Genomic DNA, 57,671 nt, shown 5'->3' on the forward strand with positions numbered 1-57,671 from the left:
CTTACCTCCGTGTTGGTGAAGTAAGATCATAATTGGGGACTGAGGCTATTAGAATGCGGTGTTTATGGGGCGCTTACCGTTCTATGCACCACAACAAAAGGTCAGCCATCGGCTGACTTTTTGTTGTATCTCGCTAAGGTAGCAGAGATTAGAAAATGTATACCTAATCACCATTAACAGACTGTGAATGAGTTTCAGCACTAACGCACAATGGGGCAAAAATAATTCACGAAACAGGTTGTTTCGCAATTGTGCAAGAGGTTCTTGCACAATTGAGTCCGAGAGTTTGTCCAACAGGCTGTTGGACAAATTGGGCAACAGCTTGTTGCCCAAATAGATCTCATGATGGTTTCATGTGTTCTAAACATGTCTTGGGGCAGGTGCTTTCTCACCAGCCCTTTCTTAATCGATGGTGTTCAAGTGATACTCAAACACAGACTGGCTGCTGTCGTTTTCAGAACCATTGATTTTATGGCCAGCCGGCATATTCGCTTCTCCTGAGTTATGCAATTGCACATCCATTACGCTTATTGAACCTAAGTTTGATTTTTCTAGTTGAATCGTTGCTAGCGCATTACGCTCACCTACAGAGGATAGGTGGTAATCAAGCACGCTGTTAGCCAAGACTGGTGTAGACAGAAACAAAGCGCTGATGATAACGAAAGCTGTTTTTTTCATAATTAACCTCTATGTGTACTATCAGTAATCTCGATCGTATCTGTTATACGATCCCCCCAAATATCGGCTGCACCTGGACTCAATACACCATGAAGTGAATTCAAGCCCCCCCACTCAATATCGTTTGTCGCGACAGTTTTTGAAGAGCCTTCAGCAGCAAATATTGGGGGGGCAATGAGTGTTGTTATTAATGCTAAAGTTGATCTTTTCATTAAAATTTTCATATTGATTTATCGGTTATATATGCTTAGTGATTAGTCTAAGAAGTATGCTTAACTCGATAAACAGGCAAATTATCAATACACTTTCGTTAAAACAGGGATAATAGAGCTCAAATGACGATGTCATCGGAGGTGAGGTACATACAGTAATGCGCATGCACACTAGCAGTGTTCTGTTACCAAATCTATGAGTACTAAAACGTTTGGAGCAGAAACGTCTTTGAACATGTCGGCCTGACTAGGGGGGAGATCTAAACTATGCTTTTTGCTGTGTCAGGTAACGAATAATAGCTGTAAAGTATTTGTATAGGGAGCCAGAATGAACCGTCTACTTTTGACACTATTGCTTACTGTTGTGTCTAGTTTACCTGCAGCGATGGCACAAAATGTGGAAATCGCACAAAAGCACCAACTAGATGGTTTTTTGAGTAGCTATTGCTTAGATATGGTTGGACAGGGCGAAAATGCTACCATTGATAAACCACTACAGTCTCATACGTGTTATAGCTACCGTGGTGATTTAGGCATTGATCAAGTATTTGACTCAACGAAAATCGCACAAAACCAGTTTTACCTCCCCCATTTTGATCTCTGCGCAGAATTCAGTGAGCTTTCAATCGGCGCTCAAGTAAATTTAAATAATTGTAATGAAAGTGAGCTACAGCAGATTGAGTTAACGAACGAGGGTTTAATTCGCCCAATAACGAATCGTAATTTATGCCTATCCTCGGGGCTCACTACTAAGCTGGGCCGAGGTGGCACATCCGATCACCAAATAAAAACGTTAACCTTACAACAATGCAGTGCTGAAAGAGCCCACTTTCAAGAATGGTATGGTCGTAAAAATGAATAACACAACAAGGAATGGGGCAATTCTGCGTTAACAACCATCAGCGAACTACTTTCTTAAATGCGATGACACTTTATGGGACTGTAAAACTGTTACTTATAAAGACCACATAAAGGCTCGGGCAATGGTAGAACCTCGCCTAGCAGCTCAAATTGGGTTATACCAACCTACATAAATATTTGATCAGTCTTGCTGGTTAGAATCGCTGTTCTCTGCATTAGATATTTTGTAATTAGAGCCACTAGTTACTGCAATATCTGCCTTGATAACAACGATTTTTCCAGTGCAAATACTTGATCAACTACTTATCCAGATTGGTATTAATGAGAGAGCTGGGTGCTAGATTTGAGGAAGCGAGGGGAGATGTAAACGCCATATTAAAGAGGCCTATTCATCAGCAATTCAACATGGATTTATCCGTATTGATTGTGAAAAGAGCCATACGCCACAAACAGTAGCTATATAATCAAAATGATGACAAAAGGCATTGGTCGCCTTAGCACATAAATTACCGTAATACGGTATGAACATGTTAAACTCCCCTCCCCTTATAGCCCTATACTAGAATCGAGTGCTTCTATGGAAGCCTTTGTTGTATGGAGCGAAGTACATTTATATCTAAAACTGGGGCATATGAGTGCAAGTGATGCCCATTGAATATAACGGGCCTTGGGACCAATAGTTAGAGCAAGGCACTTTGCATATAGACATGTCCCCTATATGCCCCCTTTTAGACGTAGTTTAATGTAAGAGCATGAATTTAAATAAAATTAACGAATATCCAAAGTACTGGGCAGAATGCTACGGTACTGCACCGTTCCTACCGACTAGCCGTGCTGAAATGGACGCGCTGGGCTGGGATAGCTGTGACATTATTATCGTTACCGGTGATGCCTACGTTGACCACCCGAGCTTTGGTATGGCTGTCATCGGGCGCTTGCTTGAAGCGCAAGGTTTCCGTGTTGGCATCATCGCGCAACCGGAATGGAACAACAAAGATGCCTTCATGGCGCTCGGTCAACCTAATCTGTTTTTCGGCATCACTGCCGGCAACATGGACTCGATGATCAACCGCTATACCGCTGATCGTAAATTGCGTCATGATGATGCCTACACACCAAATAACGAAGGGGGCAAGCGCCCTGACCGTGCGGTATTGGTGTACTCCCAACGCTGTCGTGAAGCGTACAAAGAAACCCCTATCGTACTGGGTGGTATTGAGGCCAGCCTGCGACGCCTTGCCCACTACGATTACTGGTCAGATAAAGTGCGCCGTTCGGTACTGCAAGATGCCAAAGGCGATATCTTGCTCTTTGGTAACGCCGAGCGTGCCTTGGTGGAAGTTGCCCACCGTCTTGCGAATGGTCAACATATTTCCGAGCTGACGAACATCGCGGGCACGGCTGTGATGATGCGCGAATGCCCAGAGCATTATAGAGAAATTGACTCTAGCCGCATTGAAAAACCGGGCAAGGCAATGCCAATGCTCAACCCGTATGCAACAGAAGAAACCTGTGCCACCAATAAAGATGAAAAAGCACAAGAGCCTGTTGCACAACCAGTTCAAATCCAGCCATCTCGTCATGACCCTGAAACGACCGTTATTCGTTTACCTTCTTTCGAAAAGCTGCGTAACGACCGTATTCTGTATGCCCACGCCAGCCGTGTCATGCACCTTGAGACCAACCCGTACTCAGCCCGCGCCTTGGTCCAGAAGCACGGTGATCGCGAGTTGTGGATAAACCGCCCGCCTATCCCTCTCACCACAGAAGAGATGGATTTTGTGTTCGGTTTGCCTTATGCCCGCGTACCACATCCAACTTATGGCAAAGCTAAAATTCCTGCTTATGACATGATCAAGACCAGTGTCAATATCATGCGTGGTTGTTTTGGTGGCTGCTCTTTCTGCTCCATCACCGAACATGAAGGCCGTATCATTCAAAACCGTTCACAAGAGTCAATCCTTAGTGAGCTAGAAGAGATCCGTGACAAGGTACCAGGCTTTACCGGGACAATTTCTGACTTGGGCGGCCCAACAGCTAACATGTACCGATTGGGGTGCTCTGATCCTCGTGCCGAGAAGAACTGCCGTCGTCCGTCATGTATCTTCCCTGAGATCTGTAAGAAGCTAGATACCGATCATAAACACACCATCGATCTCTACCGCAAAGCGCGAAATGTTGATGGTATCAAGAAGATCATGATCGCCTCCGGTGTACGTTACGATCTCGCGGTTGAATCACCAGAGTACGTCAAAGAGCTGGTAACTCATCACGTGGGTGGTTATCTGAAGATTGCCCCTGAACACACAGAGAAAGGCACGCTGGATCTGATGATGAAGCCGGGCATGGGTACTTATGACCGCTTTAAAGATATGTTCGAAAAGTACAGCAAGGAAGCGGGTAAGAAACAATACCTGATCCCTTACTTCATCTCGGCACACCCGGGTTCAACGGATGATGACATGCTGAACTTGGCATTGTGGCTGAAGAAAAACGAATTCGAGTGTGATCAGGTTCAGAACTTCTATCCATCACCGATGTGTAACGCCACAGCGATGTATCACTCTGAAACTAACCCGCTAAAGCGTGTTAAATACAAAAAGCGTGAAGATCTGTTTGTAGCCAAAGGTGAACGTCAACGTCGCTTGCACAAAGCACTGCTACGCTACCACGACCCTTTGAACTGGCCACTGATCCGCGAAGCCCTGATCAATATGGGTAAGAAGCACTTGATCGGTGACAGAGCCAGTTGTTTGGTGCCTGAAGAAGGCAGCGAAGCAGAAATGACACCAGCGCAGCGTCGCGGCTCGGGTCGCCACGGTGCCAAACGCTTTGCGACCAAGCACCCCAACCAGCCTGATATCCGTAAGGATGGCAAGCGTGGTGGTCAACGTGGTGATAGTCAGCGTAAGAATGGTAGCCAAACAGGTGGTAACACCAACGGCGGCAAAAATAATGGCTCTGCTTCCTCGTCACGTAACGGTAAAAATACCAAAGGGTCAACAAACGGATCCAAGCCACAGACGAGACAAGGCGGTAGTGGTAGCGGCAAAGGGCCTCGTAATGGTAAGCCTACCCGTTCCCGAGTAAGATAAATATAAGTACCGAAAGTATCAACAGTGCCAGCTTTTTGCTGGCACTGTTGTTATCAACTCAGGTTAAAAGAGCCCTTTAAGGTTGGTATATAGCGCTTGGTATGTCTCTCGCTTTGCCCTATAAAATCGTTGCTTCTCTGAGTTTGGAATATGACGCTGAACTAATTCCGGTACCGGGCATACCTGTGCGATATCCACTTCAGACTCAGTAGCCAAAATTGCCAATCTTGCCGCACCGAGTGCCGGACCAACATCCCCTCCTTTGCGAAAAACCAACGGCAAGCCAACAATATCAGCTAGCATCTGACGCCAATACTCACTTCGCGCGCCCCCACCAATCAAAGACACTTCCTCTGGGATCATCTTTGTCACATGCAATGCATCGAAGCCATCGGCAAACGCAAAGCCAACACCTTCCATGACAGCCTGAGCAAGCTCGAGCTTAGTCGTTGAATGTGTCATACCAAAAAACACGCCTTTTGCATTAGGATCATTATAAGGCGTTCGCTCACCTGATAAGTAAGGCAGGAATACGACGGTCGAATTGCGATCAGCACCTTGTTCAACTTGTACAATCATATCGCCAACATCGTCAAAGCCTGTCAGAGCAGCAACCCAGCTTAAGCAAGATGCGGCACTCAATATGACTGACATCGTATGCCATGTATTAGGAAGTGCATGACAAAAACTATGCAGTGCCGACTCCGGGTTGGAAATAAACCCATCGCTTACGGCAAAGTAAACGCCTGAAGTGCCGAGCGACAGCATGGCTTGTCCTGCCTGGGTTATCCCAACACCAACCGCACCAGCTGCGTTATCACCACCACCAGCAACCACAGGAACCTTTGCCATTCCCCAACGCTGTGCAATTTCCTCTTTCAAATAGCCTGTGACTTCGCTTCCTTCATATAGAGTAGGCATATTAGCCCGTGTCAGCCCTGTGGCTGCTAACAAGTCATCATTCCAGTCGCGTTTGCTGACATCTAGCCAACACGTCCCTGCTGAATCTGACATATCAGAAGCAAAATCACCGGTCATTTTGTAGCGCAGATAGTCTTTCGGCAACAAAACCTTATCAACCATTGCAAAGATCTCTGGCTCATAATTTGCGACCCATTTTAGCTTCGGTGCCGTAAAACCAGGCATCATGATGTTGCCTGTAATATCACGACTGTTGATCACCTCAGCTTCTAGCTGCTGACATTCAGCCTCACAGCGGCCATCATTCCACAATATTGCAGGGCGAAGAATGTCGCCACCTTTACCCAGTAAAGTCGCGCCATGCATTTGTCCCGACAAACCAATCGCTTTCACTTGACGCAAGTCGGTGAGCTCCCCCACCCCTGATATAGCCTGGCAGGTTGCCTCCCACCAATCTTCTGGAGATTGCTCTGACCACAAAGGGGCTGGCCGAGAAACATCAAGTGCTACGGACTTAGAAGCAACAATGTCGCCCGTTTTCGATAATACGATGGCTTTTACACCTGACGTGCCGAGATCAATTCCGATATACATAGGGCATCCTTTTACTGGACATGAAAAATGTTTGCACGGTGTGGAGTAACCGTCCTTGAATATGTTTACATGCCAGTATCAATGACCTGAAAGTGCCTGACAATTACGATATTTAACACTGAATTTAACGGATTTAACGACTGAGGGGGCGATCACACCCTGCGAGAAAATCTACTGATAGAATTACCACTATATATAACATGATAAGTAGGTATAGATGGATCAACGATTTCGAATCACTTTGTTATTTAATGCAAATAAAGTCTATGACCGAGAAGTGATTGAAGGCATCGGTGAATATTTACAAGCTTCTCAGTGTGAATGGGATATTTATTTAGAAGAAGACTTCACTACACACTTAGACAATTTTAAATCGTGGCAAGGAGACGGCGTTATTGCCGACTTTGATAATCCGCAAATAAAGGGACTACTAAACAATTCCCAGATCCCTGTCGTCGGTGTCGGTGGCTCTTATGAACATGATGACGATTATCCGTCCATCCCATATGTGGCAACAGATAACGAAGCACTGATTGATTTAGCCTATCAACACCTACGCGAGAAAGGACTCGAGAACTTCGCTTTTTACGGTATCAAAAATGACCATACTAATCGTTGGGCACATGAACGTGAAAAAGCCTTCAGACGGATTATTGAACGCGAGGGTTATTCAAGTTCAGTATATCTAGGCAACCAAACAAACCCGAATACATGGCAATACGACATGAACCGCCTTGCAGACTGGTTGCAACGGTTACCCACTCCTACCGGTATCATTGCGGTGACCGACTCCCGAGCACGACATCTTCTGCAAATGTGTGAACAGCTCAATATTATGGTGCCCGACAAAGTCGCTGTGATTGGTATCGACAATGAAGAGATAGCCCGCTACCTCACCCGGGTATCACTCAGCTCTGTCGGTCAAGGCTGCAAAGAAATGGGATACCGAGCAGCAAAAATATTACACAAACACATCCAGGCCAAACAACTCACCCCGCAATCTCCCCCTCGTCAGTCACCAACGCCACCCCGCATCCTTGTCGCACCAACAAAAGTGCACGAACGCCAAAGTACGGATTTTCAAGCCCTGAAAGATCCTTACGTAATTCAGGCGATGCACTTTATCCGCCACAATGCCTGCAAGGGAATAAAGGTTGAACAAGTACTCAGTTATGTGAATATCTCACGCTCAAACATGGAAGCACGGTTTAAAGACGAACAGGGCCACTCGATCCATCAAGAAATACACAACTCCAAACTCAAGCGGGCATCTAATTTACTGCAAACAACATCATTACCCATTGCCGAAATCTCCGACTTGTGTGGCTACCCTTCATTGCAATATATGTACAACGTCTTCAAAAAAAACCTTGGTCATACACCCAAAGAACATCGAAACAGTTGTGCTAAATGTGAAATCTAAAATAACAGCTCCGCCTTGGTAGCGGAGCTGTTCAATATCTAGTCTTGACCGCTATTTAACGGCTTTTCTTGGTGGCACTATCCATCCATACCGCCAATAGCAAGATCCCGCCTTTAACAACATACTGCCAAAAAGTCGGTACATCCATCATACTCATTCCGTTATCAAGCGAGGCCATGATAAAGGCACCAATCACTGCACCAATCACCGTACCGACCCCACCAGCCATGCTAGCACCGCCGATCACACAAGCTGCAATCGCATCAAGCTCAGCGATATTACCAGCCGAAGGTGAGCCAGCCCCAAGCCGACTTGACAGGATCAAAGCAGCAATTGCGACAAGAAAACCGTTCATCCCGTATACTGCTAGCTTGGTTTTCTCAACATTAATCCCTGACAACCGGCTCGCTTCAATGTTGCCGCCAATAGCGTAAATGCGCCGGCCAAATTGTGTTTTGGTCGCAATAAAAGTGCCCAAAATTAATAATGTCGCTAACAACAACACCGGAGTTGGAACCCCACGGTAGTCGTTTAGGATGAGAATAATAGACATTACCGCAATACCCAAACCGGCATGCCTATATATTTCACCTTTCGCTGGAGGCATGGATAACTGATATTGCTGTCTCATTGCCCTGCGTTTCTGTTGCCATCCAAAATAGACAACCAGACCACCAAGGCCAATAACCATACCCAGTAAATTGGGTAGGTAGCTCTGGCCGATAATCCCCATCGCCTGCGAAGTCGGGGCCACCGTGGTCCCATCGGTAATACCAATAAGAATCCCTCTGAAGGCGAGCATTCCCGCCAACGTCACAATAAATGAAGGCACTTTACGGTAGGCGACCCACCAACCGTTCCACAACCCAAGTAATAGGCCTGCGGCAAGGGTAAAAATAATGGTCAGAGGTAATGGTAGACCGAACCACACGTCTAAAATGGCCGCCGCACCACCGAGTAGTCCCATCATTGACCCGACCGACAAGTCAATTTCTCCACTAACAATGACAAATACCATGCCAATGGCAAGAATGCCGGTAATTGCGGTCTGCCTAAATAGGTTTGAGATATTTCGAGGCGATAGATAAGACCAATCAGTCATCACACTAAAGAACAGCATGATCAAAACGATTGCCGCCGCCATAACAATAAGCTGGAGTTTCGCTCCTTGAAACCAATCCTTAATATTTGTATTTCTTGAATTTGATGCTGCCTGTTTGACTTGTTCCATGACGCTATACCCCTTCCGCCACTTTCTCTGAAAGTGCACAATCCATGATTTGTTCTTGTGTGAGATTGTCGTTCACCAAATTTCCCTTAATTTCCCCTTCGTGCATGATCAAAACACGATCACTGATCCCCAATACTTCGGGTAACTCAGAAGAAACCATGATGACACTGATCCCTTGTTTGACTAAGGTGAAAATAAGCTTATAAATTTCGTACTTAGCCCCAACATCAATACCTCTTGTGGGTTCATCGAGGATCAGAATTTTCGGCCCTGTAAGAAGAAAACGGGCCAAAATGGCTTTTTGCTGATTACCGCCCGATAAGTTACGGATTGGCAGCTCTGCATTCGGTGTTTTTACGGTCAATGACAAAATAGATTTTTCAATTTCAGAGGCTTCTTGAACATCATTAAGTATCCCCGAGCGAGAAAATTGCTCCAACCCAGCTAAAGTAATGTTCTGACCTACTCCCATGATTGGAACAATACCGTGGCGCTTACGATCCTCGGGTACCATTGAAATACCGTGATGAAGCGCATCCTGGCTACTTTTAATATTCACCTTATCGTCATCAAGAAAGATCTCGCCGGTATGTTGGCCTTGATAGCAACCATAAATACACTCCATCAACTCCGTTCGTCCTGCCCCCACGAGACCCGAGATGCCGAGAATTTCACCTTTTCTTAATTCGAAGCTGGCACCGCGTACCTTAGCAATGGCTGAATTGGCTTTGTCCCACGCCCAAATATTGTTAGCCCGAAATACCACCTCACCAATGTCATGAGGTTCGCGTGGAAAAAGTTGCTTCATCTCCCGCCCAACCATCATAGTGATGATATCGTCAGTATTCATGGTCGCAGCGGTTCGAGTACCAATGTGTAATCCATCGCGGATAACACAGATATGATCAGAGATCGCTTTCACTTCATTGAGTTTATGGGATATGTAAATACAGCTGACACCACCACTTCGTAACCCCTTAACCAATTCAAGCAACGTTTCAGTCTCGGATTCGGTCAGTGGCGCCGTCGGCTCATCCAATACTAACAACTTTGCATTTTTCGATAGCGCTTTGGCTATTTCAATCAACTGTTGCTGCCCCACTCCCAGGTCACCAACTATAGTTAACGGTGAGACATTCAACTTAACCTTTTCTAACATCTTGACCGACTCTGCATACATCCGATCAAAATCTAAAACACCGAACGTATGGATTTCTGCACCAAGAAATAGGTTTTCCAGTACCGACAGTTCTTTTACTAGCGTTAATTCTTGGTGAATAATGGCAATACCCAGTGCTTCAGTATCTGCAATCCCTTTTGCTATTACAGGGCTACCCTCAAATAGTATCTCACCCTCAAATTGGCCATCAGGATAAATACCACATAACACTTTCACTAATGTCGATTTACCCGAGCCATTTTCACCACATAAAGAAAGGATCTCACCCCGACCAAGTTGAATGCTCACACCATCAAGGGCTTTTACCAATCCAAATCGCTTCACGATATTGCGCATTTCTAGCAACGGAAACATTAATCACTCCTTTACAACATACCCGTTATGCGTGGGCTAAACACAGCTAGCCCACGCTTGATGGCGTTGTTATTAACGATAAATGTCTTTTTCAGAATGGAAATTATCGGCAACTAATGTTTGCTTGATGTTGGTATTGTTTACTGTAATTGGCTCTAGCAACCAAGATGGAACATCTTTAGTACCGTTGTTTAGCTTAGCGTTAGACTGTGGAGTCTTGTCATTACCAAGTTCCACTGCAATTTCTGCCGCACGGGAAGCAAGTGTATTAATTGGCTTATACACCGTCATGGTTTGTGTACCTTCAACAATACGACGTATTGCCGCTAAGTCTGCATCTTGACCCGAAATAGCCACCTTACCTGCAAGTCCCTGCGCCTCTAGCGCTTGAATAGCCCCACCGGCCGTTGCATCATTTGAGGCTACAACAACATCAATATTGTTATCGTTGGCAGTCAGGGCATTTTCCATAATTTTCAGTGCGTTTTCTGCTAACCAAGAATCAACCCACTGATCACCCACAACGTTAATTTCGCCAGCATCAATTTTAGGTTTTAATACATTCATCTGGCCCTGGCGGAACAATTTCGCATTATTATCCGTTGGCGCTCCTCCCATAAGGAAGTAATTGCCCTTAGGTTGCGCATCTAGCATCGCCTTCGCTTGCATTTCTCCAACTTTTTCATTGTCAAATGATAAGTAAAAGTCAATATCAGCGTTGTTAATTAAACGGTCATAAGCCAATACTTGAATACCGTCACGTTTTGCTTCTGCAATAACGTTACTCAACACTTCACCGTTATAAGGGATAATAACGAGGACATCCACACCACGGGAAATCATATTTTCAATCTGAGAAATTTGTGTTTGCTCATTACCATTAGAAGACTGTACATAGACCTTTGCCCCTAACGATTCAGCACGATCCACAAAGATATCTCTGTCCTTTTGCCAACGTTCAAGCCTCAGGTCATCAATAGCCATGCCAATTCTGATATCTTTTGCCATTGCCGATACCGAGCACACACTTACCGCAAACGCACAAAGAAGGGATATTATTTTTTTCATTATTTCGTCCTTAATTTCACTTTATTGGTCATCCAACAACTGCCGGATTATTATTAATTTATATTGAGACCGCGATGACTTCTTTTAACATATTTGAACGTGCCCTTATGTTTTTTCGTTTTTATCTCAGTATGTGACCGCGGTATAATTTTAAATTATCCCCCAGTACAAAAAGATAGGTTCATGACATATATGGTAACACCCAGTTACATAAGGGGTAATTTGCATAAATTACATGAAGATACCTATTAATAAGATTGCATTTATTAAAATCAGGTAATACCCATTAACTGAGATTTAGATCACATTTAAAAAATAGATGAAAATTAGAATTAAAAAACATAATTGATGAGATGAGTAAAAACATTGAATATAAATAATGGATAAGGTTCACAACAAAAATAATTAGGATTTAGGCTATGAGCGAAATTTTCAAAAACATCAGTGAAATTAAGTTTGAAGGTACAGAATCAACTAATCCTTTAGCATTCCGCCATTACGACGCCGACCGTATGGTACTAGGCAAATCAATGAAAGAACACTTACGTTTTGCTGCATGTTATTGGCATAATTTCTGCTGGCAAGGCTCAGATGTATTTGGTCAAGGTACATTTGAGCATGAGTGGTTTAAAGCATCAGATCCTATGGAAAATGCGCGTGTGAAAGCCGATGCTGCCTTTGAGTTTTTCTCAAAGCTTGGTGTGCCCTATTACTGCTTTCATGACATTGATGTGGCTCCTGAAGGGAAATCGATCAAAGAATATGTCAATAACTTTCAGTCCATGGTTGATGTGTTAGAGCAAAAACAAGAACAAACCGGTGTTAAATTGCTTTGGGGGACGGCTAACGCCTTTTCGAACCCACGCTACATGTCAGGTGCGGGCTCCAACCCAGATCCTAAAGTATTTGCTTATGCAGCAACCCAAATTTTCAATGCTATGGGGGCAACTAAGCGCCTAGGCGGAGAAAACTATGTGCTTTGGGGGGGACGTGAAGGTTATGAGACGCTGCTTAACACCGATCTTCGTCAAGAGCGGGAACAACTTGGTCGCTTAATGCAGATGGTCGTTGAGCACAAACATAAAATCGGCTTTAACGGTACCATTCTCATCGAACCTAAACCACAAGAGCCTACTAAACATCAATACGACTACGATACAGCCACTGTCTACGGGTTCCTAAAACAGTTTGGCCTTGAAAACGAGATTAAGGTTAATATTGAAGCTAATCACGCAACGCTTGCAGGCCACAGCTTCCACCATGAAGTGGCAACGGCAACGTCACTAGGCATTTTCGGCTCGATAGATGCTAACCGCGGAGATGCACAGCTAGGCTGGGATACTGATCAGTTCCCTAATAGCGTAGAAGAGAACACTCTTGTCGTTTACGAAATCCTAAAAGCCGGTGGTTTCACAACAGGTGGCTTCAACTTTGATGCTCGTCTTCGTCGTCCATCCATTGATAGCACCGATCTTTTCTATGGTCATATCGGGGGAATGGATACCATGGCACTAGCGCTTCAGCGCGCAGCAGACATGATTGAAAATGATGTATTATCGAAAAAAATTGCTGAACGCTATGCTGGGTGGAATGACTCACTGGGTAAAAATATCCTTGCTGGTGATCATTCTTTAGAATCACTGGCTAAATATGTCACCGATAATAACCTTTCCCCAGAAAGAATATCGGGGCGTCAGGAGTACTTAGAAAATATCGTCAATGGCTTTATTTACAAATAGGTAAATAGCTTACTGACCATTGTTCCAATTTGTACCCAAGCCAACAAGGTTGGCTTGGGTCATAGGATTAGCGTATCAGCTCTGATACCATCAGCCCAATAACGGCGAGTGCTATCAGCACGCCTAAACCAATCAAAATTTTCTGTTGCGATTTTTCATCAAGATACTTAGTTACTAGCGCTCCTAGCAACAAAAGTATGATGATTACAACAAGCTTAAGCATCTCAATACCACAATATAAATTGGCTAATAAATGTACCTTATCAGGCGAATGGAACATGATCTGTCTTACCAATCATGTTTTCACTATTCGGCTCAGACTGTTTGTAACATACTGTTTAAGCAATAAATGGCAACCTACGCCACAATGACCACTTTACTCATCAGATAATAATAAGCTAAGGATATAAACACCCATACAATATGACCAAAGCTTGTGGCCATAATTTTATATTTCAAACATTTGATAATCTTTCAATTCAGGGATCACCTGCTGCAATTCTTGCTCTTCTTCGGCAAGACCTTCAATAGACTCGCAGATAGTCCCGGCTTGCTCAGCCACCTCGCCAGAGCGTTGACGGATCGTTTCTTGTAAACGCTGTTTTAATTGCGACAACTCACTTTGGAAGTCCGAAAAACTCAATTCACCGCTTTTCATTTCAGCAGACAATGACGCGATTATCCCAGAAATAGATTCCATACTGATATGTTTCAGTGCTTCTTCGAATTCCTGCTTCCAGTTTGTATCCATAGATTCGAAAACATCAGCAGGCATCACGAACTCGCCGTCAGGATAGAACTTTTGCTTGGCTTTCTCGCTATATTCATCAACCAGTTGCTCAGCACCAGAGAAAGCATCCCCCCCACCAAAATGGATAGACAACTCATCAATGATATCCTGCGCGATGCTGGCCCCTTCATCAGCTAAATTCGCCATTTGAGGCAGGTAGGATTTCACATGCTCACTGTATGACTGTAATGCGAGTGTTTGCGGTTCAGAGAGCGCAACTTGTTTGTCTTCAATAAAAAGCTGATTTTCACTGTCAATCAACAACTTGGCTTGCCCGTCCTGATAGACTGATACTTCGTTGCCAGCAATGTGAATATCATTAGGCACATTCACCGGGCAACTTTGAGCAAAGCTACTTGTTGAGCAAGTAAGAAGAGACAATGCAATAATTGTTTTTTTCATAGCTAACTTCGTCTTATCAATATCTGGCACTACTATATACCCAAATAACGGCAAATTGCACAGATCAAGCCTCATCGATGGGTACAGTTAAAAAAATAGCATGCCATAGAATAACTAGCCGCCAATATCCTGAAGGCTAAGCAATTAATACCAGTTGAAGCATGCATATTACGATTGCTTAAGGTTATACTACCCCTTGGCCCAACCAATGAAGAGATATCGTGGATAAAGTCGCTATTTTTGTCGATGTGCAAAACATCTATTACACCGTCAAAGACACCTATGCCTGTAACTTTGATTATAATGCCTTTTGGGCTGAAGCAACCCAAGGCAGAGAGGTTGTGGCGGCTTATGCGTATGCGATTCACCGCGGTGATGAGAAACAACGTCAGTTCCAGAATATCCTTCGTGGGATAGGTTTTGACGTCAAACTCAAACCATTCATTCAACGCAGCGACGGCTCTGCCAAGGGTGATTGGGATGTCGGTATCACGCTTGATGTGATGGAGCATGCGCCAGATGTTGATCGCGTTATCCTGCTATCCGGTGATGGGGACTTTGATCTCTTGGTTGACAAGGTCCAAAGCAAATTTGGTGTTGATGTCGAAATCTACGGTGTGCCGGGGTTGACCGCAGCCTCTCTCATGAATACAGCCCACTTCTTCCGTGAAATAGAAGAAACACTGCTGCTAAAACGTTAAAGAGCCACACCCTAAAAGGTAGGAGCCAAGCTCCTACCTGAAAATATCTTGCTCACTCTCACAACCCACCACCGATCAATCGTCCACAGTATGAAGATTAACGCAAGCCAATGAGTGCTTTATAATCATTACTACCTCGCAACTCCTTTAGCGCACCCAGCATCATCGTCAACGGTACGATCACAAAGTACACCGATGCCACCACAACCATTACTGGGTCGGCATACACAGAATAAGCTTCTAGACCGATATGCTTCATCACCGAAGCTAAAATAAACCCCACCAGCACAGCACCACTGATCACTGTGTCCATCATCCACTGCTTGGATTCTGCCACTACGAGGTTAGAACCCGATTCTTCTCCGTACTTCTTCATCACTAGATAAGTTGCTAAACAACCCGCCACGTTAATCACACCAAAAATCAGTGCCAAACCAGCATCAATATCACGACCGCCATCCCGTATTGCCAAAATAGCTGAGCTAAATGAAATACAACACATCATGGTGATCACCAACCCTTTAAAGGCGATAACTATAGGTTCAATTTTTTGGGTACTTTCAGCACCTTTACGTGATGGCGAACGGATGTATGCTGCTGCGACAAGAGACAATACAGTTAATGCCAAACTAACCAGAGAATACGCTCCGTCGAAAATAATAACGAGTGACCCCATCCAAAGCCCGAAGCCGATCCCTAATAGGGCAAACAACAGTGCAGAAAAAGTTGATAGTTGTAAAAGCTTACGTTCCAGTACCACATTGCATTGCATCATTACCTCAGTGCAAGACCTGAAGCCCCGCTTGTATTCGTATTGTGTTCTTAACCATGATCATACCTAGGAGATAAAAAATACGATAATCACTGACCGTCAATTTTTTTGGCGCTGATACTGATTTTTATCGTTGGATACTGGATAATGAAAAAATATCTCTGTCGAGGCTCCCCATGAAGCTCAGTCAATTAACGCTTTTCCTTGAAACCTGTGAATCCGGTTCGATCACTGAGGCAGCAAAAAAGTGTGGTAAAAACCGTACGACTGTCAGCTCTGCACTGAGTTCGTTGGAAGATGAACTAGGCGTTTCACTACTTCAACGCAGCGGTAACCAGGTACAACTAACAGAGATTGGTAAGTCGATAAAAAGCGACGCCGAGCGGATCATCATGATTGCCAATGATATCCATGCCAAATGTCACCAACATCTCGAAGGTGTTGAGGCTGCCCTACGGATCGCCAGAGATGATGCATTACCAGAGTCATTCTGGCGCCAGCTGGTTCACGATTTGAGCATCAACTACCCCAACAGTAGTATCTCTATCTATGTCGCACCGCCTCCTGAGCTCGATGAAATGGTTGAGCTGAACATGGTGGATATGGCTTTTTGCCTGTTACCAACAACGGGGAACCTGCCTAAAAACCAATATACCCAACTAGGACAAATCCGCATGATGTCGGTAGCCCGTGCTGATCACCCTCTTAACCAACTCAGTGATGTGGTCAGCGACGATTTAGCCCACGCTACGGAATTCGTCTTGGCAGCAATCAAAGATCAGAGCCTGACGGCCGTTTCGCCGACCTCAAGCAACTATATCGCTCTTACCTTTTACGAACACCTGCGCAATGCAGTGCTAGATGGGAATGGCTGGTCAACCGTACCATCGGTACTGATCAACAGCTACTTGAGAGACGGTACATTGAAAGTACTCAACCATTATCAGTCAATGCGTTGGCAACCTTATGGGGTGATCTACGGCAAGCACATCCAACTAGGCCGAATATCCAGATGGCTATCAACGCAACTAGAAGCTTATATCGATATAGAAGCTCACTAGGCGCAGCAAACAATACTAAAACGGAAGTTTCAACCGATAAAGTTGCTTGATAATGCGCCGCTATGGCCCATTAGTGTCACTGTTGAGCCAGTATCTTAATGCAGATCCCCTATACTCAATGAAGTTTTGTGACTCTTCAGAGGCAGGCCTAAATGATAAAAAAATTAGTGGCCGAGTTTATCGGTACGTTCTGGTTAGTACTTGGCGGGTGTGGCAGTGCAGTGCTGGCTGCTGCTTTTCCTGATGTGGGTATTGGTTTACTTGGGGTCTCGCTGGCCTTTGGTTTGACCGTTGTCACTATGGCTTATGCCATTGGGCATATTTCGGGGTGCCACCTCAACCCTGCGGTTACCGTTGGCCTCTGGTCTGGTGGGCGATTCCCTACCAGCGAAGTGATCCCTTATATTGTCTTTCAGGTCCTTGGGGCGATAGCTGGTGCATTTGTGCTCTATCTCATTGCCAGCGGACAAGCCGGATTCAGCCTAGCAGGAGGGCTCGCTTCCAACGGTTATGGCGACCATTCTCCCGGTAATTACACCATGGTGTCAGGATTCATTACTGAATTTGTTATGACTTTCATGTTTCTGTTCGTGATCCTTGGAGTTACCCACAAGCTTGCATCACCGGCAATGGCTGGGCTTGCTATTGGATTAGCGCTAACGCTTATTCACCTGATCAGTATTCCGGTGACCAATACCTCGGTCAACCCTGCCCGCAGTACGGGTCCAGCCATTATGGTCGGTGATTGGGCAATGAGCCAACTATGGTTGTTCTGGCTAGCGCCACTACTCGGAGCGCTGATTGCCGGCCTAGTTTACCGTTGGCTCTCTCCAGATGAATAATACCAACCTACATAATATTTGATCAGTCTTGCTGGTTAAAATCGCTGTTCTCTGCATTAGATATTTTGTAATTAGAGCCACTAGTTACTGCAATATCGGCCTTGATAACAACGATTTTTTCCAGTGCAAATACTTGATCAACTACTTATCCAGATTGGTATAATTAACGCTCTAAATAAACAATGCGGCTTTCTGCCGCATTGTTTATTTAGTAATGGAAATATTGAATGGCCTCACCGACTGCTCAAAATTCGCAACAAGATCTGTACCGGATGTTTCATTTTAATATGCTCTAAGCGCTTGGCCTGGCTACGACAGGAATAACCGGTTGCCATACATCGCTCGACATCCAAATTGGCAAGATTAGGCTGCCAACTCAAAGCATAAACCCCCTTTGATATCTCTAGCTTGTCTTTTTCATGGCCGAATGTGCCAGCCATACCACAGCAGCCTACAGAGACAGGGATCAGGTTCGCACCAAAGTGATGGAAAATAGTCTCCCACTCTTTTTCAGCATTGGGCAACTTTGTCTTTTCGGTACAGTGCGCGAACAAGTACCAGTCATCGCCTTCAATTTTTGACGATGCCGGCTTATCGTTCAGTAAAGGTAGCAGCCATTCATGGGCTACCAGAACCTTGAAATCACCGCGTTTATTCCCCAACACTTCATCGTATTCATCACGATAGCAAAGCACGAGTGCCGGATCGACTCCCACCATGGGTATACCAAGCTGTGCCAGCTGATTGAGAAATTCTGCGGTGCTCTTGGCTGTTTTGGCAAACTGACGCAAAAAGCCTTTCACGTGCTGAGCTTTACCATTGGGCTTGAATGGCACCAACATCGGTTTCTTACCTAACCTTTCAGCCAGGAAAACCAAATCACGGATCACTTCAGCATCGTAATAACTGGTAAATGGGTCTTGCACGATCAACACATAATCCTGCCGCTCCCGCTCTGATAGGGCCTGTAACCACTGCAAGTCAAAACGGGTGGCATGATGGCCATCCAAACTTTCAAACAGTGTTGGTACAGACAACGCAGGCATATCCACATAGCCAATCGCTTTTGCCGTTAAGCTCTTCGACCACTTCGGGCGCATCATCGCATTAAAGGTCGCAGGGGCTTTGGCCATGATAGGCAAATAATTTTCGACATAAGCGACAAGGTAATCTTTCGCCGGGCGTTGGTAGCGACTGTAATACATATTCATAAAACGCGAACGGAAGCTAGGTACATCGACCTTGATCGGGCATTGGCTAGCACAGGCTTTACACGCCAGACAACCATTCATGGCCTCCATGACTTCATGGGAAAAGTCATACTCATTGCGTTTGGCACCAAAGGTGTTTCTGAAACGGTCGATAATTTGCTTCACTGATGGCGAGCTATCCATCAGGGTTTTCTCTAGCACAACAGGATCAATCCCTTGCTCGGACAATAAGCGCAACCATTCACGCACCAAGCCTGCACGCCCTTTCGGTGAGTGACGCCGATCTGCACTTATCTTCATCGACGGACACATCGGTGAGCTGGTGTCGTAGTTAAAGCATAGGCCGTTACCGTTACACTCCATCGCCTGCTTGAAACTATCCCTTACCTTCACCGGGATCTGCCGGTCATAATAACCCCGCTTCACCCCATCAACCTTCACCAGCACATCATCATTTTCGAGCGGTGTGCAAATTTTTCCGGGGTTCATTCTATTGTCAGGGTCAAACGCGGCCTTAATCCTACGCAGCTCGGTATACAGCTCATCACCAAAGAACGCAGGTCCATATTCAGAGCGATAACCTTTACCGTGCTCACCCCACATCAGACCGCCATATTTCGCCACCAAGGTGACAACCTGATCGGAAATCTGCTTCATCAAGCGCTCTTGCTCAGGATCGCACATGTCTAGTGCGGGTCTGACATGAAGTACACCCGCGTCAACGTGGCCGAACATACCGTAGTCTAGCTGGTACTCATCTAACAACTGACGGAACTCAGCAATAAAATCAGCCAAGTTCTCAGGCGGAACGCAGGTATCTTCAGCAAAAGGAACCGGCTTCTTACTGCCTTTGGCCGCGCCCAGCAGTCCCACCGCCTTTTTGCGCATTGTATAAATTTTCTGGATATCCGTGAGCTCATTACACACCTGATAGCCAATAATGCCGTGTTGTTTTTGCGCTAACATTTCATCAAGTTGTTGGCACAATGCGGTAACATGCTGCTGGTTATCTTGGGGATCATTACTGGCATATTCGACAATATTGATCCCTAACATTTCTTGGTTAGGCACATCGGTAATCAAGTCACTAACCGTATGCCAGACAATATCTTGCTTGGCCAAATTCAATACCCGGGAGTCCACCGTCTCCACGGATAAGGCCTTCGCCTCGACCATCATAGGGGCATTACGCAGCGCTGAGTCGAAACTATCGTACTTGATATTGACCAAGGTGCGGGATTTCGGAATGGGAGTCAGGTTAAGCTTAGCCTCGGTAATAAAAGCCAATGAGCCTTCCGAGCCACAGAGCAGACGGGTGATATCAAACTGCCTTAGCTTGTCGTCGAACACATTCTTTAGATCGTAACCGGTGAGGAAACGGTTTAGCGGTGGGAATTTATCGACAATTTGCTGTCGCTTGTCTCGACAAACGTGCTCTGAGATTTTCAGCGCCCGAGTTGCCAGTCCACCGGTGTCGGCCAATGACTGAATATCTTCACTCTGCTGTGGCTCGGTATCCAGTACCGATCCATCGACCAACACAGCCTTAAGCCCCAACACATGATCAGATGTCTTGCCGTACTTAAGCGAGCCCTGACCTGACGCATCGGTGTTGATCATACCACCGATCGTTGCCCTGTTACTGGTCGATAAATCCGGCGAGAAAAAGAAACCATGAGGACGCAACGCATCATTGAGCTGATCTTTGACGACCCCAGATTGAACCCGAGCCCACCCCTCATCAGCATTAATCTCTAGTACCTTGTTCATATGGCGAGATAAATCAACCACGATCCCCGGTGTTAGCGACTGGCCATTGGTTCCCGTTCCCCCGCCCCGAGCAGAGAAAGTAATCATCTTATAGGCATCAGATTGGGCCAGTTGGCCGAGTACAATCAAATCTTGATTTTGGGTAGGGAATACAACAGCCTGAGGCAACTGCTGGTAGACGCTATTATCCGTTGCCACCGCAAGGCGACTGGCATACGTGCTTTCTATGTCCCCACAAAAACCTGATTTCTCGAGCTCTTGCAGAAACGACAGTACGACATCTTCAGTACCGTTTTGGTGTGTCAGTGCAGGTAACATTGCTCTCCTTTTCCAGTATCACGCCGTATCCTACGACGACTGGCCTCTTTATGTGTAATAATTTGGTTATCGTCACACTTTACCCTACCGCTATCGGGAAAAAAAGCGCCTGATTCAAACCACTATCATCACTAACAGTATCCCCCCAAGTGATGCTAGTAATACGTCATGGTCGTACTAACGGCTTAACAAAGCCCTTACCCAAGCAGAACCATTATCAGGTCGTTGCTCTGCCACAGCATTTAAACCCAATAACGATAATATAAGGTATCCTAGATATAGGAAGATTGGATTTGTTTTCACCAAATAGCCAACTTATGTATCAAAGGGAGGGAGTAAAAACCAAGTCTACCCATAATAGAGATAAGCCATTGAAACAAAAAGATGATATGTTTCAAGTCTTGGTTATTAGCTTTCCTTAATACGGGCATTGCATAATGACAACCTTGATACCAATAACCCATAATTTGATATGACTAAACAAACCGAATTACCAGAGACTTATTATCGAGATAATTTCCTTTGCTTGATTAATACTGTCAATAATTTATACGGCGATCTACTGAGTCGACAGGAAAAGAACTGGTATGACTCCTTCCATGATCTCAGTAAAGCCTCACAATGTCTGTATATCCGCCTCCTCACCCGTAAAGGGCCTTATTTTCGCAGCGATAAAATCCATTATCCTGAAATTGGCCCACTTTCTGCTGCTTTCATAGAATTAGAGCAAGCTAAAATGATTCGCCTTGCACCAACAGATCTTAGCTATGATGCCTTTTGTGCGCTCTACACCAAACCTGAGCTGATTCAGTTATTTGATTTTCTTGCCCGTTATAAACAAGCCAAGAAACCCGATATTGTCGTCCAAGTAATCAACCACCAGCCAAACATCAGCACACACTCGACGCAGTTAATCGAGGTTTACCATAATCACCATCTCGACGTATTTTTCTTGTTGTTTTTTGGCAATAGCCATCAAGATCTCAGCCAATTTGTTTTGGCTGATCTTGGTCTTCAACAGTTTGAGGACTACCCGATAGATCCAAATTACAGGCTATTCCAACACCGGCAGGATATCGAACAATGGCTCAAACTATCAGCCCTTAACGATCAATATTGGCAATACAAAGAGGCTAAAGATATCGCGGCTATTACGGCTATGGTTGAGTCTTTACCCACTCGTTTTGTCTGGCATCCACTAGAGCGAAAAAGGCAACAACTTATCAATCACGTTAGCCGTGATATTGAAAGACTGGGCAGCAAATACCCAGAAAGACTGGAGCAGGCTCGCATACTCTATCAGCAAAGTGAACGGCCACCATCAAGAGAAAGGCAAGTCAGGATCCTCGACAAGCAGGGCTGTATTCAGCCATCACTGACATTAGCCAAAATGATGCTGGCTTCTCCCTATAATGAAGAAGAAGCGGATGTCGCAGCAGTCCTCACCCACCGCTTACTCAACAAGCTTGGTGATAAACAACCACCACGAAGAAAACCCAAATTCGATAGCGAAACACTCCAGCTTGTCCAACAACACGCCAGTGTTGAACTGGATGTTTGTGCTTACTATCAGCAGCAAGGCTGGCAAGCTTATTTCCTTGAAAATACTCTACTCTGTGGCTTATTCGGCCTAGCAATGTGGGACATTATCTTCTCACCTCAACACGGCGCTTTCCTCAATCCGTTTCAACGTTCACCAAAAGATATGTTTACCCAAACGTTTTATCTAAACCGCCAGCGACAGATCGATCAACGCTTGGCAGCCTTGGAAGCAGGAGAATGGCAGCACTGGCTAGAGATGTATCGTACCAAGCAAGGAATCAGTAATGACTGGGTACATTGGGGACTGATATCTGATGATATCATCACACAGGCTGTATCCTGCATTCCGGCAACAGTGTTAACCGCTATTTTCAAACGGATACTGTTTGATCCAAAGAGCAACCGCAGCGGCTTTCCCGATTTAATCTTGCTCAAAGATGAACAATACTGTTTTGCTGAAGTGAAAGGCCCCGGAGACACATTGCAAAATAACCAAATACGTTGGTTAAAAATGTTCCAGCAGCACCAAATCCCCGCTAAAGTCGTGTATGTGGAATGGGTATAGGCTCACCTTTTTGAAGGAAGATCACAGTGTAAAGAGAGGTTCAAACCATGGCTCATCAATAGAAATAAAGCTAATCAAACTATTTTGTAATAATTTATTATTTCCCGACACTTAAATCGTATAAAACACCAACAAAACAAAGTAATAATACGCAATCAAATAACAAGTTAAGAACAGTACAAATAATTATATTAAAGTGAAATTCAATAAGTTATGTGATTAAAAATAAAGCCGAACACTGGGGATAATAACAAGTGAAAGCAATGAAATACAAACAATAAGCATAACGGCTGATTACTGCTAACTCTTAATCACTCAAGAATAAAAACACAAAATAACAATCAGTTAAAAGGCTACCCGATGTTGGTTTATTTCCAGAACAATCAATTATAGAGTATTTACTTTATTATTTAAATCATAAATCATCTAATAACCAATTATATTGATTCTAACGGAACCTTCCCGAGTGCATTTAATAATTCCAACACCTTTATAACAAATAATGAATCACTGGTCAGATTTGTTATATTTATACTCCCATCTAGAATTCCCACGAATTTATGCACATGCATTAATAAATCTAATTACATAAATACAAAAGAATTCTATATGTTCAAGAAGCGTTTGTTATCCGGTGCAGTTCTTACTGCACTTTCTCTTGCGTCTGCGCAAAGCATGGCAGCAGGTTTCCAACTTAATAGTCAATCTGCAACTGGCCTTGGCCGTGCCTTTGCTGGTGATGCTGTTATTGCCGATAATGCATCTTCAATGGCTCGTAATCCGGCGACCATGGCAATGTTCAAAGAAACCAGCATGTCACTGGGTTTTACTGTTATTGCAACCGACGTACGTATTAAAGACGGTACCTATAACCAAATGAAGCTCCTTGAAGGCCTGCCAATTGGCACCAATGAGTTTGATATTTCAGGTACTGACGATCTAGGCGGTACATCTGTTGTGCCAAACTTCTTCTTAGTTGTACCGGTAAACGATCAATGGTCATGGGGTGTCTCCGCTTATTCTAACTTTGGTACTGGTACTGAGTTTAAAGATGACTTTGCCGCTTCTGTATTTGGCGGTACAACCGACATTAAGAGCATGAATTTAGGTGCAAGTGTTTCTTACCGTCTGAATGACCAGTGGAGTTTCGGTGCCGGCCTGGATCTTATCTACGGTATGGGTAAGCTTAAGCGCGATATTGATTTTGAATACTGTCAAAATGTAAGTAGTGGTTTGATTCCGAACATTCAATGTAGCGATCAAAAATTCAACGCTCTTGATGTCGATGCATCTGGCTTTGCGGTTGGTGGTAATGTCGGTGTTGTTTATGAGCTAAACGACAATCACCGATTTGGTCTATCCTACCGCTATAGCCCTACCGTAACAGCCAAAGGCGATGTCGATACAGTTGCAGGAAGCACTGATAAGTTGGATATGCCACTACCAGACATGGCTGAGTTCTCTGGCTACCACCGCCTTCATAACAAATTTGCAGCCCACTATAGTGTGCAATGGGTACAATGGAGTGCCTTTGATACATTGCAAATGGCCGGAATTGAAAAAGAATATGCATGGAAAGATGCAGGCCACATCTCAGTCGGTGGTACTTATTACCTAAATAACGACTGGACATTACGCGCCGGTTACATGTATGACGTTGCTGCCACGGACAAAGTTAAATCAATTTCGATCCCAGATTCAGATCGTCAGTGGCTCTCTGCTGGTTTCACCTACCACATTGACTCACGCTCGAATATCGACTTTGGTGCCACCTACCTCATCGGTAAAGATACCCAAGTCGATGAGTTCATGGGGATTGAAACACCAGCAGGTGACATCGGCACCAGTGTCTCTGCCACGACCCGTTCAGATGCGATCCTTGTTGGTCTACAATACAGCCGCACATTCTAATTGCTAGATGAGAACATAAAAGCGGAAACCATGTTGGTTTCCGTTTTTTTATATTTCAATTATCTCAATGTTTTTGTTTTTTTTTCATAAATTAGCATGGTGAAGCAACTGTCTTGCGTCTAAGATTTATTGTATCAATTTCATGATTGCAGCATGTTCTTAGACTTGGCTTTTTGGTTTGATTTCATGCTCATCGCCGCATCACGATCTTGGTTAACACCATGAAAAAAACAAGAACCGTACATAAAATTCGCTTTGGCACAAAGTGTGGTATCCAGACCACTTTTATCAAGCCGTCAGAACTTGAAGAACTCAACCCGTTTGTACAATGGGATCATTTCACGGCTAAAGCATTGCTTCATGCTAAGCGACTCGACTACCAAAGCCATTCGGGTATCGATACTGTCTGCTACCCCGTTATAGGTAAGATCAGCCGCCATGACTCTACCGGTAACCATGTTACGCTTGCCAGCGGCGATGTACACATCATGACATCAGGCGACGGTGTCATTCACAAAGAAGTCATGACCCCACAAAATGGTCAAGTGGAATCCTTCAGCCTTGGTACGCTACTGCCAGCAGGAAAAGCCGAAATGGCACCAGCTAGCTGCGTTAACTTGCAAGCGCTTCAGATGCCATTGATTGAGGAGCACGACTCCACCACAAAAGTGATTATCGGTCGTTACAAAGGCGCAGCCAGCCCTGCTAAGTATAGTATTCCAATGACTTTCCTCGATATTATGATCGCTCCTTATGGCTGTTGGTCTTTTGAAACCGATCCAGAGCAACGTGTCGGCTTTGTTTATTTACGCTCGGGGAGCGTGTACATCAGCGGCAGTCAACTTCACCACCAACAAATGGCAACATTGGTCCCATCATCTTTACCGATAGAAATAAGAACGAGCAAACTCGGTGCCAGAATTTTTATCGCTACTGGAAAACCCCAACAACAACCTCTTTTTTCAAACCAACATTCAGTGCACTCGTCACCACAAAACATGACAAAAGCGACACAAAACATCGACCAGTTATTCACAGCAAGAAAGTGATTCTGCTCTTCAGCATCACCATTACGTGATCACTATCGCAAAATATCATACTCAATTTTTTGACGCTTTCGGACAACTATCAGCTTCACCCCCTACAATTTTGGGGTACTTTTAACCCATAAAGGTCACAATTCAATCCGCAAATGGTAAAGATCTCTGTATGTGAGACGTTGTGACAATTTCCTAGCTCCTTATATTCCAAAGACCAATAGTGCTCATCGCCACACCTAGCGAAACATCCCTATAAGCAATAAAACCAATCAAGTAAAAATCAACATAAAAATTCAAATTTAAAGGTTTTATTTTATTATCTCACTACCTCACCCCACCTCTTATTGACAGGTCGCTATATTATGCCAGTACCCTTTTCACAGTTAGACTTGTTAATGTTGATCCGCAGAAGTGGAGCTCGCATAGAGCAAACGGTATTTCTCAAAGCAAGTTGGGGGCTCCAATAATGCTTCGTCGATGGTGCCCAACTTTACTTTCCACATTCGCTTGCTTGGCTCTGCCATTAAGCTGGGCTGCACAAGCAAAAAACCAGCACAGCCAGAGCTTTTCTGAACACGATATTAAGGCTGTTTATGTCTACCGTCTGGCAAGCTTTATTCGCTGGCCTGAAGGAAAAAAGAACAACATAAAATATTGCACCCTAGGTCAAGATGAGACGACCCGCAGTTTAGACGCGTTGTTTTCAAAGCCGGGCTCAAGAGGGAAGCTTAATGCAACGCCTTCACTAACAGATGCAGCATTGCATTGTGACCTTCTTTTTATTACCCATGATGCCATTCAACCTATTACGCCCCTACCACAATACAAGGGCCTACTCACTATTAGTGATTCACCCAATATGCTCTCCGAGGGGGGAATGATTGAATTACGAACACTGAATTATCAAATTAAACCAGCTCTTCACCGCGACAATATACACCTTGGTCAGCTAACAGTGAGTTCACTGCTATTACGTATTGCCTTACTGACCGAAGATTCCCATGAAGAAAGCGGGGGTAACCATGAATAAGTGGCTCAAAAACCTCACCCTCAACCAACGCTTGTCTTTTCCTATTATGAGTTTTAACTTGCTGGTATTGATCGGATTTCAATTTATCAGCTACCAAAGCTACCTGACTATCGAGCGCGAAAACCTTGTATCGAGAACCCAGGTACTTGCCAAAGGCGTCGGAAGCAACTTATCGGCTCCCGTTTTGTTCCATGATACTTTTGCCGCCAAAGAAATCCTGTCAGCCTTGAAAGTTGACAGTTTAATCGCAAGAGCTCGCCTCGAATTGCCGGATCACTCACTGTTTGTAGAATTCGAAAACAAACAACTGCCTTATGTGATTCCGAATGGAGTACAGCAACAAAACATCCGTCAAAATGGATACCATTTTGGTAAGGACAACCTCTACCTCATCGTTCCTGTCACCATTGACAATGAAGAAATTGCTCATATCCACCTTGCCGTTTCATTACATAAAATCAATGAGATCCTAATAACCCGCCTAAAAGTCAGCCTGTTTCTGTTTCTTATATTAATCATTACTAGTATGTATTTTATCAACCGGATCCAGCATTGGGTGGTTACGCCGATCACCGAAATCAACAAAGGCATTCGTCGGTTGATCAAAGGGGACACACACCGACCTATACCCCACAGCCAGTTGATCAATAACGAGCTTAAGGAATTAACTCTTGGGTTCAACAACATGGTAAACACTATTAACCAGCGTAATGTAGAGCTTCGAAATGCCATGCAAAAGCTCGCGATAGAAAAAGCATTTGCCGATGAGGTGATCGAAACGGTGCAGCACGCCCTGATTGTTGTCGACAGCAAAGGGGTGATCACACTGGCTAATGAAGCCTGTCAAAGCATGTTCGAATTATCGTCCTTTCAGATTTTCAATAAACCGCTGATCGATATTCTGCAACCCACTGAACGAGACGCCTTCCAACGGTTACTGAATAACAGTCTCGATAAGCACAAAATCATTGAGCACTTGGTCATTGAAAGCCGTGCCCACTCTCATGAAATTCAAGTATTTCAGCTGGTAAGCCGACCTCTTAGGAATAAGCAGCAGGCACTGTTTGCCATTGAAGACGTGACTGAGCGCCAACGTGCCGATAGACAGCAAAAGCTCGTCACCAAAGTGTTCGACAACAGCCAGGATGCCATTTTATTGTTTGACCGTAACGCTAGGATCACTATGGTCAATACGACGTTTGTTCGTCTGTCAGGTTTCAGCGAGGGCGACATTTTGGGCCAGCATTATCATTGTATTATCGATAAGGATAAATTGGCTCCCATAGTCCCTTTGATAAAAGAAGCGCTGGCCACCCAAACGCAATGGCATGGTGAAATCAACCTCCTGACCCACGATGGCCAGGAACTTCCCCTCTACATTAGGATCAGCGAAATCAACGAACCCAATAGCCAGGATCAGCAAACCGTCGTAATTGGCTCAGATTTACGCTCTATGAAAAAAATGAAGCAACTTGAATATCAGGCCAACCATGACTTACTGACAAACTTGCCAAATCGCGGCAAATTATATCAAACCCTTTACGACAAGCTTCGTGAACAACAACTGTCAGGGCATTCCTTCTGCGTGCTGTTTCTTGATTTGGACGGGTTTAAAAGCGTCAACGACAACTTTGGTCATGGCATAGGCGATCAAGTACTGATCACTATTGCCAATCGTCTCACCCAAGCCGTCAACGACCATGATGTTGTCGCCCGCATAGCCGGTGATGAATTCGTCATTGTTTTATCTGAAGACCAAGGCCCTTCAACAATACAGAACACCTGCCAACAAATCATGCAGTCTATTTCTGTACCGATAAAGATTGAAAATTATCACCTGAACATCGGAGCGAGTATTGGTAGCTACCTCGTTCAGAGTAATGAGTATCAGAATATCAATGATATTTTGAGGCGGGCAGATAAGGCGATGTATAAAGCAAAATTAAAAGGAAAAGGCCAGCTCATTCACTACCTGCCTTCTCATCACCTAGAGAAAGAGCCAGTAGCAAATAATGATTGAGTATATACCCAAATGACTTCAAGCTACTTGGGTATACAGTCACAGCGGTGGTGCGTTTCATGATTAAATCAGTGGGATCGGCTTAAGCCTATCGATTCGCCAAACGGAAGGTTCCCTTAGAGCTAAACCAAACAACGTGTGTTTTTTTACGGCCTAGCAGCATAGGGCCATCATCAAAAAACAAAAAGTTTTTCCAATTGCGCTTGAACACGCCCCACTTGGTTTCGATTACATTATATTTTTCGTAGCAAAAGTACACTGTGGTGTTATCTTCCCAATCCAGAAAAGCCAGCATTTCTTCCGGTAACTCAGGTTCATCGCTATCCCAGGCAGCTTGCCAGTCAATGTCTTCCGACCAAATTTTGTCATTGTGTGCCCAATCACCTTTCTCGAAATGATCGGCATCAGGACTTTGACGGCTAACATGCTCGCCCCAAATCTGAGAAGATCGAGCCTGAGTATATGGCTTGATTAACGCCAAATCTGATTCGGCTACAGGCATGGAGGCGTGGGTAAAAATCCACTTTCGGGAATAGTTATCTAACTCTACGTAGTTCATGGGACGACCTAACAATTTAAGACGGGAGAAATGTACCTGAGTCGTCCCCTTTGTACCAGAAAATATCCGAATTAAAGACTAATTACTGTACTCTCCACATTTATCGAGCGGTGACATACCGCTCGATGAGCCTCTAATTTATCAAGCTATTTTTCCTGATCCCACAGGTTACTGACCCAGCCACCAGCCGAATCATCGTAATGGCAGTCGGTGTAGTGCTTATCGACTATCGTGGGCTCTTGGTTGTTAGATTCAATCATCCGAGATATGTGGCATGCCATTGGGTCACCACCTATCGTCAATCGGCGACGAGTCGCAACTTCTTTGATGATTTTTAAGCGGTAAGCCGAGTTCATTTTCTTCATCTTTACACACCTCTATTGATTGAGCCCAAATAAAAATAGGATGCGTTAAGAAAATCGTCAAATATCGGACTTATAAAGTTCACAAACAACCACTATGTGCGTTTTATTATATCATTACATTTCAAAGACTTATTATCACATTCAAATTAACACACCTCTGACCATCAACATTGAATTTATAACCAATTGAATGTAAAGAAATAATAGCATCAAGAAAAATTAACACTAATGACAAAAAAGATTCATTTTTAAAGGATTAATCAATACCGACAAGCTTATCTATATTTTTAGACACCACATAGGATGAAAGTAGCTCGCCCTTTTTGAACTCATCAAGACACTCATTTCTGAGTCACATACCTTTGGAAACTGGACACCTTGATGTAGCTCTGAATCCTGCAAATTGAAGCCATTTGGGTATAGCTGTTACCTCAGTGACGGCTTACAATAAAAACAAATACCTACAAGAAATTTGAATATGTACAATTTAGCCACCAACCTTGAGCGCAACGCCGAATTCCGTGGAAACGACACTGCACTGATATTCAACGATGAAAAGATCAACTACAGGATACTGGATCAAATGGTTAATGCCATTGCTAGCCACTTGTATAAAATCGGCATCAAACCTGACGACAAAGTCGCTATCTCTTGTCCCAATATGCCAGCCTTTGTCATAGGCTATTATGCAATTCAAAAAGTCGGTGCCGTTACTGTCCCACTGAATATTATGCTCAAAGGACCAGAGGTGGCTTACCACCTGAATGACTCCGATGCCGTTGCCATCATCAGTTTCCAAGGCAACAGCGTTTTACCCAGTGGTGAATATTGCTACGAAGGGTTTAGCCAAACACCAAACTGCCAGCACTTTATTTCCATTGAGTCAGGAAGTGGTGACCCGCTTCCTGACGGCGCCCATAGCTTTAATCAATGGCTTGAGTCAGGCAGCCAACAATTTGAAGCCGTTTACCGTCGGGCAGAAGATACCTGTGTAATCCTCTACACCTCAGGTACCACTGGACGAGCCAAAGGTGCCGAACTGAGCCAGAGCAACATGCTGTGTAATGCTCAAGCCTGCCAAGCACTGACTAACCAGAAAGGCTCAGATGTCAGTATTGCTATATTGCCGCTATTCCATACCTTCGGCCAATCGCTGATCATGAACACGTCAATTCTTGCCGGTAGTACACTCGTTCTGATCCCGCGCTTTGTACCGAAGCACGTTCTCCAGCAAATGCATCGCCATAAAGTCACCCACATGGCAGGCGTACCGACCATGTTTATGGGCTTGCTCGCCTTTGCCGAAAAACATGGCAGTGATGATATTGACGAGATCGCAGCTAAGCTGAAAGTCGCTATCTCAGGAGGTGCTTCGATGCCCGTCGAGCTCCTCAAGCAATTCGAAAAAAAGCTAAAGGTGCCTGTCATTGAAGGCTATGGCTTGTCGGAGTCATCACCGGTTGCTGCTTTCAACCATTTGGAGTACAAACGCAAACCAGGCAGTATTGGCCAACCTTTGCCAGGCGTGACAATGAAAGTGGTCGATGACAAAGGCCAAGAGCAAGCTCGTGGCCAAAAAGGGGAGCTGCTGATCCGTGGTCATAATGTCATGAAGGGGTATTACAAAAAACCTGAAGAAACGGCGAAAACGATTGTGGATGGATGGCTGCACACCGGTGATATCGTCCGGATGGATGATGATGGCTACGTGTATGTTGTCGACCGTTTGAAAGAAGTCATTATCCGAGGCGGGTTTAATATTTACCCGCGGGATATTGAAGAAACGTTTATGACCCATCCTAATGTTCAAATGGTTGCGGTTATTGGGGTTCCTCATAAAACCTATGGTGAAGAAACAAAAGCATTTGTGATCTTGAAGGAAGATGCTTCGACAACCAACAAAGAATTGGTTGCATGGGGTAAAGAGCGCTTGGCCGATTACAAATACCCCCGCCTGATTGAGGTTGTCGAAAGCCTGCCAATGACAGCGACAGGTAAAATCCTCAAACGCTTCCTAAAATAGTACGTTACCCTCGCTTCGAATAAACCCTATTGGTCTGTTGGTGAGACAGGCCAATTTGGCATATTACCGCTAGCCCTGCTAATTTAATTACATAGTCCAACGTCTCGTTTCTTGAAGGTGTCAGTGTGCAGGTTAACCATTTTTTGCTTTTACTGGCTTACCTTGCCACCTTCGCTTCACCCCAAACACATGCAGAGCCGGCTCCAGTTTTTCATCAGTGCACAAAAACACTCAACTACCAGCTTTTTTTCAATAATTTAAGAATTGGCCAGATGACCAGAGTGTTACGCTGGCAGGACAAACAAGTCCAAATAAACGCCTACAGTAATATCGAAGTACTGGCGACAAAAACCCGATTCAACCAACAAAGCCAAGTCTTCTGGTCAGAAGAGCAACAGAGCTTTCTCTCAAAAGGCTTCCGGCGCGAAGTCAAAGGCTTATTGGGTGGTAAAACCGAGGTCTCATTTAACGGTAACGGAACGTCATCCAAAGTCACTGTTGATGGGAAAGTGTCATCTTTTTCCAGTGATGCCCTCCCCCTGCTTGATGCCGATGCAATAGGCACTCAACTGAGGCTGGGGTTGATCGAAGGAAAAACACAGTTTGAATATAACCTGCAAGACACAGACGACGTTAACCGTTACTACTTTCAGGTCAAAGGAAGAGAGAGGATCAACTCAAACTTCGGTAGTATCAATACTATCAGAGTTGAGCAAGTAAGGAAAAGCGACAGGCAGTTTGTCATGTGGTTCTCGCCGGACGTGGATTACCAACTGGTCCGTGCCACTTATAAGCGCAAGATATTAGATCTAAAAGCCGTCTTACTTAGCCATAAAAAAAACTGTCCCCCGACAAGTCAATTATCAATGAACGCAACACCGACGACTCCCTAACCCCAATCCATTATTTCGCCTTGGCTATCGGGCTACTTCATCGTGACTTTGCCACCGATCATTTTCAAGGCCGGTGCACCGCGTATCAGAGTGTCTCTGGCAAAGGCGTGTTCACAGTTGGGACATATGCCTTCCTGCTGAGTAAAGTCTTTGACTATTCGCTCCTTGAAACACTTCACCAATGCCCCCTTGCCTCCTTTGCGGTATTTATACAGCTGGGTTTTACAGCCTGCGCAATAAATATCGACAGTTTTAGTTGGGCCTTTCTTGTTAGGTTTTGCCATGTTGATGCTTTGTTCTTACCTGTTCGAGAAGTTGATCGATCCGCACTAAATGATCATCCCGGACACCCGCATGATTACCATATTTCGGTTCGTGGCGATCATTTTCCAAAGGATGATGCCAGCCTTGGGTGGTATCGACAAATGTTTTGGCAAAAGAGCTCGATATTGAGAAGCACCCTGCGAGTACAGTATCGACATACGTTTGCATGATCGGCTGGATATGACAGGGAGGCTCATGATCCGCCTTGGTATACACCCACACCGGTAAATGGCCCTCTATCGGCTGGTAACTCTCTAGCTGAGTAGGATCCAGCTCTATTCGACGGTAACCTTTTTCACGACGGTCAAACTGCTGCAACGCCTTTTCATCCACCCTGACCAGAACACCATTACAGACCCCTTCGCCGGGCGCTGCTACAAGCGGTGAAATATGGTAAGTGCTATCGACTTTTCCCCAATAGCGTTGCAAACCATGAACAGTAACGGGTTGTGCTTCTTTCGCCTGCCCGGTTAACAACCGAGAAGCGTGGTTAATCAAACTTCCGTAACCAAAGATATACATAAACCTGCAAATACCTCTCTAATCTTTCACTCAAAGGAATAAACCAAAAAAGCGTGAAAACTGCAGCCATTGGTCAGTAACCTCGTCCAATGTAGCACGTTTGAACACCACTTCGGTACCCGGCCTTGCTTGAGCCAACCGAGGCAAATCAATACGAGCGACGCAGCCCAGCTTGGGATACCCTCCCAAGGTTTGCCTGTCATTAAGCAAAACAATGGGCTGTCCATTTGGAGGGATCTGAATCGCGCCAAGTGCAATACCTTCTGAAACAATGCCTTCAATTTCTGCATAAATCGGCTCACCGGATAACCGGCAACCCATACGATCGGTTTCCTGGCTAACAGTATAGCGCCCAGCATAAAAGCGCTGCATTTCACCTTCGGGGAAGCTTTGGTACTGGTATGACTCAATCACTCGGAGCTCAATCGGCTTATTGTAATCGGGAATGAATCGGGCTGAGGTTTGCCTGTTGACAGCTTGCTCATTTAGACTTTTTAGCCCCCCCATCGAAACCTGCTTAGCAAGTAACATATCGCCTTTTTTAAGCCCCTTCCCTTGGTGAAATCCACCTAGTTGGTTACGAGGTACTGCTGAGGCACTTCCCATAATCAAGGGCACATCAAAACCACCTTGTATTGCCAAATATGCCCGTAAGCCTGAACGGGCAAAACCAAAAACAAGGCGCTGCCCTTTTTTTACCGCAACGCTTTGCCACATAGGTAAAGTACAACCGTTTATGGTCGGTTGCATATCAGCGCCAGTGACAGCAATTTGGCCGTCTTGTAAAACCTGAAATTCAGCCTGACCTAGGGTAATTTCTAACGTTGCGCTATTTGGCTTATTGGCTAACAAATAATTGGCCCAGCAATAGGCATGCAAATCAACCGCTCCACCTTGGCTAAGCCCCTGCCCCCCAGCACCATAGCGCCCGGTGTCTTGAATAAGGGTTAGCATTCCCGGGCGGATCACTTCCATTGCGGCCATATTTGCCCTCCTTGCTGTATAAACGCTTCTTTGGTGATAGGGGTAAATTTCACCTGATCACCGACCTGAAAAGGGGCCATCGGTGATTGGTCGGGGTGGAACAAGGTTTGCGGACAGTTGCCGATAATCTGCCAGCCCCCAGGGGATTCATTGGGGTAAACTGCAGTCTGCTGGTTGGCAATACCAACACTGCCGGATGGGATCCATTTCCTGGGTTCAACGTGGCGAGGGGTTGCAATGGTGTCGTCAACGGGAGCGAGGAAGGCAAACCCCGGTGCAAAGCCGATAGCACAAACCGTATAGGTACGCTCAGAGTGGAGGTGAATAACCTGCTCGATGCTAAAGCCTTTTTCATCCGCTATCGTAGCTAAATCAGGGGCAACCTCTGACCCATAGTACACCGGCAATGTAATTAGTTTGGCTTGATAGCTTCCTTCCATCTCAAGAGCTTCAACCGACCCTCCCTCAAACTGGGCCAGATAGTCCACGAGCAAGCTATATAGCTGTTCATAGCTCAGCACACCGGGGCGATATTGAATGAGCACCGAGGTATATGAAGGGATAACCTCTACAACGGCAGGATGAGCCAAAGACTGAAGGTGAGCCACGAACACGCTGATCTTAGGAGTAAGCATGAGATCAATTTGATCGCCGAAGTACACAATAGCATTGCACTCCGATACGGCTTCAATTCTTAACATGGCTAAGATCCTCGGCGAGTTGTCGAACAACCGCTATGGATTCATCATTGTCACCGTGAACACAGACCGTATCAACATGTAACACCAGCGTTTTTCCATCAATGGTGGTAACTTTGCCCTTGGCAAGTTCTGCAACTTGTTGGCGGATACGACGGCTGTCATGGTATACCGAACCAGCCTGAGTTCTCGCCACCAACAATCCATCATGACTATATGCCCTATCTGCAAAGCCTTCGAAAAGTAATTCGACGCCCAGTTGTGCCGCGAGTTCAGTATATTGATGGTTATCACGGCGGGCCAAAATCATGAGTTTCAGCGGTGAGGTGCGGTATCGATTCAAATCAGCAACCGCATTAATAATCGCGGTGAAGACCACTTCATCTGCCATCATGTCGTTATATAGCGCACCATGAGGCTTCACATAACTCACCTCACCGCCATATAACTGGCATAGCGCATCCAACGCACCGATTTGATACGCAACCAAACGGGTGATTGCCTCTGCACTATGGGGGATTGAACGACGCCCAAAACCACTTTTGTCGTCATAACCTGGGTGGGCACCAATCTCGACATTATCCTCAACGGCCAGTTGAATGGTCTTGGCCATATGATCCGGATCAGAGGCGTGAAAGCCACAGGCAATATTAGCCATGTCGATGTATGGCATCACGTCGGCGTCCTTGCCCATCGTCCAACTGCCAAAGCTCTCGCCCATATCACAATTGAGTTTCATCTTTGCTCCCTGCTTCATACCAAACTAAGTGATTGATATTAAATCGACTCAAGTAAGTATAACAAGTGGGGTAACAAATGGGATAAGGAGCGAGCAGAAAGATAATACCAATCTGGATAAGTCGTTGATCAAATATTTATGTAGGTTGGTATAACGTAAGCGGAAGGAGAGACTGAAACAAAAAAGCCCCAGCATTTCTGCTAGGGCTTTTCTATGTATGGAGAGACGTGGCCGACTAGGTACACGAGGTTCCTCGTGTTAGCACATCTTCCTGAAATTTGGAGCGACACACGAGGTTCGAACTCGTGACCTCAACCTTGGCAAGGTTGCGCTCTACCAGCTGAGCTAGTGTCGCAAATGGAGGCGCGTCCCGGAGTCGAACCGAGGTCCACGGATTTGCAATCCGCTGCATAGCCACTCTGCCAACGCGCCTTCGATACCTACGAGGTGTACCCCGATGTGGTATGAGGTGCATTCTACGCATTGGAGCAATTGAGTCAACAAGAAATTAATCTAAACACCATCAACTGGTCACTTTGCATTCAAGCACTACATCAACGATGGTATTTTCACCACATCCAATGGATTGCGCTAGCCCGCCTCGGCAAAATAAACGCTAATAAGTCCCAAACACTGTCATACTAGAACGCCTGTAAATCAACCCTGCATTTTGGGAAGTAGTGTGCTTTTCACATTCGATTGATAGGCTAGCAAAGAAGGGGGAAACAATAAAATCGCCTTACCGTGTTGTTTGAGTATTTTATAAAATCAATCACCTTTATGAACATATTCCAAACCAATATGATAGCTCTATTTTGCTACATCCGAGTGAAAATGTAATATATGAAAGAAAATATCACTCTGTAATATAATCTTACAATTGCGCAATGCAAACACGCTAACATAACCATTTGTATTTAAAATATAAAAAAACATTCCTTGAATTACATCAATATAATAAAAATGAATGATACTAACAGTGTAAGTATATATCATTAAAATACATGGCTGTTTTTCAGCAATACAACATAATTATGAAAATAAGACTGATTTTACTTTTTACTGTTAATTTATTGGCGTTTGGCGTAATTTTTATTGCGAATAGCATATCACTCAACCAAATTAATGACAAAGCAAGTGAGCTATATAAAGATAGAGTTATCCCTATGGGGCAACTAAAGGTGATTAATGATACCTTCGCAGTCAATATTATTGACGCATTCAACAAACACCACCTTGGAATACTATCACAACAAGAAATGCGCTCCTCTATTCAATCTGGATTAGTTGCTGTTGACGAACAATGGTCTGCCTACATGAATACGTATTTAACAGTGGAAGAACAAGCTATTGCTTCTCGCTTTGAGCGACAAAAAAATGTCGTTGAGCGCTACTTAGATCGTGTTATGCAGTCCCCGATGCCTGCTTCGGTTATTGGTGAATTATATCAACACGTCGATAGGCTCTCTGAAATAGGTGTTGAACTGACCGTTATTCAAGAGTCTATCGCCCAAGCACTATACCAAGACAGCCTCTCTGAGGCTCAGTCTGCGAAGCAACTTATTTCTATCGTTATGTTGCTGTGCTTAGCCTCATCGCTATACATTATTTTTATCATCTACCAATTTACTGACAACTATGTCGGTGGCGAACCCCAGACGATTTCTGAGAAAATAGTGTTGATTAGCAAAGGTGATCTGACAACACACCCTCAAGGCGAAGAAAAAGGGATTTACCGAGACGTATTAACCATGTCTGCAAACCTCAATGCCTCCTTTAGCGAGATGTCGAAAATTGCCAATAATGTTGCTTCTGCATCGGAAGAGCTCGCGGTTGTTATGCAGCAAGCTCAGCAAAATGCCAACTCTGAGCTGGCTCAGGTCGAGAGCGTATCAGCGGCAGTAGAACAATTAACAAGCTCTGCTCAAGAAGTCACTACGCAGGCAAATCAAGCCCACTCCATTACTTCTGCGGTTATTAGTAATGTTTCTATTGGTGATGAGTCTCTTCGCCAAACAGAATCGCTGAACAATCAGATTGAGCAATCGGTCTCCGATTCTGTCACTGTTGTGAAACAACTGAAACTCTTTTCCAATGACATTGGCGATGTTGTTGAAGTGATCAACGCGATTTCAGAGCAAACCAATCTACTTGCGCTGAACGCTGCAATTGAAGCCGCTCGTGCGGGATCACAAGGTCGCGGATTTGCCGTCGTGGCCGATGAGGTCAGAGCATTGGCAGTGAAAACACAGCAATCGACATTAAGCATTAAAGAAATGATCGATAAACTCCAATCCCATACACAAACCACTTTCCTCTATATGGAAAACAATGCTGACTTATTAATACAATCCAAAGCATTATCAAAGGCGTTAAGCGAAGCATTTAGCAATATTTCCAACTCAGTTGATGAGATGAATCAAGTCAGTGCGCTCGTTTCTCAAAACGCTGAAGAACAGGCTCAGGTCGCTTTATCTATTTCAGAGAATGTGACGGCTACCGTGAATACCATTCATCAAAATGTCGCGGGCATATCACAATCTACAGCAGCAAGTGAAGAGCTTTCTCAACTTGCCACAGACCAGAAAAAACTGCTGACACCGTTCAAATTGTCATAAAAAAACCGCCCAGTACAGCGTACTGGGCGGTTTTTTTGTTAAGCCTAAAGCCCAACAAAATCACATTAGGAGACTGACCACTGCGACAACGAACGCTTGAAATCATCATAGCCGAACTCGTTCAGCATTTGAATGTCACCATTGCTGCGCTCGCAGTAAATTGATGGCATCTTCAAACCATTGAACCAATTTAGTTTCACCATGGTATAACCAGCACTATCCAGGATATGGAGCTTCTGTCCAATTTTTAGTGGCTGGTCAAAATTAGCCACACAGAACTGATCACCGGCTAAACATGAACATGATCCGATCACGTATTCGTGTTCACCGTTGTCATTAGCTTCCAGTACAGAAGCTGGTTCGTCGTAAATAAGTGTGTCTAGACGATGTGCTTCTGTCGCTGAGTCAACGATAGCAGTCTTCTTAACGTTCTCAACGATATCGACAACAGTCACCACAAGATCTGTGGTTTTGGTAATAATCGCTTCACCCGGCTCAAGATACAGCTGAACACCGTGTTTTTCAGAGAAGGCTTTGAGGGCTTGTGCCAGTTTCTCGATGTCATAACCCGGCCAGGTAAAGAACACGCCGCCACCCAGGCTCACCCAATCAAGCTTATTAAGGTGGTCACCGAACTGCTCTGAAATTGAATCAAGTAAGCCAATGAAGGCATCGACATCTTTGTTCTCACAGTTCATGTGGAACATCACACCATCAAGTCCATCAAATACTTCTGGTTTGATGTGATCAGCCTGTACTCCTAAGCGCGAGAACTGACGCGCCGGGTTGGCCAAGTCTTGTCCGGCGTAGCTAACACCAGGATTAAGGCGCAGACCCAGTGACGCTTTGCCTTCAACGATATGGCGGTGAGCAGCTAGCTGGCTCTGAGAATTAAAGATCATCTTGTCACAGATTTCTGCCACTTCACGGACGTCATCTTCGCTGTATCCCACACTGTATGCATGCGTTTCGCCACCGAAGGTTTCGTAACCCAGTTTCACTTCAAACGGGCCGCTGCTGGTTGTACCGTCGAGGTATGGCTTGATGATGTCAAACACCCCCCACGTCGAGAAACACTTCAGGGCCAATACCAATTTTACACCCGAAAGCTCTTTGAGCTGCTTGGCTTTTTCCAAGTTGGCAATCAGCTTATCTTCATCAATCATGAAGTAAGGTGTTTTCAATTCTTCTTTCTTAAATGTCATTTTTTCTCACACACTCAAGCTGTGTCTGTAAGGATGTTGGATTCAATATTTCCCTATTTTGTAACTCACTGCGTTCAGACAGGACAAAACAGGAAAATATCGACTCTCAACAGTCCCTCATTTCGATTGATAGGACAACCGATTTCAGAATCTTATCCAAGAAGGGAGCAGTAGCTGCTCCCTTCTGTTCTTACTTTCTATCTATTTTGAATAGATTTCGCCGGAATTTTAAACAACACTTAGTCACCTCTAATTCACGACAAATAAGGTACTGAGCGCCGGTGTTTCTCTTCAGGGCTAGGAGGAAGCACGGAGTTTATAAACATAAATGAGTACTTCCGACACCGCCATGGAGAGAAACAACCAGCTCAGGGCCTTATTTCAGGATTTTGATGTCAGGCTGACCGACTTCCAGCTCCTGAACATGCCAATCAAGACCGATTTCAGGCATGGTTTCTAGGAACGGATCTGGGTCTAGCTGTTCCATGTTGAACACGCCTTTGTCTGCCCACTTGCCACGGAAGAACTGAAGTGCTGCAGTGATCGCTGGTACACCTGTGGTGTAAGAGATCGCTTGGTGCTCAACGTCTTCGTATGCGACTTCGTGATCTGCATTGTTGTAGATAAATACAGAGCGCTCTTTGCCGTCTTTCTTACCTTGTACCCACGTACCGATACACGTTAGGCCAGTGTAGCCCGGTGCTAGTGATGTAGGATCTGGTAGAAGCGCTTTAAGCACGTGAAGTGGCTGAACAACAGTGCCATCGTGCAGTGTCAGCGGATCTGGGCTTAGTAGGCCGATATCACGCATGCAGTTGAAGTAGTTCAGGTATTTGTCACCAAAGCCCATCCAGAATTCAATGCGTTTAGCTGGGATGAACTCTTTCATTGAGCGAACTTCATCGTGCGCCATTGAATAAACTTTGTGTGTGCCACAGTTCGGGAAGTCAAACTCAAGCATACGTGAGTGACAAGGTACTTGTTTCCACTCTTCGTTTTCCCAGTAGAACGAATCACCCTGGATTTCCAGCATGTTAGTCTCTGGGTCGAAGTTGGTTGCGAACTTCTTGCCGTGGTCACCGGCATTAACGTCCATCACGTCAATCGTGTCGATTTCATCGAACAGGTGCTTAACCGCATAGGCCGCGAACACCGATACTACACCTGGATCAAAACCTGCACCTAGGATACCAGTGATGCCCGCTTCTGCGAACTTCTCACGGTAGCCCCACTGCCAGTCGTACGCTTGTGGCACTTGCTGGCCTTCAGAGCATAGGTCTACCGCGACAGATGTATCTAGGTAAGATACTTTCGCTTGGTAACATGCTTCCATGATAGTCATGTTGACCCAAGGAGGACCAGCATTGATCACAAGATCAGGCTGAACTTCTTTGATAAGTGCTACTAGCGCGTCAACGTCATCTGCATTAACAGCACGCGCTTCAAGTTTCTTTGATGGGTCTTTCAAGTTGTTCTTTTTGTTGATCGACTCGATAATCTTCTCACACTTACCAATAGTGCGAGATGCAATCGTGATATCACCAAGAACTTCGTTATTCTGAGCCGCTTTGTGCGCAACTACCCAGCCAACACCACCAGCACCAATCTGTAGAATTGCCATTTCTTCTTATTCCATAATTAAATGAGTAAGCGTTCCGGCACAGCCACTTTACCAGCTATGCCGTACCTGTTTATAAACCTAGTTTACGTTCAGCCTTAGCTGCAACAAGGTTGATCTCTGTTAGTAATGATTCAAAATCAGGCATAGTCAAACATGGGTTTAGAATCGTGAACTTCAAAGCAACTTTGCCCTCTACCACGGTTTCACCCAGTACAGCCTTGCCTTCAACAAGTGCGTCAATGCGTAGTTGTTTGTTAATTCCATCTAATGCCAACGCATCATTGTTGCCGATATAACGGAACAACACGGTTGATAACGCCGGATCAGCCAACAGTTCAAATTCTGCTGACTGGTTAATCATGTCTGCGACCAACTGCGTCTGGTTCAGAAGGTGGTCATACATCGCACCCAGTGCCTGAGGGCCCACACATTGCATTGTCATCAATACCTTCAAGGCATCGAAGCGTTTAGTGGTCGCAATTGACTTGTCCACCAAGTTTGGCAACAGATCATCCTCACGGTTAAGGTAGTCTGCATGGTGAAGCAAGTACTTGAAGTTTTCTTTGTCTTTAATCAGTACAGCACCACAGCTGATTGGCTGATAAAACAGTTTATGGAAGTCGACACTGACCGAGTCAGCCTTCTCTATACCATGTAGGCGAGTCTTGTGGCGGCTCAAAATCAATGCGCCGCCATAAGCGCCGTCAACGTGCAGCCATAGGTTGTGTTGCTGGGCAACATCTGCCATACCGGTTAGATCGTCAATCGCACCGTGGTCAGTCGTGCCCGCCGTACCCACCATAGCAAAGGGTAGCAGACCTTCGTTTTTCAGTGTTTCAATGGTATTAACCAGTGAAGCTAACTTGATAGTACCATCGGGATTGGTGTCCACAGTAACGACTGCATTTTCACCTAGCCCCATTAACGACGCTGACTTTTGAACCGTGAAGTGAGATTTCTTCGAGCACAGAATACGCAGTTTGGCTGCGTAATCAGGTAGGCCTTGCTTCTGGATATTATGACCAGAAATCGTATCAGCCGCCCAGTCACGTGCCAACAACAAACCCATAAGGTTCGACTGCGTACCACCACTGGTGAACACACCGTCAGCTAGGCTGCCAAGCTGGTATAGCTCACACAACCAATCGACAACTTTCTGCTCAACAAAAGTGGCAGCACTAGCCTGATCCCAAGAGTCCATCGACTGATTCAGGGCTGCAATAAAGGCTTCTGCTGCGACCGCTGGTAGCAATGGCGGCGTATGCAAGTGGGCTATGCAATGCGGGTGCTGAACCATGATAGAGTTCTTGGCAATAAGCTCACCGGTTTGCTCTATCACCAAATCTAATGGCATTTGCTCGTTATCAAGATCAATATTATTGATCATCGATTTCAGTTGCTGAGGATCCATGCCCGAGTAAGGTGCATCTGCGCTCTCAAACACATTCTTAAGCACTTGCGTGGTTTGGTTTAATGCCGCTTCGAACTTCTCCGCACCGCCTTTGCCTGTGTGGATGAAATGTTGACGCCAATCAGCGGCTTCAGCAACAACAGGCTCTTTTATCTTGGCTGGACCTGCAGTAGCTATTATCGCTTTGCTCATTGTATCAATAGCAAAATCCAACTGCTCATAAGAAATAATCAATGGCGGAAGGAAACGCAATACAGAGCCCTGGCGGCCACCTTTTTCGATGATCAGGCCACGTTCTAGCGCTGCACGCTGAATAGCGATGGTCAGTTCTGGATCTGCCTCTGGCTCGCCGAACTTGTTCTTCGAACCGTCGGTTTTACAGATCTCCATACCCAGCATCAAGCCTTTGCCGCGTACTTCTGCGATACAGTCTGTATATTGAGCAATACGCTCCAGACCTTCACGTAAGTATTGACCTGCTTTTTGAGCGTGCTCAACCAAGTTATCACGCTGGATAATCTCAAGCGCTTTAGCACCTGTAGCCATTGCCAGCTGATTACCACGGAAAGTGCCAGTGTGCTCCCCCGGCTTCCAGGTATCAATTGACTTATCAAAAATAAGTACCGACATTGGCAGGCCGCCACCTACCGCTTTAGACAAACACAGAATATCAGGGGTAATGCCAGACTCTTCAAAAGCAAAGTTAGAACCGGTCTTACCGATACCACACTGGATTTCATCAAAGATCAGCAGGATACCGTGTTCATGAGTAATACGGCGTAATTCACGTAACCAGAACGCAGGCGCAGGGATCACCCCACCCTCGCCTTGAACAGGCTCAACGATGATTGCCGCAGGTTTTTGTACACCACTTTCGTCATCATTAAGCATCCGCTCGATGTAACGAAGCGTTTGCTTGGCACCCTCATCACCGTGCATACCAAACGGACAGCGTAAGCTGTACGGGAAAGGAAGGAAATGAACATCAGACATCAAGCCTTGACGACGGGCTTTCGTATTGAGGTTACCCATCATTGCCATGGTGCCATTGGTCATGCCGTGATATGCACCATGGAAGGCAGCCATGGTATTGCGGCCAGTTGTTTGCTTGGCAAGTTTGATCGCGGCTTCAACGGCATCTGCGCCTGATGGGCCACAAAACTGAATACGGGCATTCTTTGCGAATTCATCGGGAAGGAAGTTCATTAACTCCTTGATGAATTTATCTTTTACCGGCGTGGTGATATCCAACGTCTGGTACGGAAGGCCAGCTTGCAACTGATCGACAATCGCTTGATTAATTTCAGGGTGGTTATATCCCATGGACAACGTACCTGCACCTGCTAGGCAGTCTAGGAACAGTTGACCACGACTGTCTTCGACCAGTGCACCTGCAGCCTTGGCAATAGCCAGTGGCAAGCGACGTGGATACGAGCGTACTTCGGATTCATAATGCTCTTGACTAAGCAGCAGCTCATCAGGCGTTAAATCATAAACATCATGTACAACAGGTACATTAGAAGCGAGTTTTAGCTCGTCAAGGTCAAACACATTACTCATGTTATTTTCCATTTGAAACACCGCACCCCTTGCTATTCTCCCCATTGATATCAATATCAAAAGTAATTTTTGCTCAGCACTACAAGCATCTCCTGATTAATGGTGATGTGCTTGGTGCGAACTGGAGAAAGTATCAAGACTCGGTGCAGTTGCATCTTTCATCGATGCATTGACTATAAACAACCGATTGCTGTTGCTCTCGGCGTGACCGAAACAAACTGATTACCAAGACAACGTTTTGCCTAAATGCCTACCGCTAAAAGCAGCAACATGTGATCAGAAAGTTAAATACCAGTGATTGTGATCGGGACGATCAAGGCTCAGTAATAATACTGCAATTGGGTAAGACAAAGCTGATTAGAGTAATAAGCGTAAAAGTATTCACTGTTGGGTTCCTTCAATATGCGCCTGCGTTATGCCTACAGGTCCGCACTATTAATGCCCTTCTACTAACCCCAAGAGGTTAGTACCTACGGCGCATCAAGTGGCAATCAGCCCGAATACCGCTTGATACAATGTGCCTCAGAAATGTGCTGCTGAGATTGCGCAGAAAAGTAACACACCAGAAATGTGGATGCCAGAAATATTTAGCTGAATTATGTGTCAAAATCTAACTTCGCGATCGTCCACCAGCAAACGGTCAATAACAGAACGAAACACCCAAAATCATATCAACATTTAGTGAAAAATGAAGAATGTAAATGACACATCCAGTTCAATATGCTGGTGCCTGATTGGGTTTTTGCTGCCATTAAGGATGACTGATGAGGCCCATCGTTCAGTTCTCCCCACCTTTAGGATCCCTGCCCACTATTAATTCCTGTTTACCACTCTCCAATACAGTATTGAAACACAAGGAATGATTATGGAAATCTTATTGAGCGGTCAACAGTGTTTAACAGCGTTTTTTGTATGTTTAAAGAAGGGGGTGTTTTGGGCTACTCACAACCATGATTTCGCTGCCGTCATAAATGTCGATATTACTCGGCCCCAGCCCTTTCTCTTTAGCGGGGATACCTAACATGTCAGCAATTTCACACTTTAAACAATTACAAATCCGGTAAAGCGTTGATAGCTTTATATCTGACTTACTTGACTCTATATCTATATAGGTTCTTCTAGAAACGTTAATACACGTAGCAACTTGAATTTGTGTTTTTCCACGAAACTCTCTGAGGGTCTTGATTCTGTGAGCCAAGAAATCAGGTTCATAATTATTAAGCTGCATCGGTCCTTACCAATCAATTAAACATACTTCCAACCTCAGTGCTGGAAGCTATAAAAAGTCACCATATCTCTGATTAAATGACAGGAAACCATAAACTTAATCAATGATTGACAATTATACATTCATTATAAATACATGTAAATTATTCAACCAATATCACACTTTGCCCTACAGGTTTCATACAATTTTCAGTAGACAGCTAACAGTACAACTTACCCTTAACTGAAGTTTTTCTTATCAACAAAGCGAGGTGCATCATTTTTATTGATACTTGCGATTTTTGTGCCATAATAGCCACATCTTGATGATTTAAGCCTTATCAAGAGTTCTACATTCTTTTACCGTCGCACCTCTTTTGTGCGACGGCTTTTTCTTTTCTGCACGACCCTTTCACTCTCAGGTTATTTCACTTCTGTAAAATCAATAGCTATTGCTTATGAGGCTAGCTCTAAAGTTTTCGAGGCATTTGAGCTAGTTAATTCGCGCCACACTCACCTTTACTGGTAGCGCGCTAAAAATAAAGGTACTTAAGCACGAACCTACCCTACCCGAGGGTTCAAGCTGATAGGTTCGTTGAATGGATTAGTCACTATATACACTATCACCATCAATAGGCGGCGATTTAATAAATACGGCTTTCCAATCTTCAGTGCCCCGGTTCACAACATAGTGATCTTCTTTGGGATCACACTTCAGGATATCCCCAGAGGTAAGCACTTGCAGTTCGTTATTCACATACATATGGATCTCACCTGAAAGTGTATAAAACGCTTCAGATGCATGAGCATGATGATGTTTTTTAAACTCCTGATTTGGTTTTAATACGACAACACCCAGATCATACTGATCAGTGCGGACAAGGTATTTGGGACCATGATCATCGAATCGATAACTGTGGTTACCTTCATTCGTTTTTATCATATTATTACTTCCTATAATCCTGTTGCTTTCCAGAGAGATGTTGTCAGTCCTTCATCAACGAGATGCAATTGTTCTTTGTAGATACTGAGCCATTTCTGTTTAAGCTCTTTATAAATAGCTCGATTATCAGGGTTCGGAAAATAGCTTTTTTCCCACTCAACTAATTCTTCACCTGCTGATGCTAAATCTGAAAAAATTCCTGCACCAACACCGGCAGCTATGGCACACCCAAGGGCCGTTGCTTCTTTGACTACAGGTACTCTGACCTCAATCCCAGTAACATCTGCAAGGATCTGACTCCATAGCCTCCCCTTAGAGGCTCCTCCAGCAAAAACGATGTAGTCTGGATTAGCTTTTGAAAATTCGAACACTTGCTCAAGATTACATGAAGACACTATTGAGGCATTTTCCTCCAACGAGCGGAACAAGGTTGACTTATTACACTTTTCCGGATCAATAGAGAGGTTAATAAATGATGGTGCGGCGTGATACCAAGTTTTGAAGTGCATCGCATCGGAAAATATAGGCATTACACCGTGTGAGCCACAAGGAACTTGGTCTGCCATTTCCTCTAGTAGAGTGTAAACATCTTTACCAAGCCTCTCGGCAACCAGCTTTTCTTCCCCACAAAACGCATCTCGGAACCACCGCATGGTTAAACCAGTAAAAAAACTGATTGATTCTGCCTGAGCCATTCCAGGAATAACATGAGGGTTGATTCGAATATTAATATCGGGATCGGTAATGGGTTCCGGCAAATTGACGACCTGTTGCCAAAATGTACCTCCGAGAATCGCGGTCTGATGAGGACGAACGACCCCTAACCCTAGGCAGCCCAATTGAACATCCCCTCCACCCATAACAAATGGAGTTCCCGCACAAAGCCCCGTTTCCTCTTCTGCAATTTTGGAAATAACACCCAACACAGTGCCAGTCTCTAGAACCGGCGATAGAATATCAGGATTAACACCCGCTTGAGTCAGAATTTCTGGCTGCCATTGACGTGATTTAAGGTTCAACATACCTGTTGTACCTGCATTCGATGGGTCTACCGCGATTTTACTGCAAAGCTTATAACCTACCCAGTCGCTTATCATACTGATGGAGTGAATATTTAGATAAATATCAGGCCGATGTCGCTTTAACCACAATAAACGTGCTAATGCTCCTAGTGCAAGTGTTTGTCCTGTTTGATGATAAACCTCCTCTTCAAACTCGCCGTCTCTAAGCGTTTTAAGAAGGGCGACTTCTTCACCAGCTCGAGCATCTACGTTAGCACAAGCCCAAATAGGAGAATTATTTACATCGTAGACGACAATGCCTTCGCGCATCGAACAGCTTGATATTCCGAGGATAGCATCAGCTGGAATTTTTGCTTCCGAAATTGCTTGCCGAATACATTGACATACCAGCTCCCAATTATTTGTTAAGTCAAAGTCCATAGAGCCTTCTGCCCCAGCGACAGCTTGGTGAGTCCATTCTCGTTGACCTACAGAAATTTGTTCCCCCGATGCATTAAAAATCACAGCACGAACCGAACCTGTGCCAGCATCAATTGCCATCAAATATTGATGTTCACTCCGTTTTTTTTGCATAGCATCCTCATTCTTATTTACTTATAAGTTCAAGAATCTTCCTTGCTGTTGCTTCGTTAGTAACAAGTGCATTAATATATCGTCCATTCAATGCAGCCAATATGGCTTCGGCTTTCACCGTTCCCCCTGCAACACCAATAACTAATGGGATCTCTCTTAATTTCTCAGGACGAATTGCGATCAGTTCTTCATGTAACTTAATGTCCTCAAGTACATCCCCGTTTTCATCGAAAAAGTACCCCAAAATGTCACCTTGAGCCCCTTTTCGTTGAAGAATTTTTTGTTCACCTAGTGATATGTATCCTGACTGGTGCATGGTGGCTTGTTCTACTTGCGCAATAGAACCAATAGAGATAACGGCTACATCCGCGGAACAAGATGCCATCAACACATCGTTGATGGTTGCTTCCTGATAAAGCACATCAGCGACCACTTTCGACGACACTCTAAGTGGGGCTGGCACTAGGTTAACATCACAGCTAGCATCTAAGTGTGATATCCCTTTCATGTATGTACCTACACCTCCAGCAAGCGAAACCACAGGAACCTGCTTCGTTTGAATAAAACTTCCTAGGTTTTTTAGTGTGGCCATAATTGTCTCACCAAACCCAATCGCAAGTAGATCTTCAGGGCCCACTGTACTGACGACCATGCTTGCAGCACCAACGCTAACCCTTTGAGTAATATCTACACCCATCGGATCAGCATCAGGAATCACACGAATGTCTTGAAGGCCAAAGTACTCCCGAATCTTATTCTCCAGTTCCATACACCCTTCAAACCTAGAATGAATACGGACATGAATCAGCCCTTGCTGGCGCCCTTTTTCAAGCAGTCGAGATACCTTAAGCCTAGGAAGTCCAAGTAAATTGCCTATCTCGGTTTGAGTTAAATTATCGTTGTAATAAAACCAAGCGATTCTTGCGACTTGCTCTTCTTCCGTCATCATATCTGTTGGCTCCAGCATTCCATCACTCCCAAAATGAAAATATAAAATTATAAAATACAATTGTTCATAAAAATCAATTGCGAATTATAAGTTATATTTGTCATCAGTTAAGAGTTAATTTTCACTTACAGACAATTCCTACTCAGTAATCAACCTATTTCTAAATGTCACACTACATATAATTTACTATTAATTAAGAGATAATTGTGATCAGCAAGAGATTTTCAACTAATTACATAAGTATTGACATTTTGTGACGAGCGCTCAAGATTTAACCTAATTTCAGATATATGATTTAGAACAATTGTTATTTAAAAATTCAATTGTTCAAATCAATGTAGTGTTTGGAGGCAAAATGGATGTTTCTAGCAGTACCACACACATTTCTGCGCGAGAGTTAGTTCGAGTCAAAGAAGTGTCGAAGCAATTTTCTGGAGTGGAAGTGCTTAAAGACATCGACTTCTTGCTAATAGAAGGTCAAATTCACGCTTTACTGGGTGGCAATGGAGCCGGAAAGTCTACGTTAATGAAGATCATCGCTGGTCTTTTACAGCCAGATGGCGGGAACATAATGATTCGCGGTGAAAAAATCACCCAGTTTTCACCCACTACGGCTCACAAGCTTGGGATTTATCTCGTCCCCCAAGAGCCACTTCTATTCCCAAATCTATCAGTAAGAGAGAACATCTTATTTCAGCTTCCTACATCCCATGAAAGCGATCAGAAGCTAAATCAAACGCTACGTGCTTTGAACTGCTCGTTAGATCTTGATGCACAGGCCAATACACTTGAAGTGGCTGACCAGCAGATCGTTGAAATAATGAGAGGGCTTATCCGTAACTCGAAAATCCTTATTCTTGATGAGCCAACCGCTTCTTTAACACCGAAAGAAACACAGCAGCTATTTACACAAATGCAAGGCCTCAAAGAGTCAGGGGTTGGATTAATCTTCATTTCCCACAAAATACCTGAAGTTTTTGAAGTATCAGATAACGTTACCGTAATGAGAGATGGTTGCATTGCATTGAGTGAACCAATTAGCACCATTTCACCCGACGAGGTAATTAGTGCAATCGCGCCACACTGTCAAATAGATAAAAGTAAACAAACGAGCCATAAGAGCTATGACTTCCAACTTACAACTCAGTTTAACGAAGGTGATGTTGTCTTATCTGTAAATAACCTCACTGGTGAGGGCTTCAAAGACATCAGTCTAGATGTGAAAGCGGGGCAAATAATGGGTTTAGCTGGTGTTGTTGGTGCTGGTCGAACCGAATTAGCAGAAACCATTTGTGGAGTACGGAAACCATATAAAGGCAGTGTGCGTTTTGCAAACAAAGATATTTCGATAATGTCTTTCTCTGAACGTTTGCGACAAGGCATTGTTTATTTACCTGAAGATAGGCAAGCATCAGGACTATTTCTTGAAGCACCACTAAGCTGGAATGTACGCTCTATGGTGCACAATCGTTTTGGCCTATGGCTGCAAAACCCTCGTGAGCAGAGTCGTTTAAGTAGCTATATCGATGCAATGTCAATTCGTACAACTGACAATGACCAACCAGCAAAAACATTGTCTGGCGGAAATCAGCAAAAAATACTAATAGCAAAATGCCTAGAAGCAGATCCAAAGCTCCTTATTATCGATGAGCCCACCAGAGGTGTAGATGTTTCTGCTCGCTATGAGATCTACGAAATCATTCGTTTTATTGCATCTAAGAATGTCGCCGTCGTCGTCATATCATCAGATCTTGATGAGGTCGAGATCTTATCTGATTCGGTTTTTGTGCTACACCATGGTGAGCAAAGTGGCCAACTGACAGGCGATCAAATTTCGGTAGCTAACATCATGAAAATTGCATTCAGCGGTGGTCAGGAGGCTCATCATGCTTAATTTTATTAAGAACAATAGAGAATCAACTGTACTTATCGCGATTTTAATTCTGTTCCTTGTAATCAGCATTGCGGACAGTAACTACTTTCATGTCCAAACAATGACGATGGTATTTTCTAGTGCACAGGTACTTATCTTATTAGCGATAGGTGCTTCTATGGTTATGTTAACCCGTAACATTGATGTATCCGTTGGGTCTACAATGGGATTGTCAGCAGTCGCCGTCGCAACAGCATTAAACGCAGGTTATCCTCTCCCCATTGCGATGCTAATGGCCCTGTTAGTTGGTGCCGCATGCGGATACCTCAACGGTATCTTGGTTGCGATAGGGAAAATACCTGCAATCGTTGCGACATTGGGCACACTAGGGCTATTCCGAGGCCTAATGTTGTTGTGGACTGGTGGTAAATGGATAGAGGGTCTACCTAACTCAATCAAAACCTTATCGTCTTCAAACTTTCTTGGCATCTCCTATTTCGGCTGGATTATTTTGCTTATTGCGGCAAGTTGTGCATACATGCTGTCTAGAACTCAATTTGGCCGAAATTTCTATGCCGTCGGCGACAATTTACAAGGAGCACGACAGTTAGGAGTCAATGTCGATACGACAAGAATAACCGCCTTCACACTTAACGGAACCATGGCAGCAATGGCCGGTATCGTTTTTACATCACAGATCGGTTTCGTCCCAAATACCACCGGTAACGGACTTGAAATGAAAGCTATTGCAGCTTGTGTGTTAGGCGGTGTAAGTCTTCTCGGTGGTGTAGGAACGGTAATCGGTGCGATTCTTGGGGCGTTCTTCCTCACTCAAATAGACAGTGTTCTAGTGCTCATGCGTCTACCCGCTTGGTGGAACGACTTTATTGCTGGGTTGGTGTTGCTGTCAGTATTAGTTTTTGACGGTCGATTAAGAGTCTCCATCGAAAAAGCAATCAAAGCTCAGCGATATGCCCGGTTTAAAGATGATACCGCTACTAAGAAAAATTCTGAGCCAGAGGCAAACGCCAATATTGCTAGCAGTACGAAAGAGGAGCACTCACTATGAATTTCCGTCGAATTGCAAACTGGGAAGGCGCACTTGCCGCGCTGATAATCATTGAAATCCTTATATTTGGGGCGATCAACCCAAGCATGCTTAGTTTGAATGTGCTGCTCTATAGTACCAGTGACTTCATTTATATAGGTATCGTTGCCCTACCACTAACACTTGTTATTGTTAGTGGCGGGATAGACATTTCTCTAGGCTCTACCATTGGGTTAAGCGCAATTGCAATGGGGGTGCTGTTTAAACTTGGCTTACCCGTAGAGCTTTGTATATTTTTCACAGTCGCAATTGGAGCATTATGCGGTTTAATAAATGCGTTACTCATTCTTTACACCGGAGTTAACCCTCTCGTTATTACTCTAGGCACCATGTATCTATACGGAGGAAGCGCGCTGTTACTTTCTGGCATGTCAGGAGCCACCGGCTATGAAGGTATTGGCGGTTTCCCTAGTTCATTTACTGACATAGCGAATGGAATGGTACTTGGACTTCCCTTCCCATTGTTCTTGTTTATTATCGCGATCATATTACTCGCACTCATATTGCATAGGTCCAAAATTGGACGCAACCTCTTTCTAATCGGCCAAAACGATCGCGTTGCTAAATATAGCGGTATACCAGTGGCTTCAACATTATGCTTCGCCTACAGCATGGTCGGTGTGTGCGCTGCGATATCAGGGGTATTACTCGTTTCTTACTTTGGCTCAGCACGCTCCGATCTAGGCGTTTCATTCTTAATGCCCGCTATTACAGCCGTGGTGCTGGGGGGGGCAAACATCTATGGCGGTGCTGGCTCTATTCTAGGAACCGCATTAGCAGCCCTGTTAGTGGGGTATATGCAGCAAGGCCTACAAATGGTTGGAGTGCCAAATCAAATTTCAAGTGCACTATCTGGAGGCTTGTTAATCGTCGTCGTGGTTACGCGATCAATTGTTAGCCACAGAGATCTGCTCTTCGATAAATGGAATAGGATGTTTTCCACTTATCAAATAAACAAAGAAGCAAAGTAATAATAAACCCTACATTGAAACAGAAATCCCTTGGAGGATGTATGAAAAGGTCAATTAAAACAATAGCTTTAGTAATTTCTATGGGGATCGCAATGACCTCGGTTGCACAAGCCGAAGAGAAGATTGCTTTTATTCCTAAACTTACAGGTGTTGGATTTTTTACTAGCGGTGGTCAAGGCGCAGTAGAAGCAGGTAAAGAGCTCGGAGTTAATGTGACCTATGATGGCCCAACGGAGCCCAGCGTACCAAATCAGGTACAATTAATTAACAATTTTGTAAACCGTGGTTATAATGCAATCGTAGTGTCTGCCGTATCTCCTGATGGTTTGTGTCCATCCTTAAAACGCGCGATGCAACGCGGCGTGAAAATACTGACTTGGGACTCAGATACCAAACCAGAATGTCGAAGTATTTACATCAGTCAGGGCACACCTGATCAACTTGGCGGTATGTTAGTTGATATGGCAGCCAACCAGATCACTGACAAAAAAGCACAAGTTGCATTCTTCTACTCAAGCCCAACAGTGACAGATCAAAATCAATGGGTTGCTGCGGCAAAAGAAAAAATTGCAAACGAATATCCAGGATGGGAAGTGGTTACGACTCAATTTGGCTATAACGATGCGACCAAGTCGTTACAAACAGCAGAAAACATTCTTAAAGCGTACCCAGATTTAGACGCCATTATTGCTCCAGATGCAAATGCTCTTCCTGCTGCTGCTCAAGCAGCTGAGAACTTGAAAGAAACCAATGTTGCTATCGTTGGTTTCAGTACACCGAATGTTATGCGCCCTTATGTTAAGCGTGGAACCGTAGAGCAGTTTGGGCTATGGGATGTGGTCAACCAAGGTAAGATCTCTGTCCATGTTGCCAACTACTTACTGAAAAACGGTGATATGAATGTTGGTGATTCACTAGATATCCCAAATGTTGGCCCCGTAAAAGTATCTAAAAACGAAGTGCAAAAATACGACTACGAAGCCGACGGGAATGGGATTGTCGTCATGCCTGAGCGTACCGTTTTCACAAAAGACAATATCGACGATTTTGATTTTTAAATCCCGGCAGCAGAGCCAGTAACGGTTGCTGGCTCTTCCTCACAATATTCGGAGTAAGATTAATGGCTGATTTAGACGATATCAAAGATGGCAAAGACTTTGGCTTAGACACACCTCAAGTGAACCCAACTATCGATATTAAAGGGTGTGGTGCTCTTGATTGGGGTATGCAATCACGTCTCTCTCAAATATTTAGCCCCAAAACGGGTAAAACCGTAATGCTGGCTTTCGACCATGGTTACTTTCAAGGCGCAACTACTGGCCTTGAGCGTATAGATTTGAACATCAAGCCTCTTTTTGAATACACCGACGTACTGATGGCGACACGTGGAGCAGTTCGTTCAATGGTACCGGCAAATACAAATAAGCCTGTGGTATTACGCTGTTCTGGTGCTAACTCAATCTTAACCGAACTTGAAAATGAAGCTATTGCAGTAGGTATTGAAGATGCGGTTCGCCTGAATGTGTCAGCGATGGCTGCCCAAATCTATATTGGTTCCAAGTTTGAGCACCAATCAATCAACAATATCATTAAGCTTATTGACGATGGCACAAGGTATGGCATCCCAACGATGGCAGTAACGGGAGTTGGTAAAGATATGGCACGTGACCAGCGCTATTTCTCCCTTGCAACCCGAATCGCCGCAGAAATAGGCTCTCACTTTGTAAAGACTTACTTTGTTGAAAGTGGCTTCGAGAAAATTGCTGCAGGTTGCCCTGTTCCAATAGTGATCGCCGGCGGTAAAAAATTACCTGAGCTTGAAGCGCTTGATATGTGCTATCGAGCCATTGACCAAGGTGCCGCAGGAGTCGATATGGGACGGAACATCTTCCAGTCAGACGATCCAGTAGCGATGATAAAAGCGGTACGTGAAGTTGTACATAATAATATGTCAGCATCACATGCCCATGAACTATTCCTTTCGTTAAAAAATAGCTAGGAGGGTTTATGCACGTCACATTAGTCGAGATTAATGTCAAACCGGACATGGTGGAACGTTTCAAAGAAGTCTTTCTTCCTAACCATTTGGGTTCAATTAAGGAAGAAGGCAACATTCGATTTGATGTACTACAAGATACAGATGAGCCGACACGCTTCATGATCTATGAAGCTTATCGAGATGAAGACGCGATGCTAACGCATAAAAAAACGCCTCACTACCTGCAATGTGTCGAAGATTTGAAGCAGATAATGACAGGCGCTCGTACAAAGCGCGTTTATGACGGTTTGATGTTGGATAACTAGGAATTTCAATGAATAACAGGAACTGGTTGCGTCCAACTAGTAAACGGTATTTGAGCGTAGGAGTTACAGCTGCAAACTGGAGGAACATTACGACCTCTTTAATGCCACTTGCTCCTGAGACAGAGTGGTTGCATTTAGATGTAATGGATGGTCAGTTCAGCCCAAAACTAACCGTTGGTGCATGGGCGATAGGAGCATTGCCCCAAGGGTTTATTGTCGATGCTCACGTTATGACTCAATCACCAATCAACCAAGCATTAACGTTAGCTAAGCATGGTGCACATGCAGTCACGCTGCAATATGAATCATTAGCAAGCCCCGTTAACAATCTTATAGAACTTGAGCAAGTGAAAGTAACTTATCAAGGTAAAACATTACCTTTAATTCGAGGCATAAGTTTATGCCCTGAAACTAACTTAAACGTGTTAGGTAACTTGTTACCTCATGTAGAGATAATTCAATTACTTACTCTAGACCCAAGAACTGGCGAAAAGATCGACAAGAAGGAGTTTATATCAAGACTAAACAAACTAAAAGTGCTATTAAATGACTCGGAATATGCGCCAATAATTAGTGTTGATGGTTCAATGTCATTGGATATAGCGAAAGCTTCAGTCGCCGAAGGGGCCCACATAGTGGTATCGGGAAGTGCGTTATTCAAAGACAACGCATTAAGTGACAATTTATTGCATTGGCGAAATCACCTTTATGACTAAAAATTTCCGCTTGTACTCTCTGCGATAAGAATACAAGCGGTTATTAAACACAAAATTCAGTACTACGTTAATATCAAAACTCTACCACATTAGATATTCAGAATAATCTTTCAAAACAGCTACCAATAACGTAATCGAACAGAACTTCAGAAACGAAAAAGCCCACAAGCTAAGCTTGTGGGCTCAAATAAGATGGTGCCCCGGGCCGGACTTGAACCGGCACAACGCGAACGTCGAGGGATTTTAAATCCCTTGTGTCTACCAATTCCACCACCAGGGCACGCAATTCTTTGCGATGCGCCAACTGAAAAGTTAAACACCATCTTTATCTTACCGCTGTTGCCGTAAGAATTATGTTTGGAGCGACACACGAGGTTCGAACTCGTGACCTCAACCTTGGCAAGGTTGCGCTCTACCAGCTGAGCTAGTGTCGCAAATGGAGGCGCGTCCCGGAGTCGAACCGAGGTCCACGGATTTGCAATCCGCTGCATAGCCACTCTGCCAACGCGCCTCAAGTTAATCTTATTAAGATTAACCAACCACTCCGGTGTGTTCCGTTGCGGTATGTGATGCATTCTACGCAAAACAGCATTTGAGTCAACAGTAAAATTCATTACTTATTGCCAAGTGGTGGTTTTACAGCCAATAAGCACCGTTTTATAGGTTTTTCGTACTTTACCTTTTGTATACCGCTCAATTTTATAGCAAAAAACACAGAGAAAGAAACGTGCGAATCATCACTCTTATCTCAATAGAGCATTAAAATAAGAAGTTAGCAGTGCTAGATATGAGAAATGGTCAAAAAAACATCTTTACCTACTTAAATTCTAAATTCTCTCAGTAGGTCATGTTTTCATATATGAAAAAAGCGGCGTATTCGCCGCTTCTTAATGAATTTATCAACAATGTATTCTTAGAGATGCTCGGAGTTCAGCAAGTCATGCTTTGCCGCTTTCAGGTAGATGTACATCGACCAGTAGGTCAAGAACATGGCAACATACAGGGCAATATAGCCAATCCATACCATCCATTCATTCGGGTGCCATAGCATTACGATTAACGCAACCATCTGCGCCCCTGTTTTCACCTTACCGACCCAAGAAACGGCAACACTTGAGCGTTTGCCTAGCTCAGCCATCCACTCACGTAAAGC

General features: G+C 44.5%; 47 protein-coding genes and 5 tRNA genes (1 of these 52 running past the window's edge). 22 read left to right on the forward strand and 30 right to left on the reverse strand.

Annotated features, from left to right (window positions below; genetic code table 11):
• Positions 1-402: 402 nt before the first annotated feature.
• Both ACVA53_RS17225 and ACVA53_RS17230 read right to left on the reverse strand, forming a co-directional pair.
• The gene (locus ACVA53_RS17225; RefSeq protein WP_446505755.1) at positions 403-678 is read right to left on the reverse strand and encodes a hypothetical protein; all 276 of its coding nucleotides are present in this window, start codon (positions 676-678) and stop codon (positions 403-405) included.
• 2 nt (positions 679-680) lie between these two features.
• A complete protein-coding gene (locus ACVA53_RS17230; RefSeq protein WP_446505756.1) occupies positions 681-890 on the reverse strand; it encodes a hypothetical protein in 210 nt (69 codons plus the stop codon).
• A 328-nt stretch (positions 891-1,218) separates the two neighbouring features.
• Here ACVA53_RS17230 and ACVA53_RS17235 point away from each other — a divergent pair, with 328 nt between their 5' ends.
• Positions 1,219-1,752: a hypothetical protein gene (locus ACVA53_RS17235; protein WP_446505757.1), complete on the forward strand. Its 534-nt coding sequence runs from the start codon at positions 1,219-1,221 to the stop codon at positions 1,750-1,752.
• 751 nt (positions 1,753-2,503) lie between these two features.
• Positions 2,504-4,846, forward strand: a complete 2,343-nt coding sequence (locus ACVA53_RS17240) for a YgiQ family radical SAM protein (protein WP_446505758.1) — start codon at positions 2,504-2,506, stop codon at positions 4,844-4,846.
• Positions 4,847-4,909: 63 nt separating this feature from the next.
• Here the strand turns inward: ACVA53_RS17240 and xylB are convergent, their stop codons facing one another.
• Complete coding sequence (gene xylB, locus ACVA53_RS17245; RefSeq protein ID WP_446505759.1) at positions 4,910-6,361, reverse strand: xylulokinase; 1,452 nt, start codon at positions 6,359-6,361, stop codon at positions 4,910-4,912.
• Positions 6,362-6,578: 217 nt separating this feature from the next.
• On the opposite strand from xylB, the gene ACVA53_RS17250 reads away from it, so the two are divergent.
• Positions 6,579-7,784: a XylR family transcriptional regulator gene (locus ACVA53_RS17250; RefSeq protein ID WP_446505760.1), complete on the forward strand. Its 1,206-nt coding sequence runs from the start codon at positions 6,579-6,581 to the stop codon at positions 7,782-7,784.
• 55 nt (positions 7,785-7,839) lie between these two features.
• On the opposite strand, the gene ACVA53_RS17255 is transcribed toward ACVA53_RS17250, so the two are convergent.
• From ACVA53_RS17255 to xylF, 3 genes are all read right to left on the reverse strand, one after another.
• A complete protein-coding gene (locus ACVA53_RS17255; RefSeq protein ID WP_446505761.1) occupies positions 7,840-9,015 on the reverse strand; it encodes a sugar ABC transporter permease in 1,176 nt (391 codons plus the stop codon).
• Between the two features lie 4 nt (positions 9,016-9,019).
• On the reverse strand, positions 9,020-10,549 hold the full coding sequence (locus ACVA53_RS17260; protein WP_446505762.1) for a xylose ABC transporter ATP-binding protein: 1,530 nt from the start codon (positions 10,547-10,549) through the stop codon (positions 9,020-9,022).
• A gap of 72 nt (positions 10,550-10,621) precedes the next feature.
• On the reverse strand, positions 10,622-11,617 hold the full coding sequence (gene xylF, locus ACVA53_RS17265; RefSeq protein ID WP_446505763.1) for a D-xylose ABC transporter substrate-binding protein: 996 nt from the start codon (positions 11,615-11,617) through the stop codon (positions 10,622-10,624).
• 419 nt (positions 11,618-12,036) lie between these two features.
• Here xylF and xylA point away from each other — a divergent pair, with 419 nt between their 5' ends.
• Complete coding sequence (gene xylA / locus ACVA53_RS17270) at positions 12,037-13,356, forward strand: xylose isomerase (RefSeq protein ID WP_446505764.1); 1,320 nt, start codon at positions 12,037-12,039, stop codon at positions 13,354-13,356.
• 67 nt (positions 13,357-13,423) lie between these two features.
• On the opposite strand, the gene ACVA53_RS17275 is transcribed toward xylA, so the two are convergent.
• Positions 13,424-13,636, reverse strand: coding sequence for a hypothetical protein (locus ACVA53_RS17275; protein ID WP_446505765.1), 213 nt, complete (start codon positions 13,634-13,636; stop codon positions 13,424-13,426).
• Positions 13,637-13,804: 168 nt separating this feature from the next.
• The gene (locus tag ACVA53_RS17280) at positions 13,805-14,548 is read right to left on the reverse strand and encodes a DUF2884 family protein (protein WP_446505766.1); all 744 of its coding nucleotides are present in this window, start codon (positions 14,546-14,548) and stop codon (positions 13,805-13,807) included.
• Positions 14,549-14,769: 221 nt separating this feature from the next.
• Between ACVA53_RS17280 and ACVA53_RS17285 the strand changes: the two genes are divergently transcribed.
• Positions 14,770-15,249, forward strand: coding sequence for a LabA-like NYN domain-containing protein (locus ACVA53_RS17285; RefSeq protein WP_446505767.1), 480 nt, complete (start codon positions 14,770-14,772; stop codon positions 15,247-15,249).
• Positions 15,250-15,346: 97 nt separating this feature from the next.
• On the opposite strand, the gene ACVA53_RS17290 is transcribed toward ACVA53_RS17285, so the two are convergent.
• Positions 15,347-16,024 (reverse strand): cation transporter, encoded by a 678-nt coding sequence (locus ACVA53_RS17290; protein WP_446505768.1) that lies wholly within the window; start codon positions 16,022-16,024, stop codon positions 15,347-15,349.
• A 173-nt stretch (positions 16,025-16,197) separates the two neighbouring features.
• Between ACVA53_RS17290 and ACVA53_RS17295 the strand changes: the two genes are divergently transcribed.
• Both ACVA53_RS17295 and aqpZ read left to right on the forward strand, forming a co-directional pair.
• Positions 16,198-17,082 (forward strand): LysR family transcriptional regulator, encoded by an 885-nt coding sequence (locus ACVA53_RS17295; protein ID WP_446505769.1) that lies wholly within the window; start codon positions 16,198-16,200, stop codon positions 17,080-17,082.
• Between the two features lie 155 nt (positions 17,083-17,237).
• Complete coding sequence (aqpZ, locus tag ACVA53_RS17300) at positions 17,238-17,924, forward strand: aquaporin Z (RefSeq protein ID WP_446505802.1); 687 nt, start codon at positions 17,238-17,240, stop codon at positions 17,922-17,924.
• Positions 17,925-18,157: 233 nt separating this feature from the next.
• Here the strand turns inward: aqpZ and ydiJ are convergent, their stop codons facing one another.
• Positions 18,158-21,223, reverse strand: coding sequence for a D-2-hydroxyglutarate dehydrogenase YdiJ (gene ydiJ / locus ACVA53_RS17305; RefSeq protein WP_446505770.1), 3,066 nt, complete (start codon positions 21,221-21,223; stop codon positions 18,158-18,160).
• 472 nt (positions 21,224-21,695) lie between these two features.
• On the opposite strand from ydiJ, the gene ACVA53_RS17310 reads away from it, so the two are divergent.
• The 5 genes from ACVA53_RS17310 (at position 21,696) to ACVA53_RS17330 (ending at position 29,331) form a co-directional block, all read left to right on the forward strand.
• The gene (locus tag ACVA53_RS17310) at positions 21,696-23,330 is read left to right on the forward strand and encodes a VRR-NUC domain-containing protein (protein ID WP_446505771.1); all 1,635 of its coding nucleotides are present in this window, start codon (positions 21,696-21,698) and stop codon (positions 23,328-23,330) included.
• A 609-nt stretch (positions 23,331-23,939) separates the two neighbouring features.
• Positions 23,940-25,241, forward strand: coding sequence for an outer membrane protein transport protein (locus ACVA53_RS17315; protein WP_446505772.1), 1,302 nt, complete (start codon positions 23,940-23,942; stop codon positions 25,239-25,241).
• Between the two features lie 221 nt (positions 25,242-25,462).
• Positions 25,463-26,290 carry a pirin family protein gene (locus tag ACVA53_RS17320; RefSeq protein WP_446505773.1) on the forward strand — a complete coding sequence of 276 codons (828 nt, stop codon included), beginning with the start codon at positions 25,463-25,465 and terminating at the stop codon, positions 26,288-26,290.
• Between the two features lie 457 nt (positions 26,291-26,747).
• Positions 26,748-27,311, forward strand: coding sequence for a YfiR family protein (locus ACVA53_RS17325; protein WP_446505774.1), 564 nt, complete (start codon positions 26,748-26,750; stop codon positions 27,309-27,311).
• Positions 27,304-29,331, forward strand: coding sequence for a diguanylate cyclase domain-containing protein (locus ACVA53_RS17330; RefSeq protein WP_446505775.1), 2,028 nt, complete (start codon positions 27,304-27,306; stop codon positions 29,329-29,331). The genes ACVA53_RS17325 and ACVA53_RS17330 overlap by 8 nt, the downstream gene beginning before the upstream one ends.
• An 88-nt stretch (positions 29,332-29,419) precedes the next feature.
• On the opposite strand, the gene ACVA53_RS17335 is transcribed toward ACVA53_RS17330, so the two are convergent.
• Both ACVA53_RS17335 and ACVA53_RS17340 read right to left on the reverse strand, forming a co-directional pair.
• Positions 29,420-29,890, reverse strand: coding sequence for a DUF2947 domain-containing protein (locus ACVA53_RS17335; RefSeq protein ID WP_446505776.1), 471 nt, complete (start codon positions 29,888-29,890; stop codon positions 29,420-29,422).
• A gap of 146 nt (positions 29,891-30,036) precedes the next feature.
• Positions 30,037-30,255, reverse strand: coding sequence for a hypothetical protein (locus tag ACVA53_RS17340; protein WP_446505777.1), 219 nt, complete (start codon positions 30,253-30,255; stop codon positions 30,037-30,039).
• Positions 30,256-30,733: 478 nt separating this feature from the next.
• On the opposite strand from ACVA53_RS17340, the gene ACVA53_RS17345 reads away from it, so the two are divergent.
• Together ACVA53_RS17345 and ACVA53_RS17350 are read left to right on the forward strand one after the other, a co-directional pair.
• Positions 30,734-32,278, forward strand: a complete 1,545-nt coding sequence (locus ACVA53_RS17345; protein WP_446505778.1) for a long-chain-fatty-acid--CoA ligase — start codon at positions 30,734-30,736, stop codon at positions 32,276-32,278.
• A gap of 125 nt (positions 32,279-32,403) precedes the next feature.
• Entirely contained in the window at positions 32,404-33,171 is a 768-nt protein-coding gene (locus ACVA53_RS17350; protein ID WP_446505779.1) for a DUF3108 domain-containing protein, read from the forward strand.
• Between the two features lie 32 nt (positions 33,172-33,203).
• On the opposite strand, the gene ACVA53_RS17355 is transcribed toward ACVA53_RS17350, so the two are convergent.
• The 7 genes from ACVA53_RS17355 to ACVA53_RS17385 form a co-directional block, all read right to left on the reverse strand.
• On the reverse strand, positions 33,204-33,455 hold the full coding sequence (locus tag ACVA53_RS17355) for a hypothetical protein (protein ID WP_446505780.1): 252 nt from the start codon (positions 33,453-33,455) through the stop codon (positions 33,204-33,206).
• The gene (locus tag ACVA53_RS17360) at positions 33,442-34,017 is read right to left on the reverse strand and encodes a gamma-glutamylcyclotransferase family protein (protein WP_446505781.1); all 576 of its coding nucleotides are present in this window, start codon (positions 34,015-34,017) and stop codon (positions 33,442-33,444) included. Before ACVA53_RS17360 ends, ACVA53_RS17355 begins: the two co-directional genes overlap by 14 nt.
• Positions 34,018-34,047: 30 nt before the next feature.
• Positions 34,048-35,001 (reverse strand): 5-oxoprolinase subunit C family protein, encoded by a 954-nt coding sequence (locus ACVA53_RS17365; protein ID WP_446505782.1) that lies wholly within the window; start codon positions 34,999-35,001, stop codon positions 34,048-34,050.
• Positions 34,983-35,702 carry a 5-oxoprolinase subunit PxpB gene (gene pxpB / locus ACVA53_RS17370; protein ID WP_446505783.1) on the reverse strand — a complete coding sequence of 240 codons (720 nt, stop codon included), beginning with the start codon at positions 35,700-35,702 and terminating at the stop codon, positions 34,983-34,985. The genes ACVA53_RS17365 and pxpB overlap by 19 nt, the downstream gene beginning before the upstream one ends.
• Positions 35,689-36,438 carry a 5-oxoprolinase subunit PxpA gene (locus tag ACVA53_RS17375; RefSeq protein ID WP_446505784.1) on the reverse strand — a complete coding sequence of 250 codons (750 nt, stop codon included), beginning with the start codon at positions 36,436-36,438 and terminating at the stop codon, positions 35,689-35,691. The genes pxpB and ACVA53_RS17375 overlap by 14 nt, the downstream gene beginning before the upstream one ends.
• 279 nt (positions 36,439-36,717) lie before the next feature.
• Positions 36,718-36,793 (reverse strand) — tRNA-Gly (locus tag ACVA53_RS17380).
• A gap of 3 nt (positions 36,794-36,796) precedes the next feature.
• Positions 36,797-36,870, reverse strand: a tRNA-Cys gene (locus tag ACVA53_RS17385).
• 602 nt (positions 36,871-37,472) lie between these two features.
• On the opposite strand from ACVA53_RS17385, the gene ACVA53_RS17390 reads away from it, so the two are divergent.
• Complete coding sequence (locus tag ACVA53_RS17390; protein WP_446505785.1) at positions 37,473-39,056, forward strand: methyl-accepting chemotaxis protein; 1,584 nt, start codon at positions 37,473-37,475, stop codon at positions 39,054-39,056.
• 65 nt (positions 39,057-39,121) lie between these two features.
• Here ACVA53_RS17390 and nspC read toward each other — a convergent pair whose 3' ends face one another.
• From nspC to ACVA53_RS17425, 7 genes are all read right to left on the reverse strand, one after another.
• Positions 39,122-40,261 carry a carboxynorspermidine decarboxylase gene (gene nspC, locus ACVA53_RS17395; protein ID WP_446505786.1) on the reverse strand — a complete coding sequence of 380 codons (1,140 nt, stop codon included), beginning with the start codon at positions 40,259-40,261 and terminating at the stop codon, positions 39,122-39,124.
• Between the two features lie 376 nt (positions 40,262-40,637).
• Positions 40,638-41,882 carry a carboxynorspermidine synthase gene (locus tag ACVA53_RS17400; RefSeq protein WP_446505787.1) on the reverse strand — a complete coding sequence of 415 codons (1,245 nt, stop codon included), beginning with the start codon at positions 41,880-41,882 and terminating at the stop codon, positions 40,638-40,640.
• 70 nt (positions 41,883-41,952) lie between these two features.
• Positions 41,953-44,853 (reverse strand): diaminobutyrate--2-oxoglutarate transaminase family protein, encoded by a 2,901-nt coding sequence (locus tag ACVA53_RS17405; protein WP_446505788.1) that lies wholly within the window; start codon positions 44,851-44,853, stop codon positions 41,953-41,955.
• A 916-nt stretch (positions 44,854-45,769) separates the two neighbouring features.
• Complete coding sequence (locus ACVA53_RS17410) at positions 45,770-46,081, reverse strand: helix-turn-helix transcriptional regulator (RefSeq protein WP_446505789.1); 312 nt, start codon at positions 46,079-46,081, stop codon at positions 45,770-45,772.
• A gap of 582 nt (positions 46,082-46,663) precedes the next feature.
• The gene (locus ACVA53_RS17415; protein WP_446505790.1) at positions 46,664-47,002 is read right to left on the reverse strand and encodes a cupin domain-containing protein; all 339 of its coding nucleotides are present in this window, start codon (positions 47,000-47,002) and stop codon (positions 46,664-46,666) included.
• An 11-nt stretch (positions 47,003-47,013) separates the two neighbouring features.
• Positions 47,014-48,597 carry an autoinducer-2 kinase gene (gene lsrK, locus ACVA53_RS17420; RefSeq protein WP_446505791.1) on the reverse strand — a complete coding sequence of 528 codons (1,584 nt, stop codon included), beginning with the start codon at positions 48,595-48,597 and terminating at the stop codon, positions 47,014-47,016.
• A gap of 13 nt (positions 48,598-48,610) precedes the next feature.
• Positions 48,611-49,546, reverse strand: coding sequence for a sugar-binding domain-containing protein (locus ACVA53_RS17425; RefSeq protein ID WP_446505792.1), 936 nt, complete (start codon positions 49,544-49,546; stop codon positions 48,611-48,613).
• Positions 49,547-49,901: 355 nt separating this feature from the next.
• Here ACVA53_RS17425 and lsrA point away from each other — a divergent pair, with 355 nt between their 5' ends.
• The 7 genes from lsrA to ACVA53_RS17460 all read left to right on the forward strand — a co-directional run bounded on the left by lsrA (position 49,902) and on the right by ACVA53_RS17460 (position 56,518).
• A complete protein-coding gene (gene lsrA, locus ACVA53_RS17430; protein WP_446505793.1) occupies positions 49,902-51,440 on the forward strand; it encodes an autoinducer 2 ABC transporter ATP-binding protein LsrA in 1,539 nt (512 codons plus the stop codon).
• Positions 51,433-52,488: an autoinducer 2 ABC transporter permease LsrC gene (gene lsrC, locus ACVA53_RS17435; protein ID WP_446505794.1), complete on the forward strand. Its 1,056-nt coding sequence runs from the start codon at positions 51,433-51,435 to the stop codon at positions 52,486-52,488. Before lsrA ends, lsrC begins: the two co-directional genes overlap by 8 nt.
• Complete coding sequence (gene lsrD / locus ACVA53_RS17440) at positions 52,485-53,498, forward strand: autoinducer 2 ABC transporter permease LsrD (protein ID WP_446505795.1); 1,014 nt, start codon at positions 52,485-52,487, stop codon at positions 53,496-53,498. The genes lsrC and lsrD overlap by 4 nt, the downstream gene beginning before the upstream one ends.
• 41 nt (positions 53,499-53,539) lie before the next feature.
• Positions 53,540-54,556 carry an autoinducer 2 ABC transporter substrate-binding protein LsrB gene (lsrB, locus tag ACVA53_RS17445; RefSeq protein ID WP_446505796.1) on the forward strand — a complete coding sequence of 339 codons (1,017 nt, stop codon included), beginning with the start codon at positions 53,540-53,542 and terminating at the stop codon, positions 54,554-54,556.
• Positions 54,557-54,618: 62 nt separating this feature from the next.
• Positions 54,619-55,497, forward strand: a complete 879-nt coding sequence (gene lsrF, locus ACVA53_RS17450; protein WP_446505797.1) for a 3-hydroxy-5-phosphonooxypentane-2,4-dione thiolase — start codon at positions 54,619-54,621, stop codon at positions 55,495-55,497.
• Positions 55,498-55,505: 8 nt separating this feature from the next.
• Positions 55,506-55,802, forward strand: a complete 297-nt coding sequence (gene lsrG, locus ACVA53_RS17455) for a (4S)-4-hydroxy-5-phosphonooxypentane-2,3-dione isomerase (RefSeq protein ID WP_446505798.1) — start codon at positions 55,506-55,508, stop codon at positions 55,800-55,802.
• A gap of 8 nt (positions 55,803-55,810) precedes the next feature.
• A complete protein-coding gene (locus tag ACVA53_RS17460; RefSeq protein WP_446505799.1) occupies positions 55,811-56,518 on the forward strand; it encodes a hypothetical protein in 708 nt (235 codons plus the stop codon).
• A 193-nt stretch (positions 56,519-56,711) separates the two neighbouring features.
• Here ACVA53_RS17460 and ACVA53_RS17465 read toward each other — a convergent pair.
• The 4 genes from ACVA53_RS17465 to pgsA form a co-directional block, all read right to left on the reverse strand.
• Positions 56,712-56,798 (reverse strand) — tRNA-Leu (locus ACVA53_RS17465).
• Between the two features lie 78 nt (positions 56,799-56,876).
• Positions 56,877-56,952: transfer RNA gene (locus tag ACVA53_RS17470), tRNA-Gly, on the reverse strand.
• Positions 56,953-56,955: 3 nt separating this feature from the next.
• Positions 56,956-57,029 (reverse strand) — tRNA-Cys (locus ACVA53_RS17475).
• A 402-nt stretch (positions 57,030-57,431) separates the two neighbouring features.
• On the reverse strand, positions 57,432-57,671 hold the end of the coding sequence (gene pgsA, locus ACVA53_RS17480) for a CDP-diacylglycerol--glycerol-3-phosphate 3-phosphatidyltransferase (RefSeq protein ID WP_255045442.1). 318 nt of this gene lie beyond the right edge of the window; only the last 240 of its 558 coding nucleotides appear in the window; its start codon lies off the right edge, out of view; the stop codon is at positions 57,432-57,434.

The sequence above is a fragment of the Photobacterium sp. DNB23_23_1 genome, from assembly GCF_052873815.1.

Bases quoted from the DNA above. Each gene is read 5' to 3' on its own strand.
- xylF (WP_446505763.1), bottom strand. From the start codon at position 11,617: ATGAAAAAAATAATATCCCTTCTTTGTGCGTTTGCGGTAAGTGTGTGC.
- ACVA53_RS17375 (WP_446505784.1), bottom strand. From the start codon at position 36,438: ATGAAACTCAATTGTGATATGGGCGAGAGCTTTGGCAGTTGGACGATG.
- ACVA53_RS17330 (WP_446505775.1), top strand. From the start codon at position 27,304: ATGAATAAGTGGCTCAAAAACCTCACCCTCAACCAACGCTTGTCTTTT.
- ACVA53_RS17415 (WP_446505790.1), bottom strand. From the start codon at position 47,002: ATGATAAAAACGAATGAAGGTAACCACAGTTATCGATTCGATGATCAT.
- nspC (WP_446505786.1), bottom strand. From the start codon at position 40,261: ATGACATTTAAGAAAGAAGAATTGAAAACACCTTACTTCATGATTGAT.
- ACVA53_RS17255 (WP_446505761.1), bottom strand. From the start codon at position 9,015: ATGGAACAAGTCAAACAGGCAGCATCAAATTCAAGAAATACAAATATT.
- ACVA53_RS17250 (WP_446505760.1), top strand. From the start codon at position 6,579: ATGGATCAACGATTTCGAATCACTTTGTTATTTAATGCAAATAAAGTC.
- ACVA53_RS17390 (WP_446505785.1), top strand. From the start codon at position 37,473: ATGAAAATAAGACTGATTTTACTTTTTACTGTTAATTTATTGGCGTTT.
- ACVA53_RS17460 (WP_446505799.1), top strand. From the start codon at position 55,811: ATGAATAACAGGAACTGGTTGCGTCCAACTAGTAAACGGTATTTGAGC.
- ACVA53_RS17260 (WP_446505762.1), bottom strand. From the start codon at position 10,549: ATGTTTCCGTTGCTAGAAATGCGCAATATCGTGAAGCGATTTGGATTG.
- lsrK (WP_446505791.1), bottom strand. From the start codon at position 48,597: ATGCAAAAAAAACGGAGTGAACATCAATATTTGATGGCAATTGATGCT.
- ACVA53_RS17320 (WP_446505773.1), top strand. From the start codon at position 25,463: ATGAAAAAAACAAGAACCGTACATAAAATTCGCTTTGGCACAAAGTGT.
- ACVA53_RS17355 (WP_446505780.1), bottom strand. From the start codon at position 33,455: ATGGCAAAACCTAACAAGAAAGGCCCAACTAAAACTGTCGATATTTAT.
- lsrD (WP_446505795.1), top strand. From the start codon at position 52,485: ATGAATTTCCGTCGAATTGCAAACTGGGAAGGCGCACTTGCCGCGCTG.
- lsrB (WP_446505796.1), top strand. From the start codon at position 53,540: ATGAAAAGGTCAATTAAAACAATAGCTTTAGTAATTTCTATGGGGATC.
- pxpB (WP_446505783.1), bottom strand. From the start codon at position 35,702: ATGTTAAGAATTGAAGCCGTATCGGAGTGCAATGCTATTGTGTACTTC.
- lsrA (WP_446505793.1), top strand. From the start codon at position 49,902: ATGGATGTTTCTAGCAGTACCACACACATTTCTGCGCGAGAGTTAGTT.
- ACVA53_RS17310 (WP_446505771.1), top strand. From the start codon at position 21,696: ATGACTAAACAAACCGAATTACCAGAGACTTATTATCGAGATAATTTC.
- ACVA53_RS17345 (WP_446505778.1), top strand. From the start codon at position 30,734: ATGTACAATTTAGCCACCAACCTTGAGCGCAACGCCGAATTCCGTGGA.
- lsrC (WP_446505794.1), top strand. From the start codon at position 51,433: ATGCTTAATTTTATTAAGAACAATAGAGAATCAACTGTACTTATCGCG.
- ACVA53_RS17230 (WP_446505756.1), bottom strand. From the start codon at position 890: ATGAAAAGATCAACTTTAGCATTAATAACAACACTCATTGCCCCCCCA.
- ACVA53_RS17225 (WP_446505755.1), bottom strand. From the start codon at position 678: ATGAAAAAAACAGCTTTCGTTATCATCAGCGCTTTGTTTCTGTCTACA.
- ACVA53_RS17280 (WP_446505766.1), bottom strand. From the start codon at position 14,548: ATGAAAAAAACAATTATTGCATTGTCTCTTCTTACTTGCTCAACAAGT.
- lsrG (WP_446505798.1), top strand. From the start codon at position 55,506: ATGCACGTCACATTAGTCGAGATTAATGTCAAACCGGACATGGTGGAA.
- ACVA53_RS17295 (WP_446505769.1), top strand. From the start codon at position 16,198: ATGAAGCTCAGTCAATTAACGCTTTTCCTTGAAACCTGTGAATCCGGT.
- ACVA53_RS17365 (WP_446505782.1), bottom strand. From the start codon at position 35,001: ATGGCCGCAATGGAAGTGATCCGCCCGGGAATGCTAACCCTTATTCAA.
- ACVA53_RS17340 (WP_446505777.1), bottom strand. From the start codon at position 30,255: ATGAAGAAAATGAACTCGGCTTACCGCTTAAAAATCATCAAAGAAGTT.
- ACVA53_RS17400 (WP_446505787.1), bottom strand. From the start codon at position 41,882: ATGGCAATTCTACAGATTGGTGCTGGTGGTGTTGGCTGGGTAGTTGCG.
- ACVA53_RS17240 (WP_446505758.1), top strand. From the start codon at position 2,504: ATGAATTTAAATAAAATTAACGAATATCCAAAGTACTGGGCAGAATGC.
- ACVA53_RS17315 (WP_446505772.1), top strand. From the start codon at position 23,940: ATGTTCAAGAAGCGTTTGTTATCCGGTGCAGTTCTTACTGCACTTTCT.
- ACVA53_RS17325 (WP_446505774.1), top strand. From the start codon at position 26,748: ATGCTTCGTCGATGGTGCCCAACTTTACTTTCCACATTCGCTTGCTTG.
- ACVA53_RS17360 (WP_446505781.1), bottom strand. From the start codon at position 34,017: ATGTATATCTTTGGTTACGGAAGTTTGATTAACCACGCTTCTCGGTTG.
- ACVA53_RS17425 (WP_446505792.1), bottom strand. From the start codon at position 49,546: ATGATGACGGAAGAAGAGCAAGTCGCAAGAATCGCTTGGTTTTATTAC.
- ACVA53_RS17290 (WP_446505768.1), bottom strand. From the start codon at position 16,024: ATGATGCAATGCAATGTGGTACTGGAACGTAAGCTTTTACAACTATCA.
- xylB (WP_446505759.1), bottom strand. From the start codon at position 6,361: ATGTATATCGGAATTGATCTCGGCACGTCAGGTGTAAAAGCCATCGTA.
- lsrF (WP_446505797.1), top strand. From the start codon at position 54,619: ATGGCTGATTTAGACGATATCAAAGATGGCAAAGACTTTGGCTTAGAC.
- ACVA53_RS17275 (WP_446505765.1), bottom strand. From the start codon at position 13,636: ATGTTCCATTCGCCTGATAAGGTACATTTATTAGCCAATTTATATTGT.
- ACVA53_RS17235 (WP_446505757.1), top strand. From the start codon at position 1,219: ATGAACCGTCTACTTTTGACACTATTGCTTACTGTTGTGTCTAGTTTA.
- ACVA53_RS17405 (WP_446505788.1), bottom strand. From the start codon at position 44,853: ATGAGTAATGTGTTTGACCTTGACGAGCTAAAACTCGCTTCTAATGTA.
- ACVA53_RS17335 (WP_446505776.1), bottom strand. From the start codon at position 29,890: ATGAACTACGTAGAGTTAGATAACTATTCCCGAAAGTGGATTTTTACC.
- xylA (WP_446505764.1), top strand. From the start codon at position 12,037: ATGAGCGAAATTTTCAAAAACATCAGTGAAATTAAGTTTGAAGGTACA.
- ACVA53_RS17410 (WP_446505789.1), bottom strand. From the start codon at position 46,081: ATGCAGCTTAATAATTATGAACCTGATTTCTTGGCTCACAGAATCAAG.
- ydiJ (WP_446505770.1), bottom strand. From the start codon at position 21,223: ATGTTACCTGCACTGACACACCAAAACGGTACTGAAGATGTCGTACTG.